Here is a 41,720-nt window from a genome sequence, read left to right on the forward strand (position 1 = left end):
GCGCGAGCAGGTCGGCGCAAGAGGCTTCGGCCGTCGCGCCCGACGCGAAACGCCGCGCCGCCTGCGTGAGTCCCGCGCGATAGGGCAGCAGAAGCAGATCGCCCGCGAGGCGCTCGGTGCGGCGCATCTGCGCGAGCGTGTCGAACACGTCTTCGAAAAGCGGCGTGACCGCGCCGCGCTCGGCGAGCCGCACCGACGGCATGCCGAGCAGATAGCCCTGGACGAAATCGACGTTCGAGCGCGCCGCCAGCATCAGATCCTTGTGCGTCTCGATGCCTTCGGCGACCACGAACATGCCCGACTCGTGCAGCAGATCGACGAGCTTCGGCAGCAACGCGTCGCGCATGTGAGCGCTTTTCGCCCGCACGAGACTGCGATCGAGCTTGACGATGTCCGGCCGCAGCGTCAGCAGCCGGTCGATGTTGGAATGCCCCGCACCGAAATCGTCGACCGCGACGAGAAAGCCTTGCGCGCGAAAGGAACGCGTCGCGCGCGCGATTTCCGCGACGTCCGTGCCGCCGGATTCGAGCACTTCGATCACCAGTTGCTCGGGCGCGAGACCGGATGCGCGCGTGGCCGCCGCGAGCCGCGCGGCATAGCCGGGATCGGTGAAGGTCGCCGGATTGATGTTGACGAAGAGCCAGTGCGCGGCGGGCAGCATCGGCGCCGCGTTGCGCAGATGCGTGAGATGGCTCATGCGGTCGAGCTCGGTCAGCTTGCCCGCGACGATCGCGCGCGCGAAGAGATCGAACGGTCCGACTAGCGCGCGGTCTTCGGCTTCGCCGCGCAACAGCGCCTCGTAGCCCACCTCGCGCTGGTGCGGCAGGCTGTAGATCGGTTGCAGATGCGTGCGCAGCGTGATGCCGTCGACGATCTCCGTATGTCCGGTCAGCACGTTCAGGGACGCTGTCGCGGCGGCCGCACGGCGGTGCCCGGAGACGGCATGCGGGAAGCGAGCGCCGGCGGACGAACGCACAAAGGAGCAGTCAGGTCGATGAACGGCACGGCAGTCACGCGTTTCGGTGGGGATGAGCGCAATATCGGCTGGTCGCGTGCAAACTTGAGCGCGATCCGTCCATGCGTCGAGCGGGCTTTGTCGTCTCCGGTTTGCCGCCGACGCCCGCGCGACCTATCTTTGTTGGTGCGATGCTACGATCCGCGTGCAACTTAAGCCGGGCCGTGCCCGTCGAAAGTCGCAACGAACCCCTTGAGAGAGATAGATGGCGCAACAGAAAACCAACCCCAAACTCGAGCAGGCGCTGACGCGCGGCGATCTCGCGATCCGCCAGGCCAACTCGGGCCGCGCCACCGCGGTGCTGCGCGCGCTCGGCAAGATGATCGTCGAGGCGTCGGCGACGATCGGCGTCGAGGCGCACGTCGTCATCCACGACGGCGACAAGATCTACGATCCGGCCGACGGCGTCTGGCCGCAGCAATTGCTCGTGTCGCTCGACGGTCCGGTCGAGGATAACGATCCGGACGAAATCCGCACCATCACGCTGCTCGCCGACACGCCCGCGACGATTTTCCGCTGCGAGTGGCAACGCGCCGACGGCAATATCGGGCGGCAGGAAGGCCGTCCGCTCGCGATGGTCGCGTTCATTACCGACGTGGATATCCCCTGGCTAGACGAAGAGGACTGATTTTTTAATTCGCTTCAGCGCGTTTCATACTGCCGACACGATTATGTCGTGATAGAGCGGGCGTCCTTTCGGAAGGACGCCCGCTTTTTTTCGTCCTCCCCGACCGCCTTTCGGCAATCCCAAACTTTGCATTTTTTTGGTTTCGCAGAATCTGCGAAGAAAAATGTAAGCAAACGTTACCGAACCCCTTTTATTAAATGTTTTCCAGCGTTTACGCGATGCTCCGCGACTGTTCGCCGAACGCTATTCTCCTGAATGCCTCTCGCGTCGGCCGGTGGCTGCTTACCCTCGTTCTTTCACCCTCATCGGGCGCGCATATACCTTTCTGGCATATGCATATTTCGGTTTGCGGCTGCGGCCGACGATTGGCTTTTTCGCCGATTAGAAGCTTTCTTCCACTGAATTAGCCCAAAAGTTGCTGAGAAACAGCGGCAAGCGCGCACCCCCTTTTTCGACTTCGTGAGAGGCTCGACCCGCCCGTGTAAGGAACCCTCCAATAAACGTCCTCAACACGCGGCACCTTTCCAATCGCCAAGAAAAAATGGGGTTTACAAATGGAACGTCTGAACCTTGCCAACAATGCCGCCGCTAACCAGACCGAATCGGCGGTACGCCCGACTCTCACGGTCGTCCCCGCGCTTCAGAAAACGGAGCGCATGCCGTTTACTATCCGTATCGTCGAAGACGATGGCGGACTGCAGAAAGCCGTGAGCATCAGACGTTCGGCCTACGGGCGGCATCTGCCCGAATTCGCCGAAAAGATGACGATCGAGCCGTCGGACCGCGATCGCGGCACGGCGGTGCTTCTCGCGGAATCGAAACTCGACGGCGCACCGCTCGGGACGATGCGTATTCAGACCAATGCGTACGGCCCGCTCGCCGTCGAGCAGTCGGTGCGTCTGCCGGATCATCTGGCGACGAGCCGCCTCGCGGAAGCGACGCGTCTCGGCGTCGCGGGCGGCATGGTGGGGCGGGTGGTGAAAGTGGCGCTGTGCAAGGCGCTCTGGATGTTCTGCGAACTGCACGGGATCGACTACATGGTGATCACGGCGCGCACGCCGCTGGATCGGGAGTATGAGGCGATGCTCTTCAAGGATGTTTTCGGCGTCAACGAATTCCTGCCGATGTCGCATGTCGGCGGGCTGCCGCATCGCGTGCTCGCGAAGGACGTCGCAGCCGCGCGCCAGCGCTGGGAAGAAGCCCGTCATCCGCTCTTCAATTACATGGTGAACACGCATCACCCGGACATCGATTTGCATTCTGTAGATTTATCTTTTGACTGGGAACCGGTACGATGCCCAGACGCTCCGTTGATGGCTTACGGCAGGTAAAAGAAACGGACGATCGTATTTAGGACGGTAATAGCGAATAACCGGACCAAGAGCGGTCCGGTTGGCCAAAAGCGGCGGCGCGCGGGGCTTCGGCCTCCGCCGCTGTCTGCGCCGGCGCATTTCGCGCTGGGCGCAAACGGGGGTTTTTCCAAGAATGGCGTCGGTTATTCCAGCTTCCTTATCGAGATTCAGACGCACGGGCACGTGGATCGACGACGCGCTGTACGCGGTCGCCGTTTACGCCGTGCCTTTTCTGATTTTGCTCGGTACGATCGCCACGCTCTATTTCCTTCCGCGTCAATACGAAACGCGCGGCGCGGTTCCGCTCCAACTGCGCGTCGTCGCCGATAAAGCCGCGATCATGAATCCCGGCGACGCGCTCGTGGCGCTTCGAGGCGTCACGCCGGTATCGCGCTACAGCACGCGTCTTTCGGAAAAGCCGGTCTGGTTCAGTTTCACCACGCCAAGCATGAGCGCGCATTCATCGACGGTCGTCGAATTGCCGTCGCGTCACGCGCAAACGCTTGCCTGCTGGAACGCGGACACGCTTGCGCCGCTCGGCGAGGCGAGCCGCGAATCCGTCAGCGGCCAGATGCGCGCGGTTAAAGCCGGTTTCTCGATTCACGTCGGGCGATTGAAAGAACCGGAAAACATTCTCTGCCGGGGCACATTTTCCGGACCCGCGCAAATCAACGCATTTACATGGGAATGGCAAGGCCTCCGTAATTCGGCGCTCGATTTTCAGGAAAGCTCCGGATTGATCGCCGGCGGTTTGCTGACGCTCGCGGTATTCGTCTTCGTGACGGCGCTCATCAATCACGAATGGACCTATGTGATTTTCGCGGTATGGCTCGTCGGCAATCTGCGCCTCTGCGCAAATGCGATGGGCTGGGACATGCAATGGCTCGGCCGCGTATTGCCGACCGAATACATTCAGCCATTGCGGCAAATCACCTTCGCGGCCTATTACCTGTTGACGGCCGCGCTCTTTCAACAGCTTTTCCGGCGCGAGTTGCGCGTGGTCGGTTATCGCTGGCTGCTGCGCGTCATTCAGTACGTCGGCATTGTGCTGCTCGCCGCCGCGATCGCGTTGCCGTATGAGCTTTTCATTCCGACGCTCTGGGTCATCGCGGGTTTCGGCATTTGCGTGCTGTTGTTCTTCCTCGCGCGGCTCGTGTGGATGGCGCGTTCGCGCACCGTGCTGTGGTATGTCGCGTCGCTCGCGATCGTGCTTTTCTCCACGTTCTCGGAAGTGCTCGGCGCGGCCTTCGGGCTGAAGGTGCTCGTCGGCGGCGTCAATACGGTGATGGCCGCGCTGTCGTCGAGCATGATGGCGGCGTTCGCGATCGCCGAGCAGATGCGCGCGGAACGCGATTTCCGCCGCCAGGCGCAGATGGAACTGCGCAACACCTACGAAGTCACGCCGATCGGCCTCTTCACGCTCGATTCCGACGGTCACTTCGTGCGCGCCAATCCGGCGTTGCGCGCGATGCTCGATCTGCAAAAGGCCGACTACAAGGTGCGGCACTGGAACGACTACTTCGAAGCCGGCGCGTGGGGCGCGCTGCAGGCGCTCGCGTCGAAGGGCAGCGACGGCGAACTCGAAATGGGCGGCTCGCCCGAACGCGGCACCGCCGAGCGCCGCTATCTGTTGAAGGCAATCCGCTCGAACGGCTGGATCGAAGGCTCGCTGCAGGACACGACCGAACGGTCGAAGGCCGTCGAGCGCCTGCGCTTTCTCGCCGAGCACGATTCGCTGACGGGCTCGCTCAACCGGCGCGGCGTCGAGAAGGCGATTGCCGCGCAAAGCGAAGAGACGCTGCCGTGGGCACTGGCCTATGTCGATCTCGACCGCTTCAAGCTCGTCAACGATCTCTTCGGCCATCGCAGCGGCGACGAAGTGCTGCGCCAGGTCGCGGCCCGCACGCGCGCGCACTTCGCGCGCAGTTATCCGGTCGGACGCATCGGCGGCGACGAGTTCGTCTGCGTGATGCACGACACGTCGATCGAAGACGCCATCGCGCAATGCCGCGAACTCATCTCCATTTTGTCGGATGCGCCGTATCAGGTCGGCAATCGCGCGTTTCAGGTGAAGGCGTCGATCGGTCTCGTCGAATGCTCGCAGGGCGTGCGCGTGCAGGACGCGCTTTCACACGCGGATCGCGCGTGCCGGGAAGCGAAAAAGGTCGCGCACACGCATCTCGTCACGTACCGCAAGGGCGCGGCGGCGTTCGAGGAGCGCGCGGAGGAACTGAAGCTCGTCGAGACGCTCGGGCGCAATCGCCTGCCGCCGGGACTTTTCCTCGTGATGCAGCCGATCATGTCGCTCACCAAGCCGACCGAATCGCTCAACTTCGAAGTGCTGCTGCGCATGCGCGCGCCCGATGGCGCAACGCTGCCTGCAGGCAAGGTGATCGTCGCGGCGGAGGAATCGGGCAACATTGCGGCGATCGATCGCTGGGTCATCTCGACGCTGCTGGACTGGATCGAAGCGCATCGGCATCAGCTCGGCAACACGCAGTTCATTTGCGTGAATCTTTCAGGCGGTTCGCTGAACGACGAACAGTTCATGGAGGATATCTTCGCGCTCTTCGCGCGGCATCAGTCGATCGTGCATTACCTGTGCCTCGAAATCACGGAAAGCGTCGCGCTGCACGATCTGGAGAACACGCAGCGTTTCATCGCGCGCGTGCACGACATGGGCGGCAAGATCGCGCTCGACGACTTCGGCGCCGGCTACACGTCGTTCAAATATCTGAAGGCGCTATCCGCCGATGCGCTCAAGATCGACGGCGAATTCGTGCGCTCGATGTGCGCGCATCCGGCCGATATCGCCATCGTCGAGGCGATCGTCGCGCTGGCGCGCAATCTCGGCATGCGCAGCGTCGCGGAGTGGGTCGAGGACATCGATACCTTGCGCGCGCTGCAGGAGATCGGCGTGGACTATGTGCAGGGTTTCCTCGTCGCGCGGCCGCAGGACAGCTCGGCGATTCTCGCGGCGAGCTCGGCTGCGAGCTTCGTCAAGGATCCGGAAGTCATCGGTTTCGTCGAAAGCCTGTCGGAGCCGGTGCAGGCGACCGTCTTCGACTACGAATGGCACGCGCGCGCCTCGGGCACGCACTGAGCGGCGCGCGTCAAGCCGTCTTCATCTCGTTCAAAATCTTCGCCGCCGCGATGGGAATGCGCGTGTCTTCCCATTGCGCGAGCCATTGAATCTCCTTGCGCGTGAAATAGCCGGGATGGTTGCGCAGCGCGAACTGCAAAGAATCGACGATGTGATCGCGAATGATTTGCGGCGCGTTTTCGTCGTTGACGATCGCGTGAAGGGCTTCCAGGGTGCTCATGTTTTCGATAAGACGAGGTTGATCGGCGATGACGCTCTCCCGAACATAACCGACTAAAAATCCGGAAAAAATTCGGCGCGGATGTTTAAATAAAAGGACTCGAATTAATCCAGCGGGGACAAACACATGAATCGCTCAGGGCGCGCACGCTCGCGCCACGAGGCACGCGCCGATGTCTGAGCGGCCCGCGCACAAAGCTTCAATGCACTCCATCGGCTCGAATCAACTGGGCATGCGCCAGTTCAACGAGCGCATCGTCTTGCAGGCAATCCGCCTGCATGGCGCGCTGCCGAAGGCCGATGTCGCGCGCATGACGCGCCTGTCGATGCAGACGGTTTCGCTGATCGTCGATCATCTGATCGAAGACGGCCTGCTCGCTAAAGAGCCGCGTTCGCGCGTGCGCGGGCGCATCGGGCAACCGTCGGTGCCGATTTCGCTGCGCGCGGACGGCGCGTTTTCCATCGGCGTGAAAGTGGGGCGGCGCAGCCTCGACGTGCTGTCGATGGACTTCGCCGGCAACGTGCGCACGCGCGAAACGCTGGAGTATCCGTATCCGGATCCGCATACGCTGTTTCCCGCGCTGGAAGAGCGGCTCGCGCGCGTCACCGCCGCGCTCGGCGACGACGCGCGCAAGATCGCGGGCATCGGTGTCGCGGCGCCGTTGTGGATCGGCGGCTGGCGCGATTTCTTCGACACGCCGCCCGACGCGCTCGCGGCGTGGGACGACATCGACATCCGCGCGCGCATCGAAGCGATGACCGCGCTGCCGGTCGAATTCGCGAAGGACACGACCGCCGCGTGCGCCGCCGAACTCGTGATGGGCCAGGGGCGCGGGCTGCGCGATTTCCTGTATGTGTTCATCGGGACGTTCATCGGCGGCGGGCTTGTCATCGATGGCCGATTGCACGCGGGACCGGGCGGGAATGCGGGCGCGATCGGATCGCTGCCGCTCGTCGGCGGAGGCAAAGGCAAGCGCGCCGGGCAGTTGCTCAACACGGCGTCGGTGTACGTGCTGGAAAAGGCGCTCGCCGCGGCGGGCGCGCCGGCCGCCGCGGCGCACGATGAGCGCGCGTGGTCGCCGGAGTGGCGCGCGCTGTCGGAAGCGTGGATGCGCGAGACGTGTCCCGCGATCGCGACGGGCATCGCGTCGTCGGCTGCATTGCTCGATCTCGAAGCCGTGGTGATCGACGGTGAAATCGACCGGAATCTGCTGCGCGAAGTCATTGGCCGCACCGATGCGGCGCTCGGCAACTTCGACTGGCAAGGCATGACGCGGCCGCGTCTCGTCGAAGGGCAGATCGGCCCCGACGCCCGCGCGATGGGCGGCGCGATCCTGCCGCTTTACGCGCACTTCGCGCCGAAGCACGAGCTCTTTCTTAAGCCGCTCGACGTCTGAATCATTCGAGCGAAAGGCGCGCCGCGAATGCGAGCAGCGCCGCGGAGAACGTCCAGCGCTGCACCGTCTGCGCTTTCGGATGACGGCGCAGCCAGCCGGAAATACGCACCGCGCCCGCCGCGAGCGTCAGGTCGAACGCGACGCCGACAACGACCAGCACGACGCCCAATTCCACCACTTGCGACCAGACCGGCCCCGTCTCCGGCCGCACGAATTGCGGCAGCAGCACGGAGCAGAACAGCAGCGCCTTCGGATTGAGGATGCTGCTCAGAATGCCTTTCGCGTAGGCAGAGCGCAGCGTGGATGCAGTGTGTCCGGATGCGGCTTCGAGTCCGAAAGCGGGCGAGCGGAAGATCTGGATCGCCACGTACGAGAGATATAGGCCACCCGCGATACGCACGCCGTCGTAAAGCCACGGCGCGCTGCGCAAAAGCGCTGCAACGCCGAGCGCCGACAGCGTGACGTGCGTCGCGCGTGCCGTGGCGAGACCGGCGGCGACGGCGAGTCCGTGGCGGAATCCGCGCGTGCCGCTCGTCTGCAGCACGAGCGCCATGTCCGGTCCGGGCAGCGCGTAGACGACCGCGAGCGCGCCGATGAAAACCCAAAGCAAGTGTGCCGAAACCATGATGCGCTCCTGTTCAGAAGGCTTTATCGTGCCACTTCGGAAAGAGCGATTTATGGTCTTTTGAGGCGACTTTGCGAGTCGCGTTGCAGCTTTCCTCTAAAATTAGAAGAGTTTAAAGGGGATAGCATGATGACCGAAATCGACCGCATCGATCGCGCGATGCTTGCTGCGCTCCAACACGACGGCCGCATGCCCGTCGCGAAATTGGCCGAGCGCGTCGGCCTGAGCGAAACGCCGTGCGCGCGCCGTCTCAGGCGTCTCGAAAGCGAGGGATTCATCGACGGCTATCGCGCCGTGCTGTCGCGCAAGGCGCTGGAACTGGGCGTCGTCGCGTTCGCGCAGGTGCGCTTCAGCGTGCACGACCGCGCGCTCTCGGATCGCTTCGAGCGCGAAATTCAGGGCATTGCCCGCATCGTGTCGTGCCACAACATTTCAGGGACGGCGGATTATCTGCTTCAGATCATCGCGCGCGATCTCGACGAATACGGCATCTTCATGCGCGACGTGCTGCGGACTTTGCCTGGCGTCACCGCCGTGGAATCGATGCTCTCGCTGCGTGAAGTCAAACGCGACAGCGGGCTTCCCCTGCCGTGAAGATGTCTAGACAAGGAGCGACATCGCTCGAATGGGAAGCCTCGGGATTCCCCTAATACAACGTAAGTTGTATATACAAGAAGATGAAGTGAACTCGACGCGGGTTGTCGTTCGCGTCTGTCCACACTCACTTCTTGATGCGCAGGAGCAATCCGTGACTTCGACTTCCCGTTTTCGCGACACCGAGATCCGCGCGCCGCGCGGCACGCAACTCAGCGCAAAGAGCTGGCTGACCGAAGCGCCGCTGCGCATGTTGATGAACAATCTCGATCCCGAAGTGGCCGAGAATCCGAAGGAACTGGTCGTGTACGGCGGCATCGGCCGGGCGGCGCGCGACTGGGCGTGCTACGACAAGATCGTCGAAACGCTGAAGCGTCTGGAAGCGGACGAGACGCTGCTCGTCCAGTCGGGCAAGCCAGTCGGCGTGTTCAAGACGCACGAAAACGCGCCGCGCGTGCTGATCGCGAATTCGAACCTCGTGCCGCACTGGGCGAACTGGGAGCACTTCAACGAGCTCGACGCGAAAGGTCTCGCGATGTACGGCCAGATGACCGCTGGAAGCTGGATCTATATCGGCAGTCAGGGCATCGTGCAGGGCACGTATGAAACCTTCGTCGAGGCCGGGCGACAGCATTACGGCGGCGATCTCAAAGGCCGCTGGGTGCTTACCGCCGGTCTCGGCGGCATGGGCGGCGCGCAGCCGCTCGCGGCGACGCTCGCGCTCGCGTGTTCGCTGAACATCGAATGTCAGCAGAGCCGCATCGATTTCCGTCTGAAGACGCGTTACGTCGACGAACAGGCGACCGATCTCGACGACGCCCTCGCGCGCATCCGGCGCTACACGTCCGAAGGCCGCGCGATCTCCATCGCACTGTGCGCGAACGCGGCGGACGTGCTGCCCGAACTCGTGCGTCGCGGCGTTCGGCCGGACTTGGTCACCGATCAGACCAGCGCGCACGATCCGCTCAATGGCTATCTGCCGAAAGGCTGGACGTGGGCGCAATATCGCGATCGCGCGCAAAGCGATCCGGCGGCGACCGTGAGGGCCGCGAAGCAATCGATGGCGGAGCACGTCCGCGCGATGCTCGCGTTCCGCGAACAGGGCGTGCCGACCTTCGACTACGGCAACAACATCCGCCAGATGGCCAAGGAAGAGGGCGTCGAGAACGCGTTCGACTTCCCGGGCTTCGTGCCGGCGTATATCCGGCCGCTCTTCTGCCGCGGCGTCGGGCCGTTCCGCTGGGCCGCGCTCTCGGGCAATCCCGAGGACATCTACAAGACCGATGCGAAGGTGAAGGAGATCATCGCCGATGACGCGCATCTGCATCGCTGGCTCGACATGGCGCGTGAGCGGATCAGTTTTCAGGGCTTGCCGGCGCGCATCTGCTGGGTCGGCCTCGGGCTGCGCGCGAAGCTCGGCCTGGCGTTCAACGAGATGGTGCGCAACGGCGAATTGTCGGCGCCGGTCGTGATCGGCCGCGACCATCTCGATTCCGGCTCCGTCGCGAGCCCGAATCGCGAAACCGAAGCGATGCAGGACGGCTCGGACGCCGTGTCCGACTGGCCGCTGCTCAACGCGCTGCTGAACACGGCGAGCGGCGCGACGTGGGTGTCGATCCACCACGGCGGCGGCGTCGGCATGGGCTTTTCGCAGCACGCGGGCGTCGTGATCGTCTGCGACGGGAGTCGTGAAGCCGATGCACGCATCGCGCGCGTGCTGCGCAACGATCCGGCGACGGGCGTCATGCGCCATGCCGATGCCGGTTACGACATCGCGATCGAATGCGCGCGCGATCAAGGCCTCGATCTGCCGATGATCGACAAGCGATGAAAAAGCTCTGGCAACACTGCCACGCCGCGACGATGGCCGGCGGCAAGTATTCGGTCATCGACGACGCGGCGATCCTGACCGATGGCGCGCGCATCGAGTGGATCGGACCGCGCGCGGCCGCGCCGGATATCGGCGAATGCGAACGTGTCGAACTCGATGGCGCGTGGGTGACGCCGGGTCTGATCGACTGTCACACGCATCTGGTTTTCGGCGGCGATCGCAGCGGCGAATTCGAGGAGCGGCTCGAAGGCGTGAGCTACGCGGAGCTCGCGGCGCGCGGCGGCGGCATCGCGAGTACGGTGCGCGCGACGCGCGAAGCCAGCGAAGACGCGCTGTTCAAAGCGGCGAAAACGCGCGCGCTCGGCCTGCTGCGCGAAGGCGTGACCACGCTCGAAGTGAAGTCGGGCTACGGGCTCGATCTCGCGAACGAGCGGAAGATGCTCGCCGTCGCGCGTCGTCTCGGCGAAGCGCTGCCGCTGACCGTGCGCGCGACCTGCCTCGCCGCGCACGCGTTGCCACCCGAGTACGCGAATCGCGCGGATGACTATATCGCCCATATCTGCGATGAGATGCTGCCAGCGCTCGTCGAAGAAGGCCTGGTCGATGCCGTCGATGCGTTTTGCGAGCACATCGCGTTCTCCACGGAGCAAGTCGAGCGCGTGTTCCGATGCGCGCGCGATCTCGGCGTGCCAGTCAAAGCGCACGCCGAGCAGTTGTCGTCCTTGCATGGATCGTCGCTGGCGGCGCGGTATCGGGCGTTGTCGGCGGATCATCTCGAATACATGACCGAGGACGACGCCATCGCGATGGCGCAATCCGGCACCGTCGCCGTGCTTTTGCCGGGCGCGTTTTACATGTTGCGTGAAACGCAGTTGCCGCCCATCGACGCACTGCGGCGGCATCGTGTGCCGATCGCGCTCGCGAGCGATCTGAATCCGGGAACGTCGCCCGCGCTTTCGCTGCGCATGATGCTCAACATGGCCTGCACGCTCTTTCGCCTGACGCCCGAAGAAGCGCTCGCCGGCGTGACCTTGCATGCGGCAAAGGCGCTCGGCTTGCACGCGACGCACGGATCGCTCGAAGCGGGCAAGACCGCCGATTTCGTCGCCTGGCGCATCGGCAGGCCGGCCGAGCTTTCGTACTGGCTCGGCGGCGCGCTCCCGAACCGCGTCGTGCGGGGCGGTGCGGAGGTCGATATCGAGCGCATCGCCCGATGAAATAAACGCCTCGTCCGAACCGGAACGAGGCGTTTCACCAAGAAAAGAAACGATGAGGCGCGGCGTTACGTGCGCTTGCGGATCATTCCCCAGACGACGAGCAGGATGATTGCGCCGATCACCGAGGCGATCCAACCCGCCGGTTGTCCCGGCTGATACCAGCCGAGCGCCCGGCCGACGTACCCCGCGATCAGCGATCCGGCGATGCCGAGGACGATGGTCATGATCCAGCCCATGCTGTCGTCGCCCGGCTTCAGTGCGCGTGCGATGAGACCGACGACGAGTCCGACGATCAAAGTACCGATAAATGCAAGCATGCGGTCGCTCCTTGACTAAGTTTTACGGCGTTTTGATTGCGTTTGCGGAAGGATTCCGGACGATCCGGTACATCCAAAGTAGCACGGCGCAATGCGTTTGGGTATGACACTGGCCGTTCGGCTAACCCGTGGAGCACGAACGATGCCGCGTCCCGCCCCAAGGTAAAATTCGTCGCATTGCCTCTCTGCATGCGTTGCTACGATATGACCGATTCCGAATTCCCCTCCACCGACGAAGCCATCCACGAAGACCGCCTCTGGCGCGACGACGGCTGGACCGCGCGCGTCATCAAGAACGAGGACGACGACGGCTGGGCCGTCGAGATGATTCAGGCGGGCGAGGCGGAACCCGCGCTCGTCGGCCCGTGGACAATGGGCCGCGACAAGAAAAATCCGAAGCCGCTCGATGCAGGCGCGTTCCGCACGCTCGTCAAGACGGCGTCGGAAGTCTTGCGTCGCCATGAACAGCAACGTCATGCGATGTTGAACAAGAACGTCACCATCGACGTGCGGGGTGAGGACATCACCGTCACGCTGGAGATCGTTCCGGATGAAGACGATCCCTACGCCAATCTCAAAGCCTTCGATGCGTACGGCGCGCAGCTCGCGTTCGCGCGTGTGTCGCCGGCGTTCAAGCTCAGCAAGGCGAGCGCCGAACGCTGGGCCGAGAACGATTTCGCCAAGCCGAACTGAATCGGCTGCAGAGCGCGCATGGCGCGGGCACAAATAGAAACGCCGTCGCGCTTTCGTGCGACGGCGTTTGAAGAAATCTTGCGAGTCGAAGCGGCGCTCAGCCCTTTCTGACGACGAACTCGATTCGGCGATTCGCGAAACGTCCGCTGGCAGTATCGTTGTCGGCGATCGGATTGGCGTCGCCGTAGCCTGCTGCCGTGAGCGATTGCGGCGGCACGCCGTTACGCACGAGGAAGCCTCGGACCGCCTGAGCGCGTTCCTTTGACACTTCCAGCTTGGCCGCCGCTCCGCCCTGGGCATCCGAATAACCCGCGATTTCGAGATTCACCATCGAACCCTTGGCCGCGCAGTTCTTGAGCAGTTGCGCCGTCTCGCCGAGCGTGGCGTAGGCGCTTTCCGGCACCTGCGCACTCGAACGCTCGAAATTAACAACCTGAAGGTCGAGCACGCGCGTCAGCTTGTCGCCGGAGCAAGGCGTGTCCGTGGCGAGCAGGCTCTTTAGCGCGCTGCGAAAGGATCGTGTCGCCGTGGCGACCGCGCCGTCCACGTCGAACGCCGCGACCTGGAACATGCCGCCGAGCGAGCTTCTCATCCTATCGACCCAGCCGAGCTTCGCGTTTGCGGCCGCGCCGCTCAGTTCCACCTTCGAGCCGGTGATCTTGGCTTCCGCGCCGGGCACGGCCATAAGCGGGAAGAAGTCGCTCAGACGCGAAAGCCAGGCTGCCGGGCGTGTTTCGGCAACGACGGAAACATCGGCCGTGTAGGCTTTGCCGAAGCGAGCCCTCAATGCGTCGATGAGATGCTTCTTCTCTGCTTCGGTGCCGACCGTCGCCTCGATCGCCGGGATGCCCGCCGAGTTGACGCTGAACAGCAACTGCGCGTCTTTCCATGAAGCCGGCGCGGCTTTCATTGCCGAGGCCGATTGCGGTGCCGCCGCCGTGTTGGCCGACGCATCGATGGATGACACGGCCGGCGTTTCATCGCTGACCGGCGAGACCGATGGCGTCGCGGAGGAAGCCTGCGTCGACGCATCGGCGACCGGCTGCGTGGCTGGCGCGGCGCTCAGATCGACGCTTTCGCCATGCGTGAAGCCACGGTAATAGACGAGCGCGAGGATGACGGCCAACACAGCGAAAAGCAGCCAGATCCACTTGTTCGAACGCTTCTCCGCCGGCTTGCGAACCGGTGCGCGCATCGGCGGCGGCGAGGGGGGCAAGGACGGCGCGGGCTTGGGCGCCGGGGCGCTTTGCGTGACGGCTTTCACGACGGGTTCGGGCGCAAGCGCTACCGCGACGTCGCCGTCGATGCGCGGTTCGAGGCTCGATGCGACGGTATCGAGGCGCGGCGTGATGCAACTGGTGAAGCCTTCGGTGTTGCCAACGCCGATGGCCGTCGCGACCGCGTTCGACATCGACGAATTGATCTCGCCGACCTGATCGCGCAGAAGCTTGGGCACCTGCGGCAGTCCCCACTGTGCAAGCAGGAAGTGGCGTTTCATGACGCCGAACAGCACGGCCGCCACGATGCCCGCGAGCGCCGACGTCGCTTGCGTCGGAACGCCGGTTTCTGCCGAGACGGCGTCGGTCAGGGCATCGACACGCTGGCCCGTCGCGAGCGCGGCAAGCGAGTGCCCGGTGGTTTCGAGCTGCTTGAGCCCGCCGGTGGTGGCGATCAGCTTTGAGAACTGTTCCGCGATGTAGGCGTTGGTCTCCGGCTGCATGATGACGGCGTAGACCGACTGCGAGCCGGGCACGAGCGTCGCCCGGTCCATGAGCAAGGCGACGAGTCCGGGCGCGATGCGCGCCGCGAGTTGCCGGACCATTTGCCCAGGTATGCCGAACTGCTGCGACAACTGCTCCGCGATGTTTTCCGAGATCGCGGCGTTGACCGCCTGGACCAGATTGATGCTCATCGACTGAATTTCCTTTCTACATGAGCGCTTAACGCAAGCGCAGAAGCGCAGCGGATTCTATATGCACAGTTATCCTAAAAAGAATCGTGCAAACTTCTTTACAAAAACGGTGCTTCGATGCGACTTGCCTTACGCTTTTTTTAGCGTGCAAGCGGGCTCATGTGCGAGAAAAATTTGAGAATCCGCTTGCAGGCGATGCCAAGCCACGACGGTTCGGCGGGCGCGGTTTCCGCGCTTTTCACGGAAAGCGCGACGAGCGACAGCATGGAATGAGACTGGATGAGCGTGCGATACGAAGCGTCGAGCGGCGACGTCCACGCGCACGAGCGGTAATCGTGCTTCGCGCACATATTGCAGGGAGGTTGATCGCGGTTCATGGCAGAGTCCTTTACAAGTATCCGCACATGATCTTCGATACGGGATCGCAAGGCGATCAGAGCCTTCCGATTGAACTCTTGGTTTTATTTTCGGAAATAGGACAAACTAGCTTGATAAATCCGGCACTGTTCGCACCAAAGGAGATGGCGATGCACTATCTGTTGATTTACGAACTTCGGTCTGACTATCTGGAGCGCCGCGCGCAGTTTCGCGATGAACATCTGGCGCTCGCGTGGGCGGCGGTCGAACGGGGCGAAATCGTGCTCGCCGGGGCGCTCGATGCACCCACCGATCGCGCGATGCTGCTGTTTCACAGCGAATCGCCCGCCGCCGCCGAAGATTTCGCGAAGAACGATCCTTACGTGACGAACGGGCTGGTGGAGCGTTGGGAAGTGCGCAAGTGGAACACGGTCGTGGGCGCGAACGCAGCCACGCCCGTGCGATAGCGCGACGCGAAGATCACGCGTCGGCGGTTTCTTCCTCCGGCCGGTCCCGCCGCGAGGAACCGCGCCGCTGCGCCGAGCGATACAGGCTCGTCAACGTATCGTCGATCTGTTGCGAACGCTCGAAGAGCGTCGCGAGCCAGTCGACGAACGCGGATACGCGCGGCGTCGCCTGACGGCTCTTCAGGAACGCCACCGACACCTTGAGCGGCGGCGATTTCCATTGCGGCAGCACTTCGCGCAACTGTCCCGAGCGCAGATAAGGCTGCGCCGCGATCCGCAGCGGCTGAATGAGCCCGAGCCCTTCGACGCCGCACGCGAGGTACGCGTGCTCGTCCGCGACCTGAACGAAACCGCGCATCTTCATCGTGACGGCTTCGCCGTCGACAGCGAAATCGAAATCGGCCGGGCGCCCGCTTTTCTCCGCAAGACAGTTCACCGCGACGTGCTGCGCGAGCTCGTCGAGCGTTTCCGGCGTGCCGTGCTTCTCCAGATACGCGGGACTCGCGCACGTCACCTGTTCGAGCATGCCGAGCCGGCGCGCGATCAATCCGGAATCGGGCAATTCGCCGAGCTGCACGCTGCAATCGACGCCTTCGCCGACGAGATCCACATTGCGATTGCCGATGCCGATCGACAGTTCGATCTGCGGATAGCGCGCGTGGAACTCCGGCAGCGCGGGCACGACGATCGACGTCGCGACGGTATCCGGCATTTCGACGCGCAGCCGTCCGCGCAGGCGCTCTTCGCCCGCGCCGAAACCGGATTCGAGCTCGTCGATATCGGCGAGAATTTGCGCGCAGCGCTCGTAATAAGCGGCGCCGTCGACGGTGAGATTCAGGCGCCGCGTCGTGCGTGCGAGCAATTGCACGCCGACTAGCGCTTCGAGTTGTTGCACGGTCGTCGAAACACTCGCGCGCGGCATGCCGAGCGACTCGGCGGCGCGCGTGAAACTGTTCGTATCGACGACACGCGTAAAGACACGCATGGCATGGACGCGATCGATCACGTTGAGTTTTCCTTTTATGACGATTGAATGGCGATGCGCGAGAAAAAACGACTTCACCGCGGCTACGAAACCGCGGAAAAAAGGCGCATCGGCGATGGTTGAATCGTACGGACGGGAAGCGTCAACGTGAATACACAAAAATGGCGGATTCTTGCCTGATTCTTTTCGACGGCGAATCCTGCGCGCGTCACAGCATCGGCATTTCGCCGCGCAGGCGGCCCGCGACGCCCGAGAAGTCGCTGCCCGACGGCGCCTGATAAAGCCGCAGGCCCATCTCGGGAAGGATCGAGAGCAGATGATCGAAGACGTCGCCCTGAATGCGCTCGTATTGCGTCCACGCGGTCGTCGCGGTGAAGCAATAAACCTCGACAGGGATGCCGTCCGATTGCGGCTCCATCATTCGCACCATGATCGCCATGTCCTGGCGAATCTCCGGATGGCGCTGCAAAAACGCAAGCCCGTACGCGCGGAACGTGCCGATGTTCGTGAGCCGCCGCCGGTTCGCGGGCTCGTTCGCGAGTTCGCCGAGAGTGCGGTTGGTTTGCTCCACCTCGGTCTGCTTCTGTTCCAGATAATCGTGCAGCAGGCGAAAGCGTTTCAGGCGCGCAGTCTCTTCCTCGGTGAGAAAGCGCACGCATTGCGCGTCGATACGCATCGTCCGCTTGATGCGCCGCCCGCCCGATTCGAACATGTGCCGATAGTTGCGATAGCTCTCCGAAAAGAGCTTGTAGGTCGGCACCGTGGTCACGGTGTTGTCCCAGTTCTGCACCTTGACGGTGTGCAGCGCGATGTCCTTCACGAAGCCATCGGCGGCGGCTTGCGGCATTTCGATCCAGTCGCCGATGCGCAGCATGTCGTTCGACGTCAGTTGCGTGCTCGCGACGAGCGACAGCAAGGTGTCCTTGAACACGAGCAGCAGCACGGCCGAGAGCGCGCCGAGACCGGAGAGCATCCAGAGCGGCGAACGGTCGATCAGTATCGACAGGACGAGCACGCCGCATACGAGCGCGAGTCCGAGCTTGCCGATCTGGATGTAGCCTTTGATCGAGCGTGTCTGCGCTTCCTTGCTTTCCGCATAAACGTCCTGCCACGCGGACAGGGCGCTGCCCGCGGCGAAGAACATGCAGATCCACGCGCCGCCGTGCGCGACGCGGCCGATGATCGTCGCCCAGTGACCGATGCGCGGCACTTCGTCGATGCCGAGCGCGACCGTCGCGAACGGCACCGCATACCAGAGCCGGTGATAAGCGCGATGCTTGATGAACGCGCGGTCCCACTTCTGATGCCCCGCGAGCACGAGCAGGCGATGCGCGACATGGAGCACGATGCGGGCCACGACCCATTGCACGAAGAGCGCGATCATTGCGAGCGCGACGAGACCCGCGACCGTTTGCGCCCACGGATGAATGGCGAGCAGATGCGGCAGCGGATCGGGCAGGAAATCGAAATTCATAGGGATCGTGGAGGACTGAAGACGCGCGATCTTGCATCGCGACGCGCTCCGTATTGTGCATGATCGTGCGCGTTCGAGGCATCGGATGCGGCCGAGTTGCGGGCCGTGGCGCCCCTTATCGAAAACCCGAGTTCGATGAAAATGAATTTTTTTTGGCCGCATTTTCGAGTAAATATACTTTCATCGCGTTCAATCGCCATGAGGGCGCAGCGCATTTCATGTCCCGTTCACTATCGGTCCGTGCGCCGGCGAGCGCCGACGATCTGATCTCCGCGCGCATCGCGGCGGCCATGCCGACGCTCACGCCGATCCATCGGCGCATGGGGGCGTTCGTGCTCGCGAATCTGTTCCGCTCGGCGACGATGCGTATCGACGAGCTGGCGGGCGCGGTGGGCGCGTCGGTGGCGACGGCGAACCGTTTTGCGCGCGCGCTCGGCTTCTCCGGCTATCCCGCGTTTCGCGAGGCGCTCGTGCGCGGCTTCGAGGCGACCATCGCGCCGGTCGAGCGCTTGCGCACCGCGCTCGAATCGCCGGCGAGCGGCGCCGAAGTATTCGATGCATCGCTTGCACAGGCGGCGGCGAATCTGCGTCTTGCTCAAACATCCGTCGATGGCGCGAGGGCCGAAGCGATCGTCGATACGATTCTCGCCGCGCCGCGCGTCTTCGTGATCGGCTACGGCGCGAGCGCGTTTCTCGCCGGCCTGATGGAGCACGGTCTCACGCCGTATTGCGCGAACGTGCAATCGCTCGCGCTGATGGGCGGGCCGTCGCACGCGGCGCGCAGGCTTTTCACGGCTTCGCGCGGCGATGTGCTCGTCGCGATCGCGTTCCCGCGCTATGTCGACGACACCATCACGCTTGCGCGGCTCGCGCGCGATCACGGGTTGCGCGTGGTCGCGTTGACGGACAGCGCCGCGTCGCCGCTCGCGCAGGTCGCCGATCTCGTGCTCGCGATCCGCGCCGAACGCAGGCTCGCGGCGAATTGCGATACCGCCGTGCTCGCCGTCATCGAAGCGCTGTGCGATGCGGTCGCGCATCGGGCGAAGCGTTCGGTGGAGGCGGCATCGGGATTGACCGAATTCGTGTTGCCGTGGCTCGTCGCCCCGGCGCTCGCCAAAGATGCGCACGCCGCTCATACGACGCGCCGCACGACCGCGAAACGACACACTCACAGGGAACCGCGCGACTCATGAAGGTCACACCAGTCATTGCGATTCACGGCGGCGCGGGCACGCTCCTGCGCAGCGCGATAAACGCCGAAACGGAAGGGCGCTATCTCGCCGCGCTCACCGATATTCTCAGCGCGGCTCAGCGCGTGCTCGCCGATGGCGGCAGCGCGCTCGACGCCGTCACCGAAGCCGTGCGTCTGCTCGAAGACTGTCCGCTCTTCAACGCGGGGCACGGCGCGGTGTTCACGGCGGCCGGCACGCACGAACTCGACGCCTCCGTGATGGACGGCGCGACGCTCGAAGCGGGCGCGATCAGTTGCGTGACGCGCGTGAAGAACCCGGTGCTCGCCGCGCGCCGCGTGCTCGACGCGAGCGATCACGTCATGTTTACGGGCGCCGGCGCGGAAGCCTTCGCGCAGTCGCAGGGTCTCGAATTCGTCGATCCGTCGTACTTCTACACGGAAGCGCGCTTTAAGCAATGGCAGAAGGCGCGTGGCACGTCCGGCACCATGCTCGATCACGATGCGATGACGAAATTCGCCTTCGATAACGGCCCGGACGATCCTATCGATCCCGACAAGAAGTTCGGCACGGTCGGCGCGGTCGCGCTCGATTCGAACGGTCATCTCGCGGCGGCGACGTCGACGGGCGGCATCACGAACAAGCAGGCGGGTCGCGTCGGCGATGCGCCCCTGATCGGCGCGGGCTGCTATGCGAACGACGCGACGTGCGCGGTTTCGACCACGGGCACGGGCGAGATGTTCATCCGCATGCTCGCGGCGTATGACGTGTCGGCGCAGATGGAATATCGCGGCGTGTCGCTGGAAGAAGCATCGAACGATGTCGTGATGAACAAGCTGCCGCGCATCGAAGGACGCGGCGGACTCGTCGCCGTCGATGCGAAAGGCAACGTCGTGTTGCCGTTCAACACGCAAGGCATGTATCGCGGATTCGCGCGCGTGGGCGAAGCGCCCGTCACGGCGATCTATCGATGATGACGCTGCCCGAAGCGTGCGTCATCGACGTACACGGCCTGTCCGTGAATTTTCGCTCGCGCTCGCGCACCATCGAAGCGGTGCGCAACATCTCGTTTAGCGTCGACCGCGGCGAGACGCTTGCGATCGTCGGCGAATCGGGCTCGGGCAAGTCGGTCACGTCGCTCGCGCTCATGCGTCTCGTCGAGCATGGCGGCGGACAGATCGTGTCGGGCAGCATCGCGTTTCGCCGGCGCAACGGGCAAGTGCTCGATCTCGCGAAAGCATCGTCGGCGACGATGCGCGGCGTGCGCGGCGCGGACATCGCGATGATCTTCCAGGAGCCGATGACATCGCTCAATCCCGTGTTCACGGTCGGCGACCAGATCGCGGAAGCGATCGCGTTGCATCAAGGCAAGAGCCGTTCCGATGCGCGCGCCGAGGCATTGCGTCTGCTCGATCTCGTGCGGATTCCCGAGGCGAGGCGCGTGTTCGCGCGCTATCCGCATCAGTTGTCGGGCGGCATGCGCCAGCGCGTGATGATCGCGATGGCGCTCTCGTGCAAGCCCGCGCTCTTGATCGCCGATGAGCCGACGACCGCGCTCGACGTGACGATTCAGGCGCAGATCCTGCAACTCGTGCGCGGCTTGCAGCACGAGATGAACATGGGCGTGATCTTCATCACGCACGACATGGGCGTGGTCGCGGAAGTGGCCGATCGCGTGCTCGTCATGTATCGCGGCGAGAAGGTGGAAGAGGCGCCATCGGACGCGCTGTTTCATGCGCCGAAGCATCCGTACACGAAAGCGCTGCTCGCCGCCGTGCCGACGCTCGGCGCGATGCGCGGCACCGATCGTCCCGCTAAATTCCCGATCCTCGAAGTCGAGTCCGCCGACATCGCGCCCGACGATGCGAGCGCGTTGCGTCCGTCGGAAGCGGTCGAGAGGGAGAAGCAGCCCGCCGTCGATGAAGCCATTGAACCGATACTGCGCGTGCGCGATCTGGTCACGCGCTTTCCGGTGAAGAGCGGCCTCTTTGGCCGAACGACGGCGGCAGTGCACGCGGTCGAACGCGTGAGCTTCGACTTGCGGCCTGGCGAAACGCTTGCGCTCGTCGGCGAATCGGGTTGCGGCAAATCGACGACGGGACGTTCGCTGCTCAGGCTCGTCGAGAGCCAGAGCGGGTCCATCGAATTCGATGGACGCGATATCAGCAAGCTCGAAGGTCACGCGTTGCAGGCGCTCAGGCGCAATATCCAGTTCATTTTTCAGGACCCGTTCGCGTCGCTCAATCCGCGTCTGACCGTGGGCTTTTCGGTGATGGAACCGCTGCTCGTGCATGGCGTCGCGAGCGGAAGAGAAGCACAGGCGCGGGTCGACTGGCTGCTCGACAAAGTGGGCTTGCCGCCCGAAGCCGCGCAACGTTATCCGCATGAATTCTCGGGCGGTCAGAGGCAGCGCATCGCGATTGCGCGCGCGCTCGCGTTGAACCCGAAAGTCGTGATCGCCGATGAATCCGTGTCCGCGCTCGATGTCTCCGTGCGCGCGCAGATCGTCAATCTGATGCTGGATTTGCAGCGCGAACTGGGCGTCGCGTATCTCTTCATTTCGCACGACATGGCGGTCGTGGAGCGCGTGAGTCATCGCGTGGCGGTGATGTATCTCGGGCAGATCGTCGAGATCGGGCCGCGCGCGGCGGTGTTCGAAGCGCCGCGTCATCCGTACACGCGCAAGCTGATGAGCGCGGTGCCGGTCGCCGATCCGTCGCGTCGGCACGCGAAGCGCATGCTCGCCGCCGACGAGATTCCAAGCGCGATCCGCAAGCTCGGCGATGAGCCGATCGTCGCAAAACTGGTTGCTGTCGGACCTGATCACTTTGTCGCCGAGCATCACGTTGGCGGCGCTTACTAAAAGCAATTCGAAGAGCACCTCGAAAAGCACTTCAACAAGGAGTCCAACGATGCCGTCCTTCAAATTGCGGGCGATGCTCGCAGCAAGCGCGTTCGCCACATTGACCGTTCTCGCGCCGGTCGCTGCGCACGCGCAAAGCACCGCCGTGATGGCCGTCGCCTCGACCTTCACGACGATGGATCCGTACGACGCCAACGACACGCTCTCGCAAGCCGTGGCGAAGTCGTTCTACGAAGGCTTGTTCGGTTTCGACAAGGACATGAAGATTCGCAACGTGCTCGCGACGAGCTACGAGGCGAGCCCCGACGCGAAGGTGTACACGATCCATCTGCGCAAGGACGTGAAGTTCCAGGACGGCACCGACTTCAACGCCGATGCGGTGAAGGCCGTCTTCGACCGCGTGACGAATCCGGACAACAAGCTGAAGCGCTACAACCTCTTCAACAAGATCGAGAAGACCGAAGTGGTCGATCCGTACACGGTGAAGATCACGCTGAAGATTCCGTTCTCGGCGTTCATCAACGTGCTCGCGCACCCGTCGGCGGTGATGATCTCGCCGACCGCGCTGCAGAAATACGGCAAGGACATCGCGTTCCATCCGGTCGGCACGGGGCCGTTCGAGTTCGTCGAATGGAAGCAGACCGACGACCTGAAAGTGAAGAAGTTCGCGGGCTACTGGCGCAAGGGATTGCCGAAGATCGACATGATCGACTGGAAGCCCGTGGTCGATAACAACACGCGCGCCGCGCTCATGCAAACGGGCGAAGCGGACTTCGCGTTCTCGATTCCGTTCGAGCAGGCCGCGACGCTCAAGTCGAGTCCGAAGGTCGATCTGATCGCGGCGCCTTCGATCATTCAGCGCTACGTCAGCATGAATACGCTGCAGAAGCCCTTCGACAATCCGAAGGTGCGCGAGGCGATGAACTACGCGATCAACAAGGAAGCGCTCGTCAAGGTCGCGTTCGCGGGTTATGCCGTGCCGTCCGAAGGCGTCGTGCCGCCGGGCGTCGACTACGCGACGCCGAAGCTCGGACCGTGGAAATACGATCCCGCGAAGGCGCGCGAGCTGTTGAAGGAAGCCGGTTATCCGAACGGCTTCGAAACCGTGTTGTGGTCCGGCTATAACCACACGACCGCGCAGAAGATCATCCAGTTCGTGCAGCAGCAACTCGCGCAAGTGGGCGTGAAGGCATCGGTCGAAGCGCTCGAAGCGGGGCAGCGCGTGCAGCGCATCGAGAGCGCGCCCGATCCGAAGACCGCGCCGGTACGCATGCTCTACATCGGCTGGTCGTCGTCGACGGGCGAAGCGGACTGGGCGATCTCGCCGCTCCTGAGCGGCGGCTCGTTCCCGCCGAAGCTCTTCAACACGGCGTACTACAAGAACGATCAAGTCGATGACGATCTGCAAAAAGCGCTCGCGACGACCGATCGCAACGAGAAAGCGAAGCTCTACGCCGATGCGCAAAAACGCATCTGGGCCGATGCACCGTGGATCTTCCTCGTCACGGAAAAGGTCGTGTATGCGCGCAGCAAGCGTCTGTCGGGCGCATACGTGATGCCGGACGGCTCGTTCAACTTCGACGAAATCGCAATCAAGTGATGGACGACGGCCGGGCTTCATCGCCCGGCCTTATCTGACGAACACGATGCTCAACTTCATCGCCAAACGCCTGTTCGGATTGCTGCCGACACTCTTCATCGTCGCAGTGCTGGTGTTCTTCTTCGTGCACATGCTGCCGGGCGATCCCGCGCGTCTCGCAGCAGGCGCGGAAGCCGACGAAGCCACGGTCGCGCTCGTGCGCGCCGATCTCGGCCTCGACAAGCCGCTGCCGCAACAGCTCGTGAGCTTCTTCGGCAAGGTCGTGCATTTCGATTTCGGCATGTCCACGCGCAGCAAGCGGCCTGTGTCGACGGAAATTGCCGAGCGCTTCATGCCGACCTTGTGGCTCACGCTCGCGAGCATGGTATGGGCCGTGATCTTCGGCATGACCATCGGCATCGTGTCGGCGGTGTGGCGCAATCGCTGGCCCGATCGACTGGGCATGACGCTCGCGGTGTCGGGCATCTCGTTTCCGGCCTTCGCGCTCGGCATGCTGCTGATGGAAATCTTCTCGGTGAAGCTCGGCTGGCTGCCCATCGTCGATGACGGAACGTGGAAAGGCTACGTGCTGCCATCGATCACGCTGGGCGCGGCGGTGGCCGCCGTCATGGCGCGCTTCACGCGCGCGTCGTTCGTTGAAGTGCTCGGCGAGGACTTCGTGCGTACCGCGCGCGCCAAGGGCGTGCATGAGCCGATGGTCATCGTGAAGCACTGCCTGCGCAACGCGATGATTCCCGTCGTCACGATGATGGGCCTGCAATTCGGCTTTCTGCTCGGCGGCTCGATCGTCGTCGAGAAGGTGTTCAACTGGCCGGGCCTTGGCCGCCTGCTGGTCGATGCCGTCGAGATGCGCGACTATCCCGTGATTCAGGCAGAGGTGCTGCTGTTCTCGCTGGAGTTCATCGTGATCAATCTGATCGTGGACGTGCTGTACGCGATCATCAATCCGACCATTCGCTTCAAGTGAGGACGCGATGAGCGTGACAGCCGAAAGCGCGGCAACCGCGCCGCAAGAGATCCGCACGCCGTGGACCGAGTTCTGGCGCAAGTTCAGGCGGCAACACATCGCGATGATCGCGGCCGTGTTCGTGCTGCTGCTGATCGTGATCGCGATCATCGCGCCGTACATCGCGCCGTATGACCCGGAAAACTACTTCGACTACGACGCCCTCAACGCCGGTCCTTCGGCTGCGCACTGGTTCGGCGTCGATGCTCTGGGCCGCGACATTCTGAGCCGCATACTCGTTGGCAGCCGCATATCGTTGACGGCGGGATTGCTCTCGGTCGTGCTCGGCGCGGTGATCGGCACGTTCTTCGGCTTGCTCGCGGGCTACTACGAAGGATGGTGGGACCGCATCGTGATGCGTATCGCGGACGTGCTCTTCGCGTTTCCCGGCATTCTGCTCGCGATCGGCGTCGTCGCGATTCTCGGTAACGGCATGGTGAATGTCGTGTGCGCGGTCGCGATCTTCAGCATTCCCGCGTTCGCGCGGCTCGTGCGCGGCAATACGCTCGCGCTGAAGCATCTCACGTATATCGAGGCGGCCAAGAGCATCGGCGCCTCGGACTGGACGATACTCGCGCGGCACATTCTGCCCGGCACGATTTCATCGGTGGTCGTGTACTTCACGATGCGGATCGGCACGTCGATCATCACGGCCGCGAGCCTGTCGTTTCTCGGACTCGGCGCGCAGCCGCCGACGCCCGAGTGGGGCGCGATGCTCAACGAAGCGCGCGCCGACATGGCGATGGCGCCGCATGTCGCCATCTTCCCGAGTCTCGCGATCTTCTTCACGGTGCTCGCGTTCAATCTGCTCGGCGACGGCCTGCGCGACGCGCTCGATCCGAAGCTCGACCGGCCATGATGCACATCGGCTCGCTCGTCGCGGGGCCGCGCGGCACGATCGCGGATGTCGCGGGTGTGACGGTCGGTCATTGCACGCTTGCGCAAGGCGCGGTGCAGACCGGCGTCACGGTGATTCGTCCGCATGACGGCGACGTGTATCGCGACAAGGTGCCCGCTGCGGCGTGCGTCATCAACGGGTTCGGCAAGAGCGTCGGGCTCGTTCAGATCGACGAGCTTGGCGTGATCGAAACGCCGATCGCGCTGACCAACACGTTCGGCGTCGGCACGCTCGCCAATGCGCAGATTCGCGCGGCCATTGCTGCGAATCCGCGCATCGGACGCGAAGACCCGAGCGTGAATCCGCTCGTGTTCGAATGCAACGATGGCTATCTCAACGACATGCAGGCGCTCGCGATTCACGAAGCGCACTACACGAGCGCACTCGATGCGTGCAGTGTCGAGTTCGAGCGCGGCGCGGTCGGCGCCGGGCGGGGCATGTCGTGCTTCGAACTGAAGGGCGGCATGGGTTCGGCTTCGCGTGTGGTGCATATCGGCGGCGACGCTTATACGACGGGCGCGCTCGTGCTCGCCAATTTCGGCAAGCTGCAGCAATTGATTGTCGAAGGCGAAGCGCTCGGTCGCAAACTCCAATCGAGCGTCGATGAGAAACCCGAGCAAGGATCGATCATCATGTTGATCGCCACCGATGCGCCGCTCGATGCACGTCAGCTGCGCCGTCTCGCGATGCGCGCCGCCGCCGGTCTCGCACGCACCGGATCGGTCTTCGGACACGGCAGCGGCGACATCTCGCTCGCCTTCACGACCGCGTACACCGTGCCGCACGATGCAGACTTCATCGCGATGCCGCCGCTCATCAACGACGCGCGTCTCGATCCGCTGTTTCAAGCCGCCGCCGATGCCACCGAACAGGCGATCCTCGATGCGCTTTACAGCGCGGAAACGGTCGCCGGGCGCAACGGTCATCGGCGCATCTCACTCAAGGACGCATTGAGAACACGACCATGAAAGTGCTGATCTCGGTGGATATCGAAGGCATCGCGGGCGTGTTTCATCCGGAGCAGACGCGCGCCGGCAACACGGAATACGAACAGGCGCGCCGCTGGATGTCGCGCGAAGCCGATGCGGCCGCGCAAGGTGCATTCGATGGCGGCGCGACGCAAGTCTGGATCAACGATTCGCATGGCGGCTTTCGCAATCTGATGCCCGATCTCATCGATCAACGCGCGCGGCTCGTGCTCGGCAAGCCGCGCACGCTCGGCATGATGGCGGGACTGGAAGCATCGCCGGAAATCGTGTTCATGATTGGCTATCACGCGCGCGCGCAAAGCCGCGGCATTCTCGCGCATACGATCAACAGCGCGGCCTTTGCGCGCGTCATGCTCGACGGCGAGGAAGTGGGCGAGGCCGGACTCTATGGGCGGCTTGCCGAGGAACGCGGCGCACGCGTCGCGCTGCTGACCGGCGACGACGTGTTCGGCGCCGAAACGCTGCCCGCATTCCCAGGCGCGCGCTTTCTCTGCGTGAAGACGGCGCACGGCTATTCGAGCGGTGTCACCGAAACGCCCGCCGCAGCGTGCGAGGCGATCCGGCTCGCCGCGCGCGAAACGATCGAAACGTCTTCCGGACATGCCCGCCGTCCGGCGATCACGGAACACCGCTGCGAGTTGCGCGCGCAAACGAGCGCATTCGCCGATCTCTTCTGCCAATGGCCGACGCTCGAACGCATCGATGCCGTGACGCTCGCTTTCGATGCGCCTTCGATGGAGCATGTCGTGCGGATACTCAATTGCCTTTCGGCAATGTCTTTCATGATACGGTGAGTGGTTGAACCAGGCGCTTCGAGTATCGTTAGAATGGCGTCTTTCGCGAGACCGCTCATGGTTTCGACTTGCTTGCAGACGACGCTCATGCATACCGTGAAGCTTGAACATAACGACGACGAAGTCCTCGATCCCGCCGATCCGCAACTTGTCGTGCGCGGCTCGCTCTTCATCGACGGTCACGATGCCGGTTGCTGGGAAGAGCGGCGCGACGGCACATGGGCGGCGCATGTGCGGCACAAGGGCGGCTGGATCGTCGAGACGAGCCGTGGCGCGCTGATCGAGCGGCTCGCCCGCGGGGCATAACGCAGTTTTCTTCGAACTGATTTAACACATTTCATGTATCTGTCGATCATCGCCGTGGGGCTCGGCGGCGGGCTGGGTTCGTTGCTCAGATGGGTCCTCGGCTTGCGCCTGAATGCGATTTTTCCGAATCTGCCGCTCGGCACCTTTGCGGCGAACGTCATTGCGGGCTACATCATCGGCGTAGCGGTCGCTTTTTTCGCGCGCTTTCCCGATATTTCGGTGGAATGGCGCCTGTTCATCATCACCGGATTGATGGGCGGCCTGTCCACGTTTTCCACGTTCTCGGCCGAAGTGGTCGCGCATCTGCAGCAAGGGCGGCTCGGCTGGGCGCTCGGGGAGATCGCGATTCACGTTGGCGCGTCGCTCGTGATGACCGCGCTCGGCATCGCGACGGTGGCCGTCGCTTCCTGAAGGACCCGATCGGCGGCGCGGCATCGGCATCCGTCTTTTTATCGATTTGAACGTTTGCGCGCGCCGATTCCGCTCATTCCCGTAAAGTTTTTTTTCCCGCGTTTTGAACGCTAGACCCTCGCTGCTTCGGCAGCGGTTTTTTCTTTTGACAGTAACGAAGGTGATGAAATGCCAGGCCTGCCGCTCATCGAAGTCAGACCGTATCGTGCGAGCGATCTCGACGGTGTAATCGATCTGTTCCAACGCGCCGTTCGCGAAACGGCATCGGCCGACTATAACGAAGCGCAGATCGCAGCCTGGTCGCAAGCCGATCGCGACGAATGGGAACTCGCGCGCTTGAGCCGCCCGACTTGGGTCGGACTTGTCGACGGCGAACTCGCGGGCTTCGCCGATCTCGAGAAGAACGGTCTCATCGACATGATGTTCGTCGATCCGATACATCAGCGCAAAAGCGTGGCGACGTCGCTGCTCGCGCGCATCGAGGCCGAAGCGGAGGTGCTCGGCCTGACGACGCTGCATACCTATTCGAGCGTCACGGGGCGGCCTTTCTTCGAATATTGCGGTTTCACGATGCTGCTGGCGCGCGCCGTCGTCGTGCGGCAGCAGCGCTTTGTCCAGTTCGTGATGGAGAAGGTGCTGGATCTGTGAAATCTGTATAGACAACACGCGTCGATCTTCCGGGACGAGCCTAGTGAAATCCCGGATAACCCCTTGTTTCGTCCTTTCTGCGCGATTAGACTTGAGTCTAACTTGTATAGACAGGACGAACCATGATCACGCTTACGCCCGGAAAACTGACGCTGCCGCAACTGCGCCGCATCGCGCGAGGCTCGGACCCGCTTCTGCTCGATCCGGCCAGCTTCGACGCGATCGATGCCAGCGCGCGCGCAGTCGCCGCGATCGCCGCGAAGGGCGATCCGGCTTACGGCATCAATACGGGCTTCGGGCGGCTCGCCAATACGCACATTCCGGCCGATCAGCTGGAATTGCTGCAAAAGAATCTCGTGCTGTCGCATGCGGTGGGCGTGGGCGAGCCGATGTCGCGTCCGGTCGTGCGGCTTTTGATGGCGCTCAAGCTGTCGAGTCTCGGGCGCGGCCATTCGGGCATCCGCCGCGAAGTCATCGACGCGCTCATCACGCTCTTCAACGCCGACGTCCTGCCGATCATCCCGATCAAGGGTTCGGTCGGCGCATCGGGCGACCTCGCGCCGCTCGCGCATATGTCGACGGTGCTGCTCGGCATCGGCGAAGTCACGATTCGCGGTGAGCGCGCCAGTGCGCTCGACGGTCTGGCGGTCGCGGGCCTCAAGCCGCTCACGCTGCAGGCGAAGGAAGGTCTCGCGCTGCTGAACGGCACGCAGGCGTCGGCGGCGCTCGCGCTTTACAACCTTTTCGCAATCGAAGATCTGTTTCGCACCGCGCTCGTCGCGGGCGCGCTGTCCGTCGATGCAGCCGCCGGCTCGGTCGTTCCGTTCGATGCGCGCATCCATGAACTGCGCGGTCATCGCGGGCAGATGGAAGCCGCATCGGCGTATCGCACGCTGCTGAAGGGCTCCGGCATCAATCTGTCGCACGCGGATTGCGACAAGGTGCAGGACCCGTACAGCCTGCGCTGCCAGCCGCAGGTGATGGGCGCGTGCCTCGACCAGATGCGCCACGCGGCGGATGTCCTGCTGATCGAATCGAACGCCGTCTCCGACAACCCGCTGATCTTCCCCGATACGGGCGAAGTGCTCTCGGGCGGTAACTTCCACGCGGAGCCGGTCGCGTTCGCCGCCGACAATCTCGCGCTCGCCGCAGCCGAAATCGGCGCGCTCGCGGAACGCCGCATCGCGCTTTTGATCGACGCGACGCTCTCGGGCCTGCCGCCGTTCCTGGTGCGCGATGGCGGCGTCAACTCCGGCTTCATGATCGCGCACGTGACGGCGGCCGCGCTCGCATCGGAGAACAAGACGCTCGCGCATCCGGCGTCGGTCGATTCGCTGCCGACGTCCGCGAATCAGGAAGATCACGTCTCGATGGCGACGTTCGCCGCGCGCAAGCTCGGCGACATCGCCAGCAACACCGCGAACATCCTCGCGATCGAACTGCTCGCGGCGGCGCAAGGCGTCGATCTGCGCGCGCCGCATCAGACGAGCGCGCCGCTCGCCGAAGTGATGAAGACGCTGCGCGCGCACGTGCCGCACTACGACCTCGACCATTACTTCGCGCCCGACATCGCCGCGATCGCGACGCTCGTGCAGCAAGGCGCGATCGCGCGGCACAGCCCGTTCTCGTTCGCGTCGGAACAAGCTGAATGAGCACGCCCGCGTATCAGGAGATCAAGGACTACATTCTCCAGCGCATTCATATCGGCGAGTGGAAGGAGGGCGACCAGGTGCCTTCCGAAAACGAGCTTGCGCGCGAATTCAAGGTCGCGCGCATGACCGTGAACCGCGCGCTGCGCGAACTGACCGCCGAACAGGTGCTGACGCGCGTGCAGGGCGCGGGCACCTTCGTCGCGCAGCCGAAATACGCGTCGACGCTCGTCGAGATTCGCAGCATTTCGGATGAAATCGTCGCGCGCGGTCACACGTATCGCGCGCAGGTGCTGCATTTGGGCGCGTCGATCGTCGATGAAGCGCTCGCCGCCGAAATGCATCTCGCGCTCGGCAGCCCGGTGTTTCATTCGCGCGTGCTGCATTTCGAAAACGACGAGCCGGTACAGATGGAAGAACGTTACGTGAATCCCGCGCTGGCGCCGGAATACGCGCGCCAGGATTTCACGACGATCACGCCGAACCAGTATCTGATGACCGCCGCGCCGCTGCAGCGCGTCGAGTATCGGATCGAGGCATCGGTGCCGTCGGCGGAAATTCGGCTCGCGCTCGCGATGGCCGAGCACGAGCCGTGTCTGCTGCTGCATCGGCGCACGTGGTCGCGCGATGCGGTGGCGTCGGTTGCGAATCTCTGGCATCCCGGCGACCGCTACCAATTCACCGGACACTTCTGAACGTGACGATCATTCGTGCCGATTCGCTGACGCCCACGCCGTGGAAGAACGGCGGCGGCATCACGCGCGAGATCGCGGCGGGGCCGCAGGGCGTGTCGCTCGATGCGTTCGCGTGGCGTCTGTCGCTCGCCGACGTCGCATCCGACGGCGCGTTCTCGAAGTTCGAGGGCGTCGATCGCGTGCTCGTGCTGCTCGACGGCGCGGGCATGCGTCTGACGGAAGCGCACGGCGACGTGCATGTTCTCGATGCGCCGCTCGCAATCGCGCGCTTTGCCGGCGAGACGCCGATTCACGCCACGCTCCTCGCCGGCCCGACGCGCGATTTCAACTTGATGGTGCGCCGCGATCGCGCGCGCGCAACGGTGAACGCCGGGCGCGCGTCATGCTCGCTCGCGTTCGAACACGACGTGACGTTTCTGTTCTGCGTGCAAGGGCGGCTCGACATCAAGTTCGCCGACGACACATGCCATACGCTCGAAGCAGGCGACACCTCGCGCATCGATGGCGCGAGCGCGCTCGAATGCGCTGTGCGGGATGGCGCATCGTGGCTGCATATCGGCATCGACATGATGTAGACGCGCATCGACATAACAACGGAGACAAGCGATGAACGCATTCTTCGCGGAGCACGCGCGCCTCGCCGATGGCTGGCGTCGCGACGTGCTGCTCGAATGGGACGACGCCGGCACGCTCGTGCGCGTCACGCCGGACAGCGCGGCGCCCGCGGGCGTCGAGCGCGCGAAAGGACCGATCCTGCCCGGCATGCCGAATCTGCACTCGCACGCGTTCCAGCGTGCGATGGCGGGCCTCACCGAGTATCGCGCGAGCGTCGCCGATACGTTCTGGAGCTGGCGCGATCTCATGTATCGCTTCGCCGCGCGGATCGGCCCGGAATCGATCGCGGATATCGCGCACTGGCTTTACATCGAGATGCTGAAGGCGGGCTACACGTCGGTGTGCGAGTTTCACTACGTGCATCACGCGCCCGATGGCGCGCCGTACGCGAATCGCGCGGAACTCGCGGAGCGCGTCGTCGATGCGGCGGAGCGCGCGGGCATCGGCATGACGATGCTGCCGGTGCTCTACGAATACAGCGGCTTCGGCAAGAGCGCGCCGCGCGACGATCAGCGGCGCTTTCTCAATACGCCCGATTCGCTGCTCGGGCTCATCGACGCACTCGCGCGCTCGCGGCCCGAAAACGGCGCGCGGCGTTACGGCGTCGCGCCGCATTCGTTGCGCGCGGTGTCGGGCGAATCGCTCGCGGCGCTCATCGAGGGAATCGATGCGCGCTTTGAGCGCGCGCCGGTGCATATCCATATCGCCGAACAGATGGCCGAAGTGGACGCCTGCGTCGCGGCTACGGGGCATCGTCCGGTGGACTGGCTGCTCGAACATTTCAACGTCGATGAGCGCTGGTGCCTCGTGCACGCGACGCACGTCGATGCCCACGAATGCGCGCGTCTCGCGGCGAGCGGCGCGGTCGCGGGTCTGTGTCTCACGACCGAAGCGAATCTCGGCGACGGCGTGTTCCCGTCGCGCGATTATCTCGACGCGGGCGGGCGCATCGGCGTCGGGTCCGACAGTCATGTCGGCGTCGACTGGCGCTCGGAGCTGCGTCTGCTGGAATACGGGCAGCGCCTTTGCCGCCAGCAACGCAACGTGCTGGCGTCGCCGACGCAAAGCCGTCCGGCCGATCGTCTTTTCGATGCCGCGCTCGATGGCGGCGCGCACGCGACGGGACGCGCTGTCGGTGCGCTCGCGCAAGGCTTGCGCGCCGACTGGCTCGTGCTCGACGACGCGCATCCGGGCATCGGCGGACATGCGAGCGACGCGTGGATGTCGAGCGCGGTGTTTTGCGAGCATGGCGAGACGCCGATCCGCGATGTGTTCGTCTCCGGCCGCAAGGTGATCAACGCGCGCCGTCACGCCGACGAAGACGAAGCGCTCGCGCGTTATCGCGCCGCCTTGCGCGGCTTGCTGGATTGAGGTCTCACATGAACGGCTCTTCGATCTTCACGCTGGAACGCGGCAACGCGCCGCTCCTGATTTCGATTCCGCACCGCGGCACGCAGATTCCCTGCGCGCTCGCCGACGAGATGACGCCCGTCGCCAAGCTCACCGAGGATTGCGATTGGCATCTCGAACGCCTCTATGCGTTTGCGCGCGATCTGGGCGCATCGATCCTGACGCCGCACTACGCGCGCTATGTCGTCGATCTGAACCGCCCGCCCGACGACGCGAATCTCTATCCCGGCCGCGACACGACGGGGCTCTGTCCGGTCGATACCTTCGACAAGGCGCCGCTCTACAAGCCGGGCCACGAGCCGTCGCGCGATCAGATCGATGCGCGCCGCGCGATGTACTGGCAGCCGTATCACGATGCGCTCGCCGGCGAGCTCGATGCGCTGCGGCGGACGCACGGCCGCGTGCTGCTATGGGAAGCGCATTCGATCCGCTCGGTCGTGCCGCGCTTTTTCGATGGCCGCCTGACCGATTTCAACTTCGGCACGGCGGATGGCGCGTCGGCGGCGCCGGGGCTGGCGGAACGGCTTGCGAGCATCGTCGAGCGCGACGGCCGGTACACGACGGTGGCCAACGGGCGCTTCAAGGGCGGCTATATCACCCGGCGTTACGGGCGGCCCGAAGAGGGCGTTCACGCGGTTCAACTGGAGCTTACGCAGGTCAGCTACATGGAAGAAACGCCGCCATTCGCTTACGACGAAGCCAAGGCGAACGCGATCGAACCGCTGTTGCGCGAGCTCGTATCGGCCGCGCTTGCCTATGTGACCGCGGCTTTCTGACTGTCAGCCGGATGACGAATTGCTGGCGTCGGCGTAATGGCCGGATTCGCAGCGATCTCGCGTGCGCGCGGCGGACGCGAAAATTACGCTGTAAAAACAGTAACTTAAGCAGGGTCCGCCACGCGATCCCGCGCACGCCGCGCAACACGGAGCGAAACGCATTGTTGCGATCCGGACAATTATGTTTCCTTGAAATTGGGGTTTCCCCTAAGTCTGCGGCCTCCTACACTGTCTTCAAGCGAAACGAAATCAGAAAACGCTTAAAAGGCTTCCGATTCGGTTTCGATTTCAAACAAGACTACTGGAGGTTCATCATGATCAAGGCATTCGTTCCCGCACTCGTCGTCGCTGCTGCTTTGGCTGCCCCGACTTTCGCTTCGGCACAAAGCAATGCGCCGGTGACTCGCGCTCAAGTCCGCGCTGAACTGGTTCAACTGGAAAAGGCTGGCTACAACCCGTCGGAAGACCGCGTGAACTATCCGCAGAATCTGCAGGCCGCTCAAGCACGCGTGAACGCTGAAAATGGCGCGAACGCTTATGGTCCTTCGACCGCTGGCACTTCGCAATCGGGCGTAGCTGCTCCGGCCGCACGCGCCAACGTGTCGATGTCGGATCGCAACTCGGTCTACTTCGGTCACTAATCGAAGGTTGATGCAGCAGGGCAGTAGATGTGCTGAGCAGTAGCGGTTGAAGTAGCAGCAAGCATCAGAAAGTGCAGTACTTGCGAGAATGCAGTAGTAGTGCGTAGTAAAGCAGTACAGCAGCAAGAAGCAAGAAGCAAGAAGCAAGAAGCAAGAAGCAAGCAGTGAACGCCGGCCGCCATCGAGCGGCCGGCGTTTTTTATTGCGCGTCGTCTTTCTCTTCGATGCGCGGCGACACCGCCCCGCACGCGCGAATCACGAGTCGCACGACTTCTTCCGTCTGTTCATCGAAGGCCTTGCGTGTGAGCGCGCGCTTGCCTTTCAACGCGCGTATCTGCGCATCGAAGTCGGCATAGTGCTGCGTGATCGCCCAGATCATGAACATGAACGTGTCCGGCTCGACCGGCGCGAGCAAGCCGCGCGCGATCCAGCTTTCGATGACGATGACGCGTGTATCGAGCCAGGGCTTCACGCGTTCGTTGAGAATGTCCTGCATGTGATGCGCGCCGTGGATGATCTCGCTCGCCCACACCTTCGAGCCGAGCGGCCTGCGTCGCGACAGGTCCATCTTTGCGCGCACATAGCCGCCGATCGCTTCCACGGGATCGTCGCTGCATTCGAAGGTGTCCGCCGCGCGATGCCAGTCCTCGAACAGATCTTCTAGCACGCGCCGATAGAGCGCGAGCTTTGTCGGAAAGTAGTAATGCAGGTTGGCCTTCGGCAAGCCGGCGCGTTCAGCGATCATCGCCGTGCTCGCGCCTTCGAGTCCTTTCTCCGCGAACACTTCCTCGGCGCAAGCGAGAAGCTGCGCTTCGTTGCTCTCGCGGATTTGCGCCTTGCTACGCCGTGAAGGCGGCGCAGTGTCTTCGTTTCCGGCGATGCCGTTCGCCGCGTCGTCGTATCTCATCGTCGAGTTCTTCATCGTCGAATTCTTCGGCCGTGTGCCGCATCGTGCCTGATTCGCGTCATTCGTGCCATTCGCATGTTTGGCGCTGCATCGCGTCGAAAAAGCCATTGCAACCAATAGCTGCCGATGCTGCATCGCAATGGCACGCTTATCGCTTTATTTGCTCGGTGTTTGCCCGCACACGAAAGACGTTGATTTGCTTATTTTAATCGGCTACAACCTGTCCAACTGGACAGGATTGAAGAGCGCTCGATTTATCGAAGAGGCGTGTCGTTCGCATCATTCATCGCATAAGAAAAACGTGCACCGGGCGCGTGCAGCATCGCACCGCAAACGTCCGGCATGCACGAAACGAAGTCACTCACATACGAAGTCCGATCGTAAGGAGCGAGGCGAATGAACGTCGTAACGGATGCAATCAGAGAAGCTGGTCTCGATACGTCCATCAAGGTGAACGGTCAGCGTCTATGGGACAGCCTGATGACGATGGCCAAAATCGGCGCGACACCGAAGGGCGGTGTCTGCCGTCTCGCGCTGACCGATCTCGATCGCGAAGGGCGCGATCTCATCGTGAGCTGGGCGAAGGCAGCGGGCTGCACGGTGAGCGTCGATCAGATGGGCAACGTGTTCATGCGCCGCGCAGGACGCAATCTCGACGCGCTGCCGGTGGTTACTGGCTCGCACGCGGATTCACAGCCTACGGGCGGGCGCTTCGACGGCATCTACGGCGTGCTTGGCGGACTCGAAGTGATCCGCTCGCTCAACGATCGCGGCATCGAAACCGAGCATCCGATCGAAGTCGTCATCTGGACCAACGAGGAAGGCTCGCGCTTCGCACCGGCGATGGTTGCGTCGGGCGTGTTCGCGGGCGTGTTCTCGCTCGATTACGGTCTGTCGCGCAAGGACGTCGATGGCAAGACGATCGGCGAAGAACTCGAGCGCATCGGTTATGCGGGCGATGTGCCGTGCGGCGGCCGCAAGCTGCACGCGGCGTTCGAGCTGCATATCGAGCAAGGGCCGATACTCGAGGCCGAAGACAAGACGATCGGCGTCGTCACCGATGCGCAAGGTCAGCGCTGGTACGAGATCACGCTGACGGGCCAGGAAGCCCACGCAGGCCCGACCCCGATGCCGCGCCGCAAGGATGCGCTCCTCGGCGCATCGCGCGTGGTCGATCTCGTGAACCGCATCGGCCTCGACAACGCGCCGCTCGGGTGCGCGACGGTCGGCATGATGCAAGTGCATCCGAACTCGCGCAACGTGATTCCGGGCCGCGTGTTCTTCACCGTCGATTTCCGTCATCCCGACGATGCCGTGCTCGCGCGCATGGATGCCGCGTTGCGCGAGGGCGTGGCACGCATCGCGGGAGAGATCGGTCTGGAGACCGCGCTCGAACAGATCTTCTACTACGAGCCCGTCAAGTTCGACGCCGCGTGCGTCGCTTCCGTGCGGGCGGCGGCGCAGCGCTTCGGCTATTCGCATCGCGACATGGTGTCGGGCGCGGGCCACGATGCGTGCTATCTCGCGCAGGTCGCGCCGACGTCGATGGTGTTCGTGCCGTGCGTCGATGGCATCAGCCACAACGAGATCGAAGACGCGACGCAGGAATGGATCGAGGCAGGCGCGAACGTGCTGCTGCACGCAATGCTGGAGCGCGCGTCGGAACCGGCTTCATAAGCGACGTTTTCTGTTGTTACGTTCAGCACTGTCCGCGTCGATCGAACGCGGACGGCGGGCACTCGTACGTCCTCACAAGGAACGCGCATGACCATGAAACCGACCGGCGATATCGCGAGCCATCGCCTCACGCAGGAACAGCTCGCATGCGAATTCGCGGATGTCGCGCCGCTTCTCGACGCCACCGCCGCCGCTGCCGCCGCGAGCCGCTGCCACTACTGCTACGACGCGCCGTGCGTCCAGGCATGTCCGACGAGCATCGACATTCCAGGCTTCATCCGCAAGATCGGCAACGGCAATCTGAAGGGCGCGGCCGTCGATATCCTGTCGGCAAATCCGCTCGGCGGAATGTGCGCGCGCGTGTGCCCGACGGAGATTCTTTGCGAGGGTAGTTGCGTACGCAACCATCAGGGCGACGAGCCGGTGAAGATCGGCGCGTTGCAGCGTCATGCGACCGATTGGGCGATGGCCAGAGGCGTCGCGTTATTCGAACGCGCGCCGGAAACCGGGCGCCGCATTGCGATCGTCGGTGCGGGACCGGCGGGACTCGCGTGTGCGTATCGGCTTGCGCTTGCGGGGCATCGCGCGGTGATCTTCGATGCGCGCGAGAAGCCAGGCGGACTCAACGAATACGGCATTGCTGCGTACAAGACCGTCGAGGATTATGCGCAGCGCGAAATCGAATGGCTGTATTCGATCGGCGGCATCGAGATCAACATAGGTCGGTCGCTCGGCCGCGACTTCACGCTCGACGGGTTGCGCAAGCAATACGACGCAGTGTTCATCGCGTTCGGCCTTGCTGGCGTGCGCGAGCTGGCGCTCGAAGGCGAAGCGCTCGAAGGCGTGATGAACGCGGTCGATTTCATCGAGCAAGTGCGCGAGGCAGATGATCTCGCGAGCGTGCCGGTCGGGCGGCGCGTCGTCGTGATCGGCGGCGGCAACACCGCGGTCGATGCGTGCGTTCAAAGCCGCAAACTTGGCGCGACGAACGTGACGATGGCGTATCGGCGGGGCGTCGAGAACATGAGCGCGACGTGGGCCGAACGTGAGTTCGCGCAGACGAACGGCGTGAGCATCGTCACGCACGCGAATCCGGTGCGATTGGTCGGCGATAACGGGCAGGTGACGGGCGTCGAGTTCGAACGCGGCGGCGAGCGCTTCGTGATCGAAGCGGACATGGTGCTGAAGGCGATCGGGCAAACGCTTGTTCCCGTCGGAATCGATCGCGAGTTATTGACGCTCGATGGCGGGCGCATCGTCACCGACGAGAACCGTCAGACGACGCTCGCGAAAGTCTGGGCCGGCGGCGATTGCGCGACCCATGAAGGACTCGATCTCACCGTGCAGGCCGTACAGGACGGCAAGCTGGCGGCCGCGTCCATCGACGCGTCGTTCGAACTGACTGCGATCAAAGCCGCCTGAGCCAAGAGGAGAACCACGAACATGGCCGATCTGACTTGCAACATCGCCGGCATCACGTCGCCGAATCCTTTCTGGCTCGCGTCCGCGCCGCCGACCGACAAAGCCTACAACGTCAACCGCGCTTTCGAAGCGGGCTGGGGCGGCGTCGTGTGGAAGACGCTCGGGCTCGATCCGCACGTCGTGAACGTGAGTTCGCGTTACGGCGCGGTGCAATGGAACGGACAAAGAATCGCAGGACTGAATAACATCGAACTGATTACGGACAGACCGCTCGACGTGAACTTGCGCGAGATCGAACAGGTGAAGCGCGACTGGCCCGACCGCGCGCTTATCGTCTCGTTGATGGTTCCGTGCAACGAGAAGGACTGGAAGTGGATTCTCACGCAAGTGGAAGACACGGGCGCAGATGCGGTGGAACTGAACTTCGGTTGTCCGCATGGCATGAGCGAACGCGGCATGGGCGCGGCCGTCGGACAAGTGCCTGAATACGTCGAGATGGTGACGCGCTGGGTGAAGGAAGGCACGAAGCTGCCGTGCCTCGTGAAGCTCACGCCGAACATCAGCGATATTCGCATGGGTTCGCGCGCCGCGTTCAAAGGCGGCGCCGATGGCGTGTCGCTCATCAACACGATCAACTCGATCGTTGCGGTCGATCTCGATCAGATGGCGCCGATGCCGACCGTCGACGGCAAGGGCACGCACGGCGGCTATTGTGGTCCCGCCGTGAAGCCGATCGCGCTGAACATGGTCGCCGAAATCGCGCGCGATCCGCAGACGCCGAATCTGCCTATCTCCGGCATCGGCGGCATTTCATCGTGGCGCGATGCGGCGGAATTCATGGTGCTTGGCGCGGGCAGCGTGCAGGTGTGCACGGCCGCGATGCACTACGGCTTTCGCATCGTGTCCGATCTCGCCGATGGCCTCTCGAACTGGATGGACGAGAAAGGCTACGCAACGCTCGATGACATTCGCGGGCGCGCCGTGCCGAACGTCACGGACTGGAAGCATCTCAATCTCAAGTACGACATCAAGGCGCGCATCGATCAGGACAAGTGCATCCAGTGCGGGCTGTGTCATATCGCTTGCGAGGACACATCGCATCAGGCGATCCTGAAGGAGAAGGACGGCAAGCGTCATTTCGAAGTGGTCGATTCGGAATGCGTCGGCTGCAATCTGTGCATGCACGTTTGTCCTGTCGAGCAGTGCATCACGATGGAACGCGTCGATGCGGGCGAATATGCGAACTGGACTACGCATCCGAACAATCCCGCGCGCATCGATGCGGAAGAACCCGCGAAAGCGGCATGAACATAGACATAACGTAGCGCTCGTCGTCGTTGAATCCCCATGATCAACCGCACACTCAACCGGAGTGCATCCGATGAATCAGACAGCGCATGACGTCGAGACGAGCAGCTTGTATAACGATGACCTCGCACCGACCGGCCCCGCACAGCGCACGTGGAAGTGGTATCACTTCGCGGCGCTGTGGGTCGGCATGGTGATGAACATTGCGTCATACATGCTGGCCGCGGGTCTCACGGACCAGGGCATGTCGCCGTGGCAGGCGGTGTTGACGGTTCTGCTCGGCAACATGATCGTGCTCGTGCCGATGTTGCTGATCGGCCATGCGGGCGCGAAGCACGGCATTCCGTATGCGGTACTCGTGCGCTCGTCGTTCGGCACGCAAGGCGCGAAGTTGCCGGCGCTGCTGCGTGCGATCGTCGCGTGCGGTTGGTACGGCATTCAGACGTGGCTGGGCGGCAGCGCCATCTATACGCTCTTGAATATCCTGACGGGAAACGCATTGCATGGCGCGGCGCTGCCGCTCATCGATATCTCGCTCGGACAACTTGCGTGCTTTCTCGTGTTCTGGGCCTTGCAGCTCTACTTCATCTGGCACGGCACCGATTCGATTCGCTGGCTCGAAAGCTGGTCTGCGCCGATCAAGGTTGTGATGTGCATCGCGCTCGTGTGGTGGGCGACGAGCAAGGCGGGCGGCATCGGTTCCATGCTTTCGGCGCCGTCGCAGTTCGTCGCGGGCGGCAAGAAGGAGGGGCTTTTCTGGGCTACGTTCTGGCCGGGGCTCACGGCGATGGTCGGCTTCTGGGCGACGCTCGCGCTGAACATTCCCGACTTCACGCGCTTCGCGCGCACGCAACGCGATCAGGTGATCGGGCAATCGATCGGCCTGCCTGTGCCGATGGCGCTGCTCTCGGTGATCTCGGTTGTCGTCACGTCGGCGACGGTCGTGATCTACGGCAAGGCGATCTGGGATCCGATCGATCTCACGAGCCGCATGACGGGCATCGGTGTGGGCGTGGCACTGATCATCCTCACGCTCGATACGATGTGCTGCAATCTGGCGGCCAATCTCGTTGGACCGGCTTACGATTTTTCGAGCCTTTGGCCGAAGGGGATTTCGTATCGCGCGGGCGGCATGATTACGGCGACGATAGCCATCGTCATGATGCCTTGGAAGATTCTCGCGACTACGCAGGGTTACATCTTCACGTGGCTCGTGGGCTATTCGGCGCTGCTCGGTCCGGTCGCGGGCATTCTGATGGTCGATTACTTTTTGATTCGCGGCACGCGGCTCGATCAGCGCGAACTCTTCGATGAAGACGGTGAGTATTCGTATAGCGGCGGATGGAATGTGGCGGCGGTGGTGGCGCTTTTGGTCGGCGTGCTGCCGAATCTGCCGGGTTTTTTGCACACTGCGTTTCCGGGTTCCTTTCCTAACGTGCCCGCGTTTTTCAATACGCTCTATACGTATGCGTGGTTCGTTGGTCTCGTGCTGGCTGCCGTTGTGTATGGATCGTGGATGAAGTTGCGCGGTGGCGCGCGGGCCAGGGTTTTGAGTGCTTGAGTTTTTTGCTTTCGCTTTCGCTTTTGCTTTCGCTTCGCCGGATCCCGTTTTCTTGGTGGTCTATGAGCGTTGCCCCTGTGCGGGGCGGCAGTCACTTTCTTTGCTGCTGCAAAGAAAGCAACTGTATTGAGCGTCAAGGGTTGAGTTGGTAAGGATCATGGTTTTGGG

Annotated in this window: 39 protein-coding genes (1 of these 39 only partly in view); 30 read left to right on the plus strand and 9 right to left on the minus strand. The window is 63.3% G+C overall.

The features are described 5' to 3' along the window. Positions 1-895 carry the 5' portion of an EAL domain-containing protein gene (locus NCT05_RS17895; protein WP_144403698.1) on the minus strand. The gene continues 326 nt to the left of window position 1, outside the view, so only the first 895 of its 1,221 coding nucleotides appear in the window; the start codon lies at positions 893-895; its stop codon lies off the left edge, out of view. Positions 896-1,220: 325 nt separating this feature from the next. On the opposite strand from NCT05_RS17895, the gene NCT05_RS17900 reads away from it, so the two are divergent. From NCT05_RS17900 to NCT05_RS17910, 3 genes are all read left to right on the plus strand, one after another. After that, complete coding sequence (locus tag NCT05_RS17900; RefSeq protein ID WP_008353757.1) at positions 1,221-1,643, plus strand: hypothetical protein; 423 nt, start codon at positions 1,221-1,223, stop codon at positions 1,641-1,643. Between the two features lie 554 nt (positions 1,644-2,197). Next, positions 2,198-2,974, plus strand: a complete 777-nt coding sequence (locus NCT05_RS17905; protein ID WP_175979147.1) for an N-acyl amino acid synthase FeeM domain-containing protein — start codon at positions 2,198-2,200, stop codon at positions 2,972-2,974. Between the two features lie 154 nt (positions 2,975-3,128). Beyond that, positions 3,129-6,098 (plus strand): putative bifunctional diguanylate cyclase/phosphodiesterase, encoded by a 2,970-nt coding sequence (locus NCT05_RS17910; RefSeq protein WP_250502863.1) that lies wholly within the window; start codon positions 3,129-3,131, stop codon positions 6,096-6,098. A gap of 10 nt (positions 6,099-6,108) precedes the next feature. Here the strand turns inward: NCT05_RS17910 and NCT05_RS17915 are convergent, their stop codons facing one another. Then, positions 6,109-6,318 carry a hypothetical protein gene (locus NCT05_RS17915; protein WP_008353754.1) on the minus strand — a complete coding sequence of 70 codons (210 nt, stop codon included), beginning with the start codon at positions 6,316-6,318 and terminating at the stop codon, positions 6,109-6,111. 172 nt (positions 6,319-6,490) lie between these two features. Here NCT05_RS17915 and NCT05_RS17920 point away from each other — a divergent pair, with 172 nt between their 5' ends. Then, positions 6,491-7,714, plus strand: coding sequence for an ROK family transcriptional regulator (locus tag NCT05_RS17920; protein ID WP_175979148.1), 1,224 nt, complete (start codon positions 6,491-6,493; stop codon positions 7,712-7,714). A 1-nt stretch (position 7,715) separates the two neighbouring features. Here NCT05_RS17920 and NCT05_RS17925 read toward each other — a convergent pair whose 3' ends face one another. Next, positions 7,716-8,339: a LysE family translocator gene (locus tag NCT05_RS17925; RefSeq protein ID WP_008353752.1), complete on the minus strand. Its 624-nt coding sequence runs from the start codon at positions 8,337-8,339 to the stop codon at positions 7,716-7,718. A gap of 129 nt (positions 8,340-8,468) precedes the next feature. Here NCT05_RS17925 and NCT05_RS17930 point away from each other — a divergent pair, with 129 nt between their 5' ends. The 3 genes from NCT05_RS17930 to hutI all read left to right on the plus strand — a co-directional run bounded on the left by NCT05_RS17930 (position 8,469) and on the right by hutI (position 11,981). Continuing rightward, positions 8,469-8,933, plus strand: coding sequence for an Lrp/AsnC family transcriptional regulator (locus tag NCT05_RS17930; protein WP_008353751.1), 465 nt, complete (start codon positions 8,469-8,471; stop codon positions 8,931-8,933). 154 nt (positions 8,934-9,087) lie between these two features. Then, entirely contained in the window at positions 9,088-10,764 is a 1,677-nt protein-coding gene (gene hutU / locus NCT05_RS17935) for a urocanate hydratase (protein ID WP_250502864.1), read from the plus strand. Then, the gene (gene hutI / locus NCT05_RS17940) at positions 10,761-11,981 is read left to right on the plus strand and encodes an imidazolonepropionase (protein ID WP_250502865.1); all 1,221 of its coding nucleotides are present in this window, start codon (positions 10,761-10,763) and stop codon (positions 11,979-11,981) included. Before hutU ends, hutI begins: the two co-directional genes overlap by 4 nt. Positions 11,982-12,046: 65 nt before the next feature. Here hutI and NCT05_RS17945 read toward each other — a convergent pair whose 3' ends face one another. Beyond that, positions 12,047-12,298: a GlsB/YeaQ/YmgE family stress response membrane protein gene (locus tag NCT05_RS17945; RefSeq protein WP_008353746.1), complete on the minus strand. Its 252-nt coding sequence runs from the start codon at positions 12,296-12,298 to the stop codon at positions 12,047-12,049. A gap of 204 nt (positions 12,299-12,502) precedes the next feature. Between NCT05_RS17945 and NCT05_RS17950 the strand changes: the two genes are divergently transcribed. Continuing rightward, entirely contained in the window at positions 12,503-12,991 is a 489-nt protein-coding gene (locus NCT05_RS17950; RefSeq protein ID WP_175979152.1) for a hypothetical protein, read from the plus strand. A gap of 97 nt (positions 12,992-13,088) precedes the next feature. On the opposite strand, the gene NCT05_RS17955 is transcribed toward NCT05_RS17950, so the two are convergent. Next, on the minus strand, positions 13,089-14,903 hold the full coding sequence (locus NCT05_RS17955; RefSeq protein ID WP_250502866.1) for an OmpA family protein: 1,815 nt from the start codon (positions 14,901-14,903) through the stop codon (positions 13,089-13,091). A gap of 140 nt (positions 14,904-15,043) precedes the next feature. Next, positions 15,044-15,280, minus strand: a complete 237-nt coding sequence (locus tag NCT05_RS17960) for a hypothetical protein (RefSeq protein ID WP_250502867.1) — start codon at positions 15,278-15,280, stop codon at positions 15,044-15,046. A gap of 150 nt (positions 15,281-15,430) precedes the next feature. Between NCT05_RS17960 and NCT05_RS17965 the strand changes: the two genes are divergently transcribed. Further along, complete coding sequence (locus NCT05_RS17965; RefSeq protein WP_008353742.1) at positions 15,431-15,727, plus strand: YciI-like protein; 297 nt, start codon at positions 15,431-15,433, stop codon at positions 15,725-15,727. A 13-nt stretch (positions 15,728-15,740) separates the two neighbouring features. Here NCT05_RS17965 and NCT05_RS17970 read toward each other — a convergent pair whose 3' ends face one another. Next, positions 15,741-16,733: a LysR family transcriptional regulator gene (locus NCT05_RS17970; RefSeq protein WP_033536340.1), complete on the minus strand. Its 993-nt coding sequence runs from the start codon at positions 16,731-16,733 to the stop codon at positions 15,741-15,743. Between the two features lie 187 nt (positions 16,734-16,920). Then, on the minus strand, positions 16,921-18,186 hold the full coding sequence (locus NCT05_RS17975) for a mechanosensitive ion channel family protein (RefSeq protein WP_250502868.1): 1,266 nt from the start codon (positions 18,184-18,186) through the stop codon (positions 16,921-16,923). A 218-nt stretch (positions 18,187-18,404) separates the two neighbouring features. On the opposite strand from NCT05_RS17975, the gene NCT05_RS17980 reads away from it, so the two are divergent. The 17 genes from NCT05_RS17980 to NCT05_RS18060 all read left to right on the plus strand — a co-directional run bounded on the left by NCT05_RS17980 (position 18,405) and on the right by NCT05_RS18060 (position 34,677). Beyond that, positions 18,405-19,379: a MurR/RpiR family transcriptional regulator gene (locus NCT05_RS17980; protein ID WP_250502869.1), complete on the plus strand. Its 975-nt coding sequence runs from the start codon at positions 18,405-18,407 to the stop codon at positions 19,377-19,379. Next, a complete protein-coding gene (locus NCT05_RS17985; protein WP_250502870.1) occupies positions 19,376-20,350 on the plus strand; it encodes an isoaspartyl peptidase/L-asparaginase family protein in 975 nt (324 codons plus the stop codon). Before NCT05_RS17980 ends, NCT05_RS17985 begins: the two co-directional genes overlap by 4 nt. Continuing rightward, complete coding sequence (locus NCT05_RS17990; protein ID WP_250502871.1) at positions 20,347-22,239, plus strand: dipeptide ABC transporter ATP-binding protein; 1,893 nt, start codon at positions 20,347-20,349, stop codon at positions 22,237-22,239. The genes NCT05_RS17985 and NCT05_RS17990 overlap by 4 nt, the downstream gene beginning before the upstream one ends. Before the next feature lie 49 nt (positions 22,240-22,288). After that, positions 22,289-23,839, plus strand: coding sequence for a glutathione ABC transporter substrate-binding protein GsiB (gsiB, locus tag NCT05_RS17995; protein ID WP_008353735.1), 1,551 nt, complete (start codon positions 22,289-22,291; stop codon positions 23,837-23,839). A gap of 46 nt (positions 23,840-23,885) precedes the next feature. After that, positions 23,886-24,806: a glutathione ABC transporter permease GsiC gene (gene gsiC / locus NCT05_RS18000; protein ID WP_008353734.1), complete on the plus strand. Its 921-nt coding sequence runs from the start codon at positions 23,886-23,888 to the stop codon at positions 24,804-24,806. 7 nt (positions 24,807-24,813) lie between these two features. Then, positions 24,814-25,704: a glutathione ABC transporter permease GsiD gene (gsiD, locus tag NCT05_RS18005; protein WP_175979156.1), complete on the plus strand. Its 891-nt coding sequence runs from the start codon at positions 24,814-24,816 to the stop codon at positions 25,702-25,704. Beyond that, positions 25,701-26,711: a DmpA family aminopeptidase gene (locus NCT05_RS18010; RefSeq protein WP_250502872.1), complete on the plus strand. Its 1,011-nt coding sequence runs from the start codon at positions 25,701-25,703 to the stop codon at positions 26,709-26,711. The genes gsiD and NCT05_RS18010 overlap by 4 nt, the downstream gene beginning before the upstream one ends. Continuing rightward, on the plus strand, positions 26,708-27,526 hold the full coding sequence (locus NCT05_RS18015) for a M55 family metallopeptidase (RefSeq protein WP_250435600.1): 819 nt from the start codon (positions 26,708-26,710) through the stop codon (positions 27,524-27,526). The genes NCT05_RS18010 and NCT05_RS18015 overlap by 4 nt, the downstream gene beginning before the upstream one ends. Before the next feature lie 57 nt (positions 27,527-27,583). Next, the gene (locus NCT05_RS18020; protein ID WP_033536342.1) at positions 27,584-27,832 is read left to right on the plus strand and encodes a hypothetical protein; all 249 of its coding nucleotides are present in this window, start codon (positions 27,584-27,586) and stop codon (positions 27,830-27,832) included. 33 nt (positions 27,833-27,865) lie between these two features. Further along, complete coding sequence (gene crcB / locus NCT05_RS18025) at positions 27,866-28,243, plus strand: fluoride efflux transporter CrcB (protein ID WP_008353729.1); 378 nt, start codon at positions 27,866-27,868, stop codon at positions 28,241-28,243. A 168-nt stretch (positions 28,244-28,411) separates the two neighbouring features. Then, positions 28,412-28,891 (plus strand): GNAT family N-acetyltransferase, encoded by a 480-nt coding sequence (locus NCT05_RS18030; RefSeq protein ID WP_008353727.1) that lies wholly within the window; start codon positions 28,412-28,414, stop codon positions 28,889-28,891. A gap of 122 nt (positions 28,892-29,013) precedes the next feature. Beyond that, positions 29,014-30,543, plus strand: a complete 1,530-nt coding sequence (gene hutH, locus NCT05_RS18035) for a histidine ammonia-lyase (protein WP_008353726.1) — start codon at positions 29,014-29,016, stop codon at positions 30,541-30,543. Next, entirely contained in the window at positions 30,540-31,235 is a 696-nt protein-coding gene (gene hutC / locus NCT05_RS18040; protein WP_008353725.1) for a histidine utilization transcriptional repressor HutC, read from the plus strand. The genes hutH and hutC overlap by 4 nt, the downstream gene beginning before the upstream one ends. Before the next feature lie 2 nt (positions 31,236-31,237). After that, positions 31,238-31,810, plus strand: coding sequence for a HutD/Ves family protein (locus NCT05_RS18045; protein ID WP_250502873.1), 573 nt, complete (start codon positions 31,238-31,240; stop codon positions 31,808-31,810). A gap of 31 nt (positions 31,811-31,841) precedes the next feature. After that, positions 31,842-33,221 (plus strand): formimidoylglutamate deiminase, encoded by a 1,380-nt coding sequence (locus NCT05_RS18050; RefSeq protein ID WP_175979160.1) that lies wholly within the window; start codon positions 31,842-31,844, stop codon positions 33,219-33,221. Positions 33,222-33,229: 8 nt separating this feature from the next. Beyond that, positions 33,230-34,036, plus strand: a complete 807-nt coding sequence (gene hutG / locus NCT05_RS18055) for an N-formylglutamate deformylase (RefSeq protein WP_250502874.1) — start codon at positions 33,230-33,232, stop codon at positions 34,034-34,036. A gap of 317 nt (positions 34,037-34,353) precedes the next feature. Continuing rightward, positions 34,354-34,677, plus strand: coding sequence for a DUF4148 domain-containing protein (locus NCT05_RS18060; protein WP_033536343.1), 324 nt, complete (start codon positions 34,354-34,356; stop codon positions 34,675-34,677). A gap of 199 nt (positions 34,678-34,876) precedes the next feature. On the opposite strand, the gene NCT05_RS18065 is transcribed toward NCT05_RS18060, so the two are convergent. After that, the gene (locus NCT05_RS18065) at positions 34,877-35,599 is read right to left on the minus strand and encodes a TetR/AcrR family transcriptional regulator (RefSeq protein ID WP_250440483.1); all 723 of its coding nucleotides are present in this window, start codon (positions 35,597-35,599) and stop codon (positions 34,877-34,879) included. A gap of 381 nt (positions 35,600-35,980) precedes the next feature. Between NCT05_RS18065 and NCT05_RS18070 the strand changes: the two genes are divergently transcribed. The 4 genes from NCT05_RS18070 (at position 35,981) to NCT05_RS18085 (ending at position 41,552) form a co-directional block, all read left to right on the plus strand. Continuing rightward, positions 35,981-37,261, plus strand: a complete 1,281-nt coding sequence (locus tag NCT05_RS18070) for a Zn-dependent hydrolase (protein WP_008353719.1) — start codon at positions 35,981-35,983, stop codon at positions 37,259-37,261. A gap of 87 nt (positions 37,262-37,348) precedes the next feature. Continuing rightward, a complete protein-coding gene (locus NCT05_RS18075; protein ID WP_250502875.1) occupies positions 37,349-38,683 on the plus strand; it encodes an NAD(P)-dependent oxidoreductase in 1,335 nt (444 codons plus the stop codon). A gap of 21 nt (positions 38,684-38,704) precedes the next feature. After that, entirely contained in the window at positions 38,705-39,991 is a 1,287-nt protein-coding gene (gene preA, locus NCT05_RS18080; RefSeq protein ID WP_008353716.1) for an NAD-dependent dihydropyrimidine dehydrogenase subunit PreA, read from the plus strand. A 73-nt stretch (positions 39,992-40,064) separates the two neighbouring features. Next, positions 40,065-41,552, plus strand: a complete 1,488-nt coding sequence (locus tag NCT05_RS18085; protein ID WP_175979164.1) for an NCS1 family nucleobase:cation symporter-1 — start codon at positions 40,065-40,067, stop codon at positions 41,550-41,552. The last annotated feature ends 168 nt before the right edge of the window (positions 41,553-41,720 follow it).

It is taken from the genome of Caballeronia sp. AZ7_KS35 (assembly GCF_023631045.1).
GTDB classification, from domain to species: Bacteria; Pseudomonadota; Gammaproteobacteria; order Burkholderiales; family Burkholderiaceae; genus Caballeronia; species Caballeronia zhejiangensis.

Excerpts from the sequence above, each read along its gene's own strand:
- gsiC (WP_008353734.1), top strand. The coding sequence starts at position 23,886 with ATGCTCAACTTCATCGCCAAACGCCTGTTCGGATTGCTGCCGACACTC.
- hutC (WP_008353725.1), top strand. The coding sequence starts at position 30,540 with ATGAGCACGCCCGCGTATCAGGAGATCAAGGACTACATTCTCCAGCGC.
- NCT05_RS18070 (WP_008353719.1), top strand. The coding sequence starts at position 35,981 with ATGAACGTCGTAACGGATGCAATCAGAGAAGCTGGTCTCGATACGTCC.
- gsiB (WP_008353735.1), top strand. The coding sequence starts at position 22,289 with ATGCCGTCCTTCAAATTGCGGGCGATGCTCGCAGCAAGCGCGTTCGCC.
- NCT05_RS17915 (WP_008353754.1), bottom strand. The coding sequence starts at position 6,318 with ATGAGCACCCTGGAAGCCCTTCACGCGATCGTCAACGACGAAAACGCG.
- gsiD (WP_175979156.1), top strand. The coding sequence starts at position 24,814 with ATGAGCGTGACAGCCGAAAGCGCGGCAACCGCGCCGCAAGAGATCCGC.
- NCT05_RS18085 (WP_175979164.1), top strand. The coding sequence starts at position 40,065 with ATGAATCAGACAGCGCATGACGTCGAGACGAGCAGCTTGTATAACGAT.
- NCT05_RS17900 (WP_008353757.1), top strand. The coding sequence starts at position 1,221 with ATGGCGCAACAGAAAACCAACCCCAAACTCGAGCAGGCGCTGACGCGC.
- NCT05_RS18065 (WP_250440483.1), bottom strand. The coding sequence starts at position 35,599 with ATGAAGAACTCGACGATGAGATACGACGACGCGGCGAACGGCATCGCC.
- NCT05_RS18010 (WP_250502872.1), top strand. The coding sequence starts at position 25,701 with ATGATGCACATCGGCTCGCTCGTCGCGGGGCCGCGCGGCACGATCGCG.
- NCT05_RS18050 (WP_175979160.1), top strand. The coding sequence starts at position 31,842 with ATGAACGCATTCTTCGCGGAGCACGCGCGCCTCGCCGATGGCTGGCGT.
- NCT05_RS17930 (WP_008353751.1), top strand. The coding sequence starts at position 8,469 with ATGACCGAAATCGACCGCATCGATCGCGCGATGCTTGCTGCGCTCCAA.
- NCT05_RS18015 (WP_250435600.1), top strand. The coding sequence starts at position 26,708 with ATGAAAGTGCTGATCTCGGTGGATATCGAAGGCATCGCGGGCGTGTTT.
- NCT05_RS17960 (WP_250502867.1), bottom strand. The coding sequence starts at position 15,280 with ATGAACCGCGATCAACCTCCCTGCAATATGTGCGCGAAGCACGATTAC.
- NCT05_RS17980 (WP_250502869.1), top strand. The coding sequence starts at position 18,405 with ATGTCCCGTTCACTATCGGTCCGTGCGCCGGCGAGCGCCGACGATCTG.
- preA (WP_008353716.1), top strand. The coding sequence starts at position 38,705 with ATGGCCGATCTGACTTGCAACATCGCCGGCATCACGTCGCCGAATCCT.
- NCT05_RS17925 (WP_008353752.1), bottom strand. The coding sequence starts at position 8,339 with ATGGTTTCGGCACACTTGCTTTGGGTTTTCATCGGCGCGCTCGCGGTC.
- hutI (WP_250502865.1), top strand. The coding sequence starts at position 10,761 with ATGAAAAAGCTCTGGCAACACTGCCACGCCGCGACGATGGCCGGCGGC.
- NCT05_RS17975 (WP_250502868.1), bottom strand. The coding sequence starts at position 18,186 with ATGAATTTCGATTTCCTGCCCGATCCGCTGCCGCATCTGCTCGCCATT.
- NCT05_RS17905 (WP_175979147.1), top strand. The coding sequence starts at position 2,198 with ATGGAACGTCTGAACCTTGCCAACAATGCCGCCGCTAACCAGACCGAA.
- NCT05_RS17950 (WP_175979152.1), top strand. The coding sequence starts at position 12,503 with ATGACCGATTCCGAATTCCCCTCCACCGACGAAGCCATCCACGAAGAC.
- NCT05_RS17965 (WP_008353742.1), top strand. The coding sequence starts at position 15,431 with ATGCACTATCTGTTGATTTACGAACTTCGGTCTGACTATCTGGAGCGC.
- NCT05_RS17990 (WP_250502871.1), top strand. The coding sequence starts at position 20,347 with ATGATGACGCTGCCCGAAGCGTGCGTCATCGACGTACACGGCCTGTCC.
- NCT05_RS17920 (WP_175979148.1), top strand. The coding sequence starts at position 6,491 with ATGTCTGAGCGGCCCGCGCACAAAGCTTCAATGCACTCCATCGGCTCG.
- NCT05_RS17985 (WP_250502870.1), top strand. The coding sequence starts at position 19,376 with ATGAAGGTCACACCAGTCATTGCGATTCACGGCGGCGCGGGCACGCTC.
- NCT05_RS17955 (WP_250502866.1), bottom strand. The coding sequence starts at position 14,903 with ATGAGCATCAATCTGGTCCAGGCGGTCAACGCCGCGATCTCGGAAAAC.
- crcB (WP_008353729.1), top strand. The coding sequence starts at position 27,866 with ATGTATCTGTCGATCATCGCCGTGGGGCTCGGCGGCGGGCTGGGTTCG.
- NCT05_RS18030 (WP_008353727.1), top strand. The coding sequence starts at position 28,412 with ATGCCAGGCCTGCCGCTCATCGAAGTCAGACCGTATCGTGCGAGCGAT.
- NCT05_RS18075 (WP_250502875.1), top strand. The coding sequence starts at position 37,349 with ATGACCATGAAACCGACCGGCGATATCGCGAGCCATCGCCTCACGCAG.
- NCT05_RS17945 (WP_008353746.1), bottom strand. The coding sequence starts at position 12,298 with ATGCTTGCATTTATCGGTACTTTGATCGTCGGACTCGTCGTCGGTCTC.
- hutG (WP_250502874.1), top strand. The coding sequence starts at position 33,230 with ATGAACGGCTCTTCGATCTTCACGCTGGAACGCGGCAACGCGCCGCTC.
- hutH (WP_008353726.1), top strand. The coding sequence starts at position 29,014 with ATGATCACGCTTACGCCCGGAAAACTGACGCTGCCGCAACTGCGCCGC.
- NCT05_RS18020 (WP_033536342.1), top strand. The coding sequence starts at position 27,584 with ATGGTTTCGACTTGCTTGCAGACGACGCTCATGCATACCGTGAAGCTT.
- NCT05_RS17910 (WP_250502863.1), top strand. The coding sequence starts at position 3,129 with ATGGCGTCGGTTATTCCAGCTTCCTTATCGAGATTCAGACGCACGGGC.